General features: G+C 51.8%; 43 protein-coding genes, 1 pseudogene and 1 riboswitch. Of the genes and pseudogenes, 22 read left to right on the top strand and 22 right to left on the bottom strand.

Translation table 11 applies throughout. From position 1 onward, the window contains the following. Positions 1–69: 69 nt before the first annotated feature. The 8 genes from ACFQW4_RS03955 to ACFQW4_RS03990 all read right to left on the bottom strand — a co-directional run bounded on the left by ACFQW4_RS03955 (position 70) and on the right by ACFQW4_RS03990 (position 9,418). Positions 70–1,188 (bottom strand): NADH-dependent flavin oxidoreductase, encoded by a 1,119-nt coding sequence (locus tag ACFQW4_RS03955; protein ID WP_377723900.1) that lies wholly within the window; start codon positions 1,186–1,188, stop codon positions 70–72. 12 nt (positions 1,189–1,200) lie between these two features. After that, positions 1,201–2,259: an alpha/beta hydrolase gene (locus ACFQW4_RS03960; RefSeq protein WP_377723902.1), complete on the bottom strand. Its 1,059-nt coding sequence runs from the start codon at positions 2,257–2,259 to the stop codon at positions 1,201–1,203. Positions 2,260–2,451: 192 nt separating this feature from the next. Then, the gene (locus tag ACFQW4_RS03965) at positions 2,452–3,342 is read right to left on the bottom strand and encodes a LysR substrate-binding domain-containing protein (protein WP_377723904.1); all 891 of its coding nucleotides are present in this window, start codon (positions 3,340–3,342) and stop codon (positions 2,452–2,454) included. A 328-nt stretch (positions 3,343–3,670) separates the two neighbouring features. After that, a complete protein-coding gene (locus tag ACFQW4_RS03970; RefSeq protein WP_377723906.1) occupies positions 3,671–4,207 on the bottom strand; it encodes an AAA family ATPase in 537 nt (178 codons plus the stop codon). 852 nt (positions 4,208–5,059) lie between these two features. Then, positions 5,060–5,956: a myo-inosose-2 dehydratase gene (gene iolE, locus ACFQW4_RS03975; RefSeq protein WP_377723908.1), complete on the bottom strand. Its 897-nt coding sequence runs from the start codon at positions 5,954–5,956 to the stop codon at positions 5,060–5,062. Between the two features lie 91 nt (positions 5,957–6,047). Continuing rightward, positions 6,048–6,827, bottom strand: coding sequence for a TIM barrel protein (locus ACFQW4_RS03980; protein WP_222183814.1), 780 nt, complete (start codon positions 6,825–6,827; stop codon positions 6,048–6,050). Positions 6,828–6,836: 9 nt separating this feature from the next. Beyond that, entirely contained in the window at positions 6,837–7,844 is a 1,008-nt protein-coding gene (locus tag ACFQW4_RS03985; protein WP_377723909.1) for a Gfo/Idh/MocA family oxidoreductase, read from the bottom strand. Positions 7,845–7,870: 26 nt separating this feature from the next. After that, on the bottom strand, positions 7,871–9,418 hold the full coding sequence (locus ACFQW4_RS03990) for a sugar porter family MFS transporter (RefSeq protein WP_377723912.1): 1,548 nt from the start codon (positions 9,416–9,418) through the stop codon (positions 7,871–7,873). 113 nt (positions 9,419–9,531) lie between these two features. Between ACFQW4_RS03990 and ACFQW4_RS03995 the strand changes: the two genes are divergently transcribed. Continuing rightward, positions 9,532–11,520: a sigma-54-dependent Fis family transcriptional regulator gene (locus tag ACFQW4_RS03995; RefSeq protein WP_377723913.1), complete on the top strand. Its 1,989-nt coding sequence runs from the start codon at positions 9,532–9,534 to the stop codon at positions 11,518–11,520. A gap of 989 nt (positions 11,521–12,509) precedes the next feature. Here ACFQW4_RS03995 and ACFQW4_RS04000 read toward each other — a convergent pair. Further along, the gene (locus tag ACFQW4_RS04000) at positions 12,510–13,112 is read right to left on the bottom strand and encodes a glutathione S-transferase N-terminal domain-containing protein (RefSeq protein ID WP_222234250.1); all 603 of its coding nucleotides are present in this window, start codon (positions 13,110–13,112) and stop codon (positions 12,510–12,512) included. Between the two features lie 4 nt (positions 13,113–13,116). After that, positions 13,117–13,968: an alpha/beta fold hydrolase gene (locus tag ACFQW4_RS04005; protein WP_377723915.1), complete on the bottom strand. Its 852-nt coding sequence runs from the start codon at positions 13,966–13,968 to the stop codon at positions 13,117–13,119. A gap of 101 nt (positions 13,969–14,069) precedes the next feature. On the opposite strand from ACFQW4_RS04005, the gene ACFQW4_RS04010 reads away from it, so the two are divergent. Beyond that, positions 14,070–14,942, top strand: coding sequence for a LysR family transcriptional regulator (locus ACFQW4_RS04010; RefSeq protein WP_377723917.1), 873 nt, complete (start codon positions 14,070–14,072; stop codon positions 14,940–14,942). A gap of 44 nt (positions 14,943–14,986) precedes the next feature. On the opposite strand, the pseudogene ACFQW4_RS04015 reads toward ACFQW4_RS04010, so the two are convergent. Both ACFQW4_RS04015 and ACFQW4_RS04020 read right to left on the bottom strand, forming a co-directional pair. After that, positions 14,987–16,148, bottom strand: a pseudogene (locus ACFQW4_RS04015) (IS30 family transposase). A gap of 445 nt (positions 16,149–16,593) precedes the next feature. Then, positions 16,594–16,893 (bottom strand): DUF6678 family protein, encoded by a 300-nt coding sequence (locus tag ACFQW4_RS04020; protein WP_225614495.1) that lies wholly within the window; start codon positions 16,891–16,893, stop codon positions 16,594–16,596. A 553-nt stretch (positions 16,894–17,446) separates the two neighbouring features. Here ACFQW4_RS04020 and ACFQW4_RS04025 point away from each other — a divergent pair. Together ACFQW4_RS04025 and ACFQW4_RS04030 are read left to right on the top strand one after the other, a co-directional pair. Then, positions 17,447–18,700, top strand: coding sequence for a diguanylate cyclase domain-containing protein (locus ACFQW4_RS04025; protein ID WP_377723920.1), 1,254 nt, complete (start codon positions 17,447–17,449; stop codon positions 18,698–18,700). A gap of 549 nt (positions 18,701–19,249) precedes the next feature. After that, positions 19,250–20,794 carry a methyl-accepting chemotaxis protein gene (locus ACFQW4_RS04030; protein ID WP_377723922.1) on the top strand — a complete coding sequence of 515 codons (1,545 nt, stop codon included), beginning with the start codon at positions 19,250–19,252 and terminating at the stop codon, positions 20,792–20,794. A gap of 362 nt (positions 20,795–21,156) precedes the next feature. On the opposite strand, the gene ACFQW4_RS04035 is transcribed toward ACFQW4_RS04030, so the two are convergent. After that, on the bottom strand, positions 21,157–24,273 hold the full coding sequence (locus ACFQW4_RS04035; protein ID WP_377723924.1) for a multidrug efflux RND transporter permease subunit: 3,117 nt from the start codon (positions 24,271–24,273) through the stop codon (positions 21,157–21,159). 46 nt (positions 24,274–24,319) lie between these two features. Then, positions 24,320–25,210, bottom strand: a complete 891-nt coding sequence (locus ACFQW4_RS04040; protein ID WP_110866708.1) for an ABC transporter six-transmembrane domain-containing protein — start codon at positions 25,208–25,210, stop codon at positions 24,320–24,322. Between the two features lie 86 nt (positions 25,211–25,296). Between ACFQW4_RS04040 and ACFQW4_RS04045 the strand changes: the two genes are divergently transcribed. After that, positions 25,297–25,878 carry a TetR/AcrR family transcriptional regulator gene (locus ACFQW4_RS04045; protein ID WP_101761064.1) on the top strand — a complete coding sequence of 194 codons (582 nt, stop codon included), beginning with the start codon at positions 25,297–25,299 and terminating at the stop codon, positions 25,876–25,878. 463 nt (positions 25,879–26,341) lie between these two features. After that, positions 26,342–27,511: an ROK family transcriptional regulator gene (locus tag ACFQW4_RS04050; protein WP_377723927.1), complete on the top strand. Its 1,170-nt coding sequence runs from the start codon at positions 26,342–26,344 to the stop codon at positions 27,509–27,511. A gap of 8 nt (positions 27,512–27,519) precedes the next feature. Here ACFQW4_RS04050 and ACFQW4_RS04055 read toward each other — a convergent pair whose 3' ends face one another. Continuing rightward, the gene (locus tag ACFQW4_RS04055) at positions 27,520–28,947 is read right to left on the bottom strand and encodes an amino acid permease (protein ID WP_377723929.1); all 1,428 of its coding nucleotides are present in this window, start codon (positions 28,945–28,947) and stop codon (positions 27,520–27,522) included. Positions 28,948–29,439: 492 nt separating this feature from the next. On the opposite strand from ACFQW4_RS04055, the gene ACFQW4_RS04060 reads away from it, so the two are divergent. After that, positions 29,440–30,714, top strand: coding sequence for a Glu/Leu/Phe/Val dehydrogenase (locus ACFQW4_RS04060; RefSeq protein ID WP_110866711.1), 1,275 nt, complete (start codon positions 29,440–29,442; stop codon positions 30,712–30,714). Between the two features lie 75 nt (positions 30,715–30,789). Here the strand turns inward: ACFQW4_RS04060 and ACFQW4_RS04065 are convergent, their stop codons facing one another. Beyond that, positions 30,790–31,080, bottom strand: a complete 291-nt coding sequence (locus ACFQW4_RS04065) for a hypothetical protein (protein ID WP_377723931.1) — start codon at positions 31,078–31,080, stop codon at positions 30,790–30,792. A 362-nt stretch (positions 31,081–31,442) separates the two neighbouring features. Here ACFQW4_RS04065 and ACFQW4_RS04070 point away from each other — a divergent pair, with 362 nt between their 5' ends. Further along, positions 31,443–31,655 (top strand): hypothetical protein, encoded by a 213-nt coding sequence (locus ACFQW4_RS04070; RefSeq protein ID WP_101761059.1) that lies wholly within the window; start codon positions 31,443–31,445, stop codon positions 31,653–31,655. Positions 31,656–31,790: 135 nt separating this feature from the next. Next, positions 31,791–32,183, top strand: coding sequence for a tautomerase family protein (locus ACFQW4_RS04075; RefSeq protein WP_377723934.1), 393 nt, complete (start codon positions 31,791–31,793; stop codon positions 32,181–32,183). Positions 32,184–32,284: 101 nt separating this feature from the next. On the opposite strand, the gene ACFQW4_RS04080 is transcribed toward ACFQW4_RS04075, so the two are convergent. From ACFQW4_RS04080 to ACFQW4_RS04090, 3 genes are read right to left on the bottom strand one after another with little or no spacing between them, the layout of a single operon-like run. Beyond that, positions 32,285–34,087: a dipeptide ABC transporter ATP-binding protein gene (locus tag ACFQW4_RS04080; RefSeq protein ID WP_377723937.1), complete on the bottom strand. Its 1,803-nt coding sequence runs from the start codon at positions 34,085–34,087 to the stop codon at positions 32,285–32,287. After that, positions 34,084–35,526, bottom strand: coding sequence for a M81 family metallopeptidase (locus ACFQW4_RS04085; RefSeq protein ID WP_377723939.1), 1,443 nt, complete (start codon positions 35,524–35,526; stop codon positions 34,084–34,086). Before ACFQW4_RS04085 ends, ACFQW4_RS04080 begins: the two co-directional genes overlap by 4 nt. An 11-nt stretch (positions 35,527–35,537) precedes the next feature. Further along, a complete protein-coding gene (locus ACFQW4_RS04090; RefSeq protein ID WP_377723941.1) occupies positions 35,538–36,671 on the bottom strand; it encodes an ROK family protein in 1,134 nt (377 codons plus the stop codon). Positions 36,672–36,986: 315 nt separating this feature from the next. Here ACFQW4_RS04090 and ACFQW4_RS04095 point away from each other — a divergent pair, with 315 nt between their 5' ends. The 5 genes from ACFQW4_RS04095 to ACFQW4_RS04115 all read left to right on the top strand — a co-directional run bounded on the left by ACFQW4_RS04095 (position 36,987) and on the right by ACFQW4_RS04115 (position 42,649). Continuing rightward, a complete protein-coding gene (locus ACFQW4_RS04095; RefSeq protein ID WP_377723943.1) occupies positions 36,987–38,522 on the top strand; it encodes an ABC transporter substrate-binding protein in 1,536 nt (511 codons plus the stop codon). A gap of 18 nt (positions 38,523–38,540) precedes the next feature. Continuing rightward, positions 38,541–39,461 carry an ABC transporter permease gene (locus ACFQW4_RS04100; RefSeq protein WP_101761054.1) on the top strand — a complete coding sequence of 307 codons (921 nt, stop codon included), beginning with the start codon at positions 38,541–38,543 and terminating at the stop codon, positions 39,459–39,461. Beyond that, entirely contained in the window at positions 39,461–40,327 is an 867-nt protein-coding gene (locus ACFQW4_RS04105) for an ABC transporter permease (RefSeq protein ID WP_377723946.1), read from the top strand. The genes ACFQW4_RS04100 and ACFQW4_RS04105 overlap by 1 nt, the downstream gene beginning before the upstream one ends. Further along, positions 40,324–41,268 (top strand): ROK family protein, encoded by a 945-nt coding sequence (locus ACFQW4_RS04110; protein WP_377723948.1) that lies wholly within the window; start codon positions 40,324–40,326, stop codon positions 41,266–41,268. Before ACFQW4_RS04105 ends, ACFQW4_RS04110 begins: the two co-directional genes overlap by 4 nt. 148 nt (positions 41,269–41,416) lie before the next feature. Then, positions 41,417–42,649 (top strand): MFS transporter, encoded by a 1,233-nt coding sequence (locus tag ACFQW4_RS04115; protein ID WP_101761051.1) that lies wholly within the window; start codon positions 41,417–41,419, stop codon positions 42,647–42,649. A 103-nt stretch (positions 42,650–42,752) separates the two neighbouring features. Here the strand turns inward: ACFQW4_RS04115 and ACFQW4_RS04120 are convergent, their stop codons facing one another. Next, positions 42,753–43,628 carry a LysR family transcriptional regulator gene (locus ACFQW4_RS04120; protein WP_101761050.1) on the bottom strand — a complete coding sequence of 292 codons (876 nt, stop codon included), beginning with the start codon at positions 43,626–43,628 and terminating at the stop codon, positions 42,753–42,755. Between the two features lie 123 nt (positions 43,629–43,751). Between ACFQW4_RS04120 and ACFQW4_RS04125 the strand changes: the two genes are divergently transcribed. Further along, positions 43,752–44,477: a pirin family protein gene (locus ACFQW4_RS04125; RefSeq protein ID WP_101761049.1), complete on the top strand. Its 726-nt coding sequence runs from the start codon at positions 43,752–43,754 to the stop codon at positions 44,475–44,477. A gap of 129 nt (positions 44,478–44,606) precedes the next feature. Here ACFQW4_RS04125 and ACFQW4_RS04130 read toward each other — a convergent pair whose 3' ends face one another. Beyond that, entirely contained in the window at positions 44,607–45,044 is a 438-nt protein-coding gene (locus ACFQW4_RS04130) for a 6,7-dimethyl-8-ribityllumazine synthase (RefSeq protein WP_007891239.1), read from the bottom strand. A gap of 175 nt (positions 45,045–45,219) precedes the next feature. After that, a riboswitch (TPP riboswitch) is annotated at positions 45,220–45,339 on the top strand. Between the two features lie 129 nt (positions 45,340–45,468). Here ACFQW4_RS04130 and ACFQW4_RS04135 point away from each other — a divergent pair. Genes ACFQW4_RS04135 through ACFQW4_RS04165 form a run of 7 tightly spaced genes read left to right on the top strand, consistent with a single transcriptional unit; the run spans position 45,469 to position 50,703 of the window. Next, positions 45,469–46,413, top strand: coding sequence for an FAD-dependent oxidoreductase (locus ACFQW4_RS04135; RefSeq protein ID WP_377723952.1), 945 nt, complete (start codon positions 45,469–45,471; stop codon positions 46,411–46,413). Further along, positions 46,397–46,594, top strand: a complete 198-nt coding sequence (gene thiS, locus ACFQW4_RS04140; RefSeq protein ID WP_110866723.1) for a sulfur carrier protein ThiS — start codon at positions 46,397–46,399, stop codon at positions 46,592–46,594. The genes ACFQW4_RS04135 and thiS overlap by 17 nt, the downstream gene beginning before the upstream one ends. A gap of 3 nt (positions 46,595–46,597) precedes the next feature. After that, on the top strand, positions 46,598–47,356 hold the full coding sequence (locus tag ACFQW4_RS04145) for a thiazole synthase (protein WP_377723954.1): 759 nt from the start codon (positions 46,598–46,600) through the stop codon (positions 47,354–47,356). An 11-nt stretch (positions 47,357–47,367) separates the two neighbouring features. Beyond that, positions 47,368–48,333: a HesA/MoeB/ThiF family protein gene (locus tag ACFQW4_RS04150; protein WP_377723956.1), complete on the top strand. Its 966-nt coding sequence runs from the start codon at positions 47,368–47,370 to the stop codon at positions 48,331–48,333. Beyond that, positions 48,330–49,046: an ABC transporter ATP-binding protein gene (locus tag ACFQW4_RS04155; protein WP_377723958.1), complete on the top strand. Its 717-nt coding sequence runs from the start codon at positions 48,330–48,332 to the stop codon at positions 49,044–49,046. The genes ACFQW4_RS04150 and ACFQW4_RS04155 overlap by 4 nt, the downstream gene beginning before the upstream one ends. Next, positions 49,030–49,764 carry an ABC transporter permease gene (locus ACFQW4_RS04160; protein WP_377723960.1) on the top strand — a complete coding sequence of 245 codons (735 nt, stop codon included), beginning with the start codon at positions 49,030–49,032 and terminating at the stop codon, positions 49,762–49,764. Before ACFQW4_RS04155 ends, ACFQW4_RS04160 begins: the two co-directional genes overlap by 17 nt. 9 nt (positions 49,765–49,773) lie before the next feature. After that, a complete protein-coding gene (locus ACFQW4_RS04165; RefSeq protein ID WP_377723962.1) occupies positions 49,774–50,703 on the top strand; it encodes an ABC transporter substrate-binding protein in 930 nt (309 codons plus the stop codon). Positions 50,704–50,867: 164 nt separating this feature from the next. Here ACFQW4_RS04165 and ACFQW4_RS04170 read toward each other — a convergent pair. After that, on the bottom strand, positions 50,868–50,941 hold a 74-nt coding region (locus tag ACFQW4_RS04170; protein ID WP_225614602.1), incomplete at its 5' end, for a hypothetical protein.

Raw genomic sequence — 50,941 nt, forward strand, 5'->3', positions numbered from 1 at the left:
ACTTTCCAGGTTCTGAGATGAAATCAATGGCAAGTTGATTCTAAGTGTCATTTTACTTTTCGGGCGTCTTTAACGGATGTTAAACCAGCCAGTGGTTTCCTCAATTACACGCCACAGTTTCTGGGGTATAGCAAGTTGCTCTACGTCTGATGCAGCAATACTGAGAGCAATTTTTCCTTCAGCTTTACCATCTACGAATTTAACCCAGTCTGGGTTCATAACCATACCCTGGCCTACTGCCGTCAATGATACCCCTGCTTTAATAGCATCTTCGGCTAGCTCTGGTGTTCGCAACTGCCCGGCAACAATCAGAGGTATACGTTCTGCAAGGTGATCGCGCACGATTTCAATGACTTTGGGGCCGTTCGGTGCATCAACTGGTCTGGCTTCAAGTGCATTACCGAGTGATACATGAAGATAATCAATACCCTCATCTATCAGGTGGTCAACTAGCTGAAGCGACTCATCAATACGCAACCCATCATCGTAATGCTCATCCAGTGAAATGCGGTATCCCATCAGGAAGGGGTTAGTTGAATGCTCAGCAATCGTTTTACGCACACTCTCGATGACGCTGAGTGGGAAACGCATACGATTTTTGAGAGAGCCGCCCCATTGATCTTCTCTATGGTTGGAATGAGGTGAGAAAAAGTTCTGAAGTAGAAAGCCATGAGCTCCATGTAACTCAACACCATCAAATCCTGCTTCTATTGCACGGCGAGTTGCTTCCCCGAAATCCTGAATAACAGTTTCGACTTCAGTGCATGTCAGTTCACGAGGGGTAACGGACGGTGCGAAAGGACCGGCGTCACCGGGAATAGCGCTTGCAGCAACAATATCCGTAACCAGTTCAGGGCTGGTTTTCACACCTGCATGGAATATTTGTAAGATTGCCGGTGCTCCACCGCTTTTGGCAGCAATAGCCAGGCGCTTCAAACCGGGAATAAATTTGTCGTCATACGCAGCAAACTCTCCCGTAAACCCAATGCCGTTTTGCTGAACATGTGTACAGCCAGTAATGACCAAACCGATGTCCTGAACGCGTCGACGATAATATGCTTCTTCCTCACGAGATACTGTGCCGTCATCATTACCAGCCCAGGTCGTCATCGGGGCCATCACAATACGGTTGCGCAGCGTCACACTTTTACCAAGTGGAAATCTTTCAAGTAGTGGAGTTTGTTTCATGGATAGTCATACCTATGCGAGATTTTTCTTGAAGAAAGGAGCCAGTTTACTTGCTGCAACCGTTGCACCCTGACCATCATAGAGGTCCATATGTGTGGCACCCGGAATGATATGCAGCGTTTTTTGAACAGAGGCCGCAGTGTTATGTAATTCCTGGCTATGCCAAAGCGATCCTGCCTTACTACCGGCTACAATCAGAAGTGGTTGTGTTAAATAGACATCCGCCCCTTCAAAACCGGTGAAAGAAGCCAGCGTACTGATACTTGTCATCAGCATTTGATTGGTAGAAGTCGGATATTTTCCACGTTCGGTTAGATAGTAATCCGCCGCTTCCTGAAGATCTTTTGGGGCACTGGCATCACCCAATTTGGGCACATAGTTGACATAAACTGGTGCGCCGCCTGCTGCTTCGACTTTGCGCTGTTTAGCAACCGCATCCAGAGTTGGAATGAGTTCAGATTCTGATGTTGTTCCCTCCCAGCCTTTACGGGTCGCCGCTCCAACATCTACGGCACTGACCGTTGCCAGCGCTTTGATTCTGCGTTCCGTCATTGACGCTTTAACCGTAATACCACTGCCTGCACAAACGCCTAAAGCGCCGATTCGATTATTATCGACATAATGGAGAGTAGTCAGGTAATCGACTGCGCTATAGAAATCGACGACTCGCTTCATGGGATCATCAACAAAACGCGGTAATCCACCACTGGCCCCCTGATGGGAGGCATCAAACGCCAGGGTGACAAATCCTTCTTTAGCTAGTTTGAGTGCATAAAGTCCAGCTGTCTGTTCCTTAACACCACCACCAGGGTGGATAACGACGATACCAGCATATTGACGGTTTTCGCTGAAATCCGGGGGGACGTAGACATTTCCGGACATCATTATCTCATTGTTCCGGAACAGGACGCCGGTGACCGTGATGCCATCTACGCGTGTAGTGGTGCCAGATGTATTAGGTGTAGGTGGGAGCATGGCTGAAGCATGACCCGCCATCAGTAATCCTGCTGAGGCCACTGAACTCGTCAGTATAAAATTACGGCGACTTATCCCACCTGTTTTTTTATTCATTGCAAGACTCCTTCATATACACGATGGCGGCCCTAGCCGCTTAACGAACAGGGGTTGTTTCAGCAGTCATCTTAATCTCTTAAGTATTGAGAAATTAGATGCTTAATTTCGCATGGGCTTAGAAGGAGGTTTTATTAATAGGATTATAAGTAACTAAGTTCGATGTGGACCAGGACAAACAGCGCTCAAAGGTTATGGGGCACGGAGTGCTTCGAGCACGAGTGAAAATGCCGGAGAATGTTGTAGACGGCTGGGGTAGTAAAGATGATAGGGGGGGCGCGGCGGACACCAGTCTGTAAGCACCTGGACTAACATCCCGTTTTCAAGATAATTCTCCACGGTATCTAGCGGCAGATAAGCAAGTCCCAGTCCATCAAGAGCTGCCTGCTTCATCATATTTATTGTGCTGAAAGTTGCTCGTCCATCAATACGGACCTTAATTTCCCTCTTATCATTGCGAAACTCCCAGATATAGAATCCGCCATGAGTGGGCAGGCGTAATCTGATACAGCTATGATCGTTTAAATCACCAGGCGTTCCCGGATAGGTCTTCCCCATGAAATAAGAGGGCGCCCCGACCACTGCAAAACGGAAGTTCCTGGCAAGGGGCAGGGAAACCATATCCTTATCGACCTGTTCGCCCAACCGAACGCCAGCATCATAACGCTCAGCAACAATATCTTTGAGTCCGTACTCGCTGATAATTTCAATGTTGATATCGGGATACTCAAGTATAACCGGAGCGAGTTTAGGCCAAAGAATTGTATCGGCTGCATGTTCAACGGCAGTAATACGCACAGTCCCGGCTGGTTTTTCTCTCAACCCGCTGAGTGCCGAGATCTCACTTTCAATTTCGTCAAAATGTGGACCTATACGAGAAAGTAGCCGCTCACCAGCTTCTGTCACAGAAACGCTACGCGTGGTACGGGTAAGAAGACGAAGGCCAAGATCTGCTTCAAGAGTCCTTACCGTGTAGCTCAGTGCCGACTGCGAGACACCTAACTGAGCGGCCGCTTTTGTGAAACTTTTTTCACGGGCAACTGCGATAAAAGCTTGATAATCGTTCACATTTTTTCGACGCATCTATTGACCAAGTTCTTTTGGATTAATAATTCTTACTTATAAAATAATTCCTGGCGTGGAGGTTTGTCTATTGGTAACGGTCCAACGTTCCTCATCCACGACAAATATCCATTAGCACTCACTAATGCTCAATAGAACCAAAGCTTACCAACTTCCGCTTCTGGCACTGAGCGGACCTAAGACCGGGAACGGTCCGCTATGAGCGAAGAGCGGACAGGATTGATGTCATCCCCAGCACATTGAACGAGCCAGATAATTAATCTAAGCGAAGTACAACCTCTGATAAATAATTGACGCTTATCGGAGGTATATTAACCTTATGAAATTTCTATAAAATATTCCAGTTTTGATAGCAGATGTTAATTTCGCGGAGCGATGCAAGCATTAGCTTGGGAATGGTTGCCTGCTCGAAAATTTTCATATGGTCAAGGTGGTTTTTAGGGGCAGTATGCACAATGTATTTAAGCATTTCCCAAGTCACATTCTCCCTTCGGATATTGAGACCACCGATCCTAGGTTTGGACGAGTAACATCGGCGTATGTAGCGCTGTAACGCTATCGTTACCGGCACATTAAGCAATACCAGTCCTGTGGCACGTTCAAGTCGGGGGGATATGCACTTTGTGTAATTACCCTCTATCACCCATCTTTCTTTACGAATTGCCTCTTCATGCAAGCGATAAAAATCTTCTGGTTCACGTGGAACCCATTTTGTATCAGGCAGATGATGCAGTTGATCAAGATGAATTAAAGGTAATGACGTTTTAGATGAAATAGCTTTTCCCAATGTGGATTTACCACTATTTGATGGCCCCATGATGCAAATGCGTGGCCCCAGGTCACCTAATGATAAAGAAACATTCACTCATCGACCTCTCAAAATCCAGTAAGAATAACCGATGAAAATTATAATTATATTAACATTTTATGTAAATTTAATGCTGTCTGATAAATGCAGGTAGTACTACTATGCAATCATTTCTGTGCGAAATTGGTTACTTCCGTTCTGGCATAGAGCAGACTAACTTACTGGGCTAAAGGTCCGCTTTGAGCGAAATGCGGACGTTGCTAACCTGTCAATATATTAACCAACACAAATCAGTTTTTTTGGCAGTAAATCCTGGTCTTGCTTAAATTTATCTTATTAAATACATCAATCTTTTCTGTGGAACTTCAAAACAATAAGATGTTAGATGAGGTTTTATGTAAAAATCATTATTCTTAATTAACCCACCCCTATCAGACTACAAATCAAGAAATTCAGGCAAGAGATAATCAGTCATCTCACTTTCCACATTTTGAATTAATTTCAATTGTTATTGATCACCCTGCTAAAAGTATCACTCTGATTGTTGGTTTTAATTCCTATCGATAATGATTAATGTATAATTTCTATCTGGTCCATAAATCCATTTTACTATGTATTCAAATGAACGCTACGATGCAGAACTTGATTGCAGAATAGAAGTAATATTATTAGATATCAAGTTCTGGGAATGGCAGGCGGACAACGCGACTAATAACGCAGATAAGTACTTTGCAATGATTGTCATAGCTGATAAGGTTGCGAGACTTCAGATAGCTCTGGATATTAAAAAAAGAAGAGTGAAGACGTATTGGATTGTCAATTAGCTTTAAAGATTGAATTTAAAAAAGGCGCTCAATGAGCGCCAGGCGATCCTACATAGTAACTCAATGGTTACTTTTTATTGGAGACTCAAATTCCAATCTCATCTTTAACCCAAGAGCGCGCTTTCTTGACAGTTTCTAAAGGCGGTGCTTTTTCGGGGTCTTGTTCTGCTTCAATAATTATCCAACCATCATAGGTTGAATCTTTAAGGTAATTAATTACTGGAGCGTAATTAACAATGCCGTCTCCAGGAACTGCGAATAAACCGTTTCTGACTGCATCATTAAAACTGAGGTTATTGTTGATCACATTGTCTAAAACATCGCCTCTCACATCCTTCATATGAATGTGTGCAACACGATTGCCGTAGTTTTCAAGTACCCAGCCGATATCCACGCCTGCCGCGGTTGCGTGGCCACAATCAAGCACGATACCCACTAAATCATCAGTTGCTTCAAGGAATGCTTTCAGCTCATCGTTAGTTTCAACCACCATCATCAGGTGATGATGGTAAGCGAGGCGCAGGCCATAAATTTTCAACAGTGAGAAAGCCAGGTTATTCACTTTCTGTGCGTACTGCTCAAGGCTAATATTCGCTAAGGCTGGAGACAGGGATAATGGCTCATCCAGAGGTGCACTTCCGGGCATTGCCCCACATTCTCCATAAACCATAACTTTTGCACCAAGTGACTTCAGAAGCAATGCATGATCGTGAACAGCTTCAAGCTCTTCTTCGAAACTACGTTCGATAAGGAATCCGTTAAACCAGCCAGAGGCTAACTTGAGTTTTGCGTTGGAAAGTATTGGCTTAAGTTTATTAACTGTTCTGGGGAATTTACGACCTAACTCAATCCCTTCATAACCCGCTGCCGCGGCTTCTTCAAGACAGGTTTCCAGCGGGATATCACCGCCAAGATCTTCCAACACGTCATTTGTCCAGGACAGTGGGCTAACGCCAACACGAATACGCTTTGATACGCTCATAATTCTATCCTTCAAAATAAAAAGCATCGCTTCCGATGACCTGAGAAACGATGCTAAGTAGGTTCTCAGAGACTCTGAGGAAATTTCAGTATTATAAAGTGAACGCTTCGCGGAAGGATTCTAACGCCACCACCGAATCACCTGATGCCCAACCTTCCAGTGCTACTACGCCGTGATAATTGATACCCTTTAGGGCACGAGCAATGGCTTTATAGTTGATTTCACCTGTTCCTGGTTCTTTACGGCCCGGAACGTCAGCAACCTGAATTTCACCGATATGCTTCTCACTTCTCTTGATTAGTTCTACCAAATTACCTTCGCCAATCTGAGCGTGATAAATATCCAGGTTCATTTTCAGGTATGGGCTGTTTACGGCGGCAACTAACGCCAGAGTGTCTTCCGCTTTTGCAAAAGGCGTACCCGGATGATCAACAGCAGTATTAAGGTTCTCTAGTGTGAAAACCTTGCCTGCCTTCTCTCCCAACGTAGCGAGTGCATCCAGAGTGCTCTTCGCTTTCAGCCACATTTCACCAGTAACAATTTCAACAGGTTTCACTGGCAGGCCAACATTGTTCAGACCAGTACCGTGCAAGTTGAGAGAAGGACAGCCAAGGCGACGTGCAACTTCGATTGACTCATTAGCGCTGGAAAGCAGCTTAGCAATCTCACCACTGTCGGTAAGATTGCCAGAGATATATCCGGTCATTGAAGTGATACGAGCACCGATTTTAACCAGCGCATCAATGTCTTTCTTGGTCCAGTCCCAGATTTCAACACCGAAGCCCATAGCGTGAATACGTTCTACGCGCTCAAGAAATGGCAGGTCGAGAAACACCATTTCTGCGCAGACGGACAATGAGTAGTTAGACATCTAAAATCCTTAAAGAGTGATTGGCTGAGACTGTTGAACAGAAGCAATGCATGCCAGTGCGATTTCCAGTGCGTTGCGCGCATCTTCGCCAGTTGCTTTCGGGATTTCACCAGTAGCAACACAACGAACGAAGTCGGTCAACTCAGCCAAATAAGCGTCACGCAGCAGATCGGTATCACGACGAGCAGTATCAATAGAGATGCCCTCGGTGGTGTAACGCACACAGTTGTTCACATTGATGTTGCCAGCCTGCAACATGCCTTTGCTGCCGAACACTTCACCACGAACGTCATATCCATAAACGGCCTGGAAATTAGCTTCAGCAGTGGCGATCGCGCCATTATCAAAACGAATGTTCACTACGGCGGTGTCCAGTAAACCGCGATCTTTAAAATCAGGACGCACTAACGCATCGGCAACGGCATAAATCTGAGTCGGTTTCGCGCCTGGGTTCAGATGCAGAAGGATGTCAAAGTCGTGGATTAATGTTTCCAGGAAAATTGTCCAGTGTGGGATTGGCGTTGGATCACCCAAACCTGGGTCACGCGTGATTGAACGAAGCAGTTGAGGTACGCCAATCTTACCTGCTTTGATCTCTTCATAGGCTGCAGCGAAACCGCTCACGAAACGACGGTTAAAGCCAACTTGCAGAGCTACACCGGCTTCTTTAGCCGCGTTGATGGCTTTATCAGCCTCTTCCAGCGTGACAGCCATTGGCTTTTCACAGAATACACCTTTACCTGCTTTAGCTGCGGCTACAACCAGCTCAGCGTGAGTACGAGCTGGTGATGCAATGACCACTGCGTCGATTTCTGGATCATTCAGCATTGCCTGTGGGTCGGTATAAGATTTTTGCGCGCCCAGCTTAGCGGCCAGCTTGTCAGCGGCACCCGGAACAGGATCTGCAACTGCGACTAATGTTGCACCTGGAATACGTTGGGCAACCGTTTCACCGTGGAAACTGCCCATACGACCTGCGCCAATCAGACCAACGCGCACAATATTTTTAACAGACATGTAACTCTCCTCAGTATGTAGGGTATTTACGGCTTACTTTGTGATACAGATTCTGGTGTGATGAGCGGTTGCTCATGACCAAAACGACGGGATTTTGAAAGCATCAATGGTTCGATATGCTCCAGCGAGACGCCTTTAGTTTCCGGCAGGAAGCGGCCAACAAACCAAAACGCGATGACACTGAATCCTCCACATAACAGCAGCGGGAAAGCGCCATTGAAGTGTTCCATCAGCACTGGGCTTCGGTTCATCATTGGGAAGCTCTGCGTCACGATGAAGTTTGAAACCCATAGGGAACAGAACGCGTAGCCCATGGCGACAGCTCGCATACGGTTCGGGAAAATTTCGGAGATCAGCAGCCATGCACCAAGACTCCATGACAGGCCAAAAACAAAAATAAAACCGACTAATCCCACAACCGGTAAGTAGCCTTTTGCTTCATTCATGAATGCCCAGGAAGTGAAGAACAGGAAGGCAGCACACCCCAATGCTCCCCAGCGCAGCAGGGGAATACGGCCTACCCGGTCAAATGCAACCAGCGCAATGCTTACACCGGCAAGCAGCGCCAATCCAAGGAATATGCTCTGGAATAGCGAATCCTGGGTATTACCGGTGACGTTCTGTAATAACGATGGTGCGAAGTACATCAGGATGTTGATGCCCGAAACCTGCTGAAGGACGGCAACCGCACAACCGATCCAAAGAATGTAAGAGGCTTTTTTGTCTTTCAGGATGCCGCGCTGCGGTTGACCATCGTTTGAGGCAGAATCTGCAGCGATAGAACCACGAATCGCGCTATAAAGGCGTTCAGCATGTGCTGCGTTTGAAAGAGAGGTGAGCACCTTGAGTGCTTTTTCTTTCTTGTTGTGCATCGCATACCAACGTGGTGATTCCGGCATAAAGCAAGCCATTATCAGGAACAGCACGCAGGGAACCAATGCCGATGCCAGCATCCAGCGCCAGCCCATAGAAACGATCCATTCGTGAGCTGCTCCCTTAGCAATCAGATAGTTGACCACATAAACAACCAACTGACCGCTTACCATCAGCATTTGCTGCATACCCAGCATGCGGCCACGCAAATCTTTCGGCGATACTTCAGCGATATAGAGAGGCGTGACCGCTGAAGCCATGCCTACAGCCAATCCACCTATCAAACGGTAAACAACAAACCACGTCAGGTCATTGGCCAATGCCGCGCCAATAGCCGAGATCGCGAACAAAATTGCGGTAATGATCAGTGTTGATTTGCGCCCGATGCGGTCAGTCAAGCGACCGACCCCCCAGGCACCAATGACGCATCCCAAAATCACGTTAGAAACAGCCCAGCCACTTTCCGCTGGTGAGAGCGATAAATGTTCGGTTAAGGGATCAATAACGCCAGAAATGACGGAGGCGTCATAGCCGAGAATGATTCCACTGACTGAAGCGATGGCACAGATGAATATGAGGTAAGGCACATTGTGCTTTCGTGTAGACATTTCATTACTTCTCCACGTTGGTTTTTTTAAGTTATTTGTCTTTGTAGGTAAGACATAACTACTTAGCAACGGGTGTGCCAAGTCACACTCCACTGTTTTATAAGGAAATAAAAAAAGACATCGATCACAAAGTGTTTATTAAAAAGACATGTCTTCGTAACATGTCTATAGAATGGACACATTCAAAGCTGCAAAGAATGAAATCTATGGACCATTTTCACGAGATGACTTGGGACGAGGAATGGGAGCTTATCGCGAAGCTTAACCATGAGCAGGGATTTGCCGAGTACAATGAAAAACTGGGAATGGCCTGGAAAGCCTTCGAAAAGGGCGATACCCCTAAAGGCCTACGTTCGGCTATTCACGCATCATGGTTACGTAGCCATACGGAAGGCATTGATGCCTATCGTTTTGAATATCAGTTCTGCGATGAGAGCGAGTTACGAAGAATACTGGCGCGGAACGCGCTGTTAATCTCCATCGCGCGCGACATCATGCGTAATCTGCTTGCCTACAATCCTGATGGCCACATTAATCTGACCGATGCCAATGGCATAACACTGCATTTTTGTGGCCAGGATTTAACGCCAGTAGGCAGTATTCTCAGTGAGGCCATATCAGGCACCAACTGCACTGGCCGGTGCCTGAAAGAGAATAAGTTGGTTTATATGCTCAGCGCAGAGAACTATAAAGAAGCGCTGCGCATTCGTGGCAAACATTGTGCGGCTGCCCCTATCAGGGACGAGAACGGCGTTATGCTTGGTGTTCTGACTTTGACTGCAAACCCCGGTTGTTTCCACTATCACACGCTTGGAACCGTCCAGGCCGCTGCCGAGGCGATTTCACAGCAGCTTATTTTGCGGCATCTGGTGAATGAGCAGGAATCAGTGATGGAAGCGCTGAATGAAGGTGTTCTGGTCGTCAGTGAACAAGGCATTATTCGGCAGATAAACCGTTATGCCCGTGAGGTGCTCGGCATACAGGGGGATGTCCGCTTCCGGAATGCTGATCAAGTATTACTTCCTGAAGGTTGCTCGTTGAGGGAGTTGCCAGCCTGTAAGGATCGAAATATTGCTCTTTGCCCAAGCCCTGATTCACGTATTTTATGCGTGATTTCAGTTGTCGTTACTCCCGAAGATGGTCGCGTCATTTCAATGCGTGATAACCGACGTGTGCGAGATATGACGCGTCGTGTTATTGGCAGCAGCGCCAGCTACAACTTTGATATGATCCTCGGCCAGTCAAGAGTAATGCAGGATACCCGTAATAAAGCTCGAAATGCCGGACGCAGTGACAGCACCGTGCTTCTGACAGGAGAGAGCGGAACGGGCAAGGAGTTATTTGCTCAGTCTATCCATAATGGCAGCACCCGCAATACCGGTCCGTTTCTTGCGGTAAACTGTGGCGCGATTCCTCGTGATTTGGTGCAAAGCGAATTATTTGGCTACGAAGATGGCGCCTTCACCGGTTCGAGACGCGGTGGTGCAGCGGGCAAATTTGAACTGGCGGATGGAGGAACACTATTCCTCGACGAAATCGGTGATATGCCTCTCGAAGCTCAGGCAAGTCTGTTAAGAGTGTTGCAGGAGGGTGAAGTGATGCGTATCGGCGGTAAACGACCGCTGAAAGTGAATGTACGTATCGTAGCTGCAACCCACCGCGATTTGAAAAAAGATATTGAAAATGGCTCTTTCCGTCGAGATCTCTTCTTTCGCCTGAATGTGATCAGCTTGCCGATTCCGCCATTACGTTCGAGAAAAGAAGATGTTAAAGAGTTGGCTAACTGGTTCTGTGAAAAAATCTGTCGCGCACTCAATAGAGAACGCGCATTCTTTTCCAGCTCGGCGTTGCAGTTGATGGAAAGCTACGACTGGCCAGGAAATGTGCGTGAGCTGGAAAATATCGTTGAGCGAACCATAAATCTGACCGAAACGGACGATATCCGGGATAAGGACCTTCCAGAGGAGCTTCGTCTACCCGCTTATGCTGATTTAGGTCTACCACGTGAGAAAGTGAAAAGTTTCAATCTTAAGGATGGCGAAAAGACGTTGATCGAACTTTGCCTGATGGAAAAACTGGGCAACATGCGACAAGTCGCCATCGCGCTTAATCTTTCACGCGGTGCACTGTATAACAAGATGAAGAGATATGGGATTGAACCCAGTGATTACCGCAGGTTAAACCATGAAGCTTGACCCCTACAAAACACACAATTTTCATCAGGAGGTCTGCATATCGCTACTCCTGAACTTTAACAGGCCAGAGTAAGCAATCAATTTTTGCATTCCTTACATCCATCACTGACAGTGCGGAATGGTGGCGCACTACGTTTGCAAAAATTGCTGGCGTAATGATTACCACGCAAAATCAGGTATTCAGGTGGATAGTTTGCTTCGCTAGCTAATGAAAAAAAGTGCGGGTTTAGTAAAGTTTGATGCGGTACGAACCTGCAAAGGTTTGCATTAATAATGCCTTTATGAGCGAGGAGCGGACATATTAAATTCGGCTATTTTATTGGTTTCTGTGGTCAGTAAAAATTACCATGCATTACCCTCCCACTATTCAGAATTCATAGATTATATGAGGAAATTACAAAAACTAATTGCCGCTGAGCGTACCGCTTTTTCGCCTTACTCAAGCCTATCTTCAAAGTCGATATCACGTATCGCATCAAAATGCCGAAAGGATGAAGTTGCAGATGCGCATATCCTCATTATGCAGCTCAAATCCGAGTTGGCCACAGTTGCTGATTGGGATGGAGATACACAGGATGACATCTGGAGGGCCATCGAACTGTACAGATCGATCATACTAAAAGTTAGAGAATAAATGGTTGGAGTACGCTTTTGGCTTGAAACCACCAAAGTACATGGGCGAAAGGGCTGCTATGAGCCAAAATCGGCCGTTCAGGTTAAAAATAAGCTTAAGGTTATGTCCATGTAGCCGTGGTATATCAGACAGCCTGGTAGGCTGGTCTGATATTATCCCCATTCGATCCGATATCGTTTTCTTCGGTGCGCTCCCCACCTTCCTGTCCGGTATTCAGTAAACCACAGGGTTCTGTCATCATTTTTACCGCATTCTCATTGGACGTTCTATATGTAATGCATTTGGTACAACATAGATTTCGCCCGAACTGACGTGGACGTAGCCGTCTCAAAAATTAATACGCAACTCACTCTCACTAACTCGAAGGTGTTGCCAAAAATTCCGGTCGCTGTTCGGCCAGCAATGTAAATCTGGTTACTTCCGGATACAACGTACGGCTGATGGTATCCGGCAGCATCGATTCTGTAAAACGCCAGGCTACTGCGATACTGATACCGGCCACTGATAGCATGTCAGGATGACTTTCCCGCAGCCCGTTCTCCAGCGTCTGCCAGGCACCATGAAGTTGTTGAGTTACCCGATTCAGCCAGGGTTGATGCTGTTTTTCTACCGGTCTGAGACGCTGTTCGTACACAATCTGCACCGCTTTTTCACAGGCAGCCAGGGCGAATCCGGTAAGATGCAAATCTCTCAGATCTTCCGCTCTGGACGCTGATGTGGGTGCAGGTGAATGACCGAAATATTTCTCAAGATAATTAATGATTAATGTTGAGTCGATCAGCACCTGATTATCATCTGTGATAAGCGTTGGTACTTTAACGGTTGGATTAATTTTCGTTAAGGCATCAAAATCGCTGAATACCGAAAGCGGCTGTTGTTCGAATTGCATACCCAATATTTTCATGTAGATAGCAACCCGTCTGACATAGGGTGAATCCAGCATTCCGATTAGGATCATAGCGCTACCTCATATTATGTTGATTAACAAAATCAATTAACTGTGCGGCGACAGGCAAAGGGGCATCTTCCATTAAAAAGTGTCCGGCCTGTTCATAGATATGCAGCATGGATGAGGCAATGTCGCGCTGCAAACACCTTCCATATTCAACGGGCTGCCATTCATCTTCGGCGCCCCATAAAATCTGCACAGGCAGCTGGAGTTGCGGCAATTTTTCTGCAAAGTCACTGGTGTAACAGGCATTATAATGCGCAACCTGATGCTGATAAAACGAGGGCTGGCCCACCACGCCACAAAGAGGTGCGAGATAACTTTCCAGCCGCTGCCCTGTCATAAGATGCTTATTGAAAACAGCCATCTTTAACTGGCGAGACATAGCGCGGTAATGCCCAGTGGCAGGGATCAGTGCATAATCCACATAGTTATCCCGCATTGCTTTCCATGTTGGCGAAGGCCAAGAGTTGTAACTTGGAATATCGGCAATCGTAAGCGTCTTCAGCAGGGATGGGTTGTCGAATGCCAGTCTGAGTGAAATTGCCCCGCCGATATCGTGACCAAAAAGATGTATTTTTTCGAGCTGCCAGTGTTCCAGCAGTTTCAGCAGATAACCGACTTGTGCGGAAACCGAGGTATCAGCCGTCAACGGGCGCTCTGATGCGCCGAACCCAGGCAGGTCATACAGGTGAACATGAAAACCCGCATCGACAAATGCCGGCACCAGTGACTGCCAGATTACCGAGTGTGCGGGCGTGCCATGAACCAGCACCAGAGGTGTACCTGAACCATGGACCCCGGTTGCAATGCGACAACCTTTTATCAAAACGTCTTCATTCAGTAATGGGTTGTTAGCGGACATTAGCTTTCTCCATTGTGATTGTTCCTTCCAGGCTATCCGTTGACTGCATATGACACCAGTGACATTATTTCCATCTGTAAACCCACTTTTGTCATACAAAAATGAATAAACGACTCTCTGTCGATGCGCTCAGAGTATTCAGAACCGTGGTGCAAACGGGCAATATGAGTAGGACTGCTTTACTTCTTAACCTGAGCCAGTCCGCTGTAAGCTGGAAGCTCAGACGACTTGAAGATCAACTTCAATGTCAGCTACTTACGCGTATCGACGGAAAAGCCGTTCCGACAGAAAAGGGCAGCGTTCTGCTACGCCATGCGGAAAAAATCCTCACTGAACACGATCATGCCGTGGCGTATTTTTCGCCTTCGGAACTCCGTGGCAAGCTGCGAATTGGGGTCACTGAACATATCTCAATGACAGAAGTATGCGGGGTCATTTCAACCTTCAGTCACCATCATCCCGAGGTGGATGTACAACTGGTGGTGGAGCAAAGTCATCTCCTGCGTCAGCATTTTTCTGAAGGAAGTCTGGAGATCATCTTACATCAGGATTTCGCGGGCACGGCATCGCCGGAAGATAGGGTATTGTGGAGTGAAAAATTATACTGGTGCGCAACGCCTGCCTGGCTGCATGAATCGGATAAGAGCCTGAAGCTTATTACCTGGGGACCCGATTGCTATTACCGTAACCTGGCTGAGGAGAAACTTCGGCAGGCAAAAATTCCATTTTCTGTGATGCTGGAATGTCCTTCAGTAGCAGGTATGATTGCGGCGATAACCACCGGACTGGGGGTGGGAATACTCAATCAATACAGCGTAGAGAAAACGATTTGTAATGTGTCTGAACTTGAGAAATTGATGCCTTTGCCGTCGGTTGATTGCCTGCTTCGCCTGAATAGACACTGCTTCAATCCCGCGAGCGAGGCCTTCTGCGAGATGCTGACCAGGCTGATGCATAAGGCCGCTATTAATTGATGAATACAACGCGATATTAGTCATGTCCGCTTCTGGCTGTGAGTTCAACTGATGGATGCAACACATTGGTTAAAACGCTCTGCGGGTGATTCATAGTCTAGCGTTTTTCTCGGTCTTTCGTTGAGCTGTCTGGCAACGCTGTTTAGTCTTTCTTGGCTGTGAACCGATAGGTCAGTTCCTTTTAGAAAATACTGCCTAAGCAATCTGTTTGTATTTTCATTGGAGCCGCGTTGCCAGGGGGATTGGGGATCGCAGAAGTAAACCTGGATATCTGTGGCTACAGTAAACCGGGTGTGGTTAGTCATTTCAGCACCCCGGTCCCATGTTAATGTTTTATAAAGCTCAGCAGGTAATTCCCGGGCTTGTTTGATGAGTGCAGATATAACCGTTATGGTCTTGTTGTCCCTGATCCTGGCCAGCATAACAAAACGGGAATGACGTTCTACGAGGGTGACGATATAGGAGTTTTTAGAGCCCTGGATCAGGTCACCTTCCCAGTGACCTGGTATGGCTCTGTCGGCGGCTTCAGGTGGCCTTTCGCTGATAGAGATCGTATTCGGGATTGACCCTAATCCTTTCCCTTTAAGCGATGATGTTCTGGATCTACGCACGACTCTTCCGCTTCTGAGGCATTGCTGCAGTTCTTTTTTTAATGCACCTCGGGTTTGTATAAAAAGCGTTTTATATATCGTTTCGTGTGACACATGCATTTCCTGATTATCCGGATAACAGCGTTTCAGCCAACCGGTGATTTGTTCCGGCGACCAGTCCTGATGCATCTTCTCTGCGATGATTTTACACAGTGTTGGTCTTTCAATTAGCTTGCAAGGTTTTGGTCTCAGAGCATTTTCCCACGCAGCAGTATCCGCTTTTGATGCACGGTATTGTTTTGCACCACCGTGCCTCTTGATCTCCCGGCTAATCGTTAAGGGGGCTCTCGAGAGTTTGTTTGCGATCGCCCTGATGCTGATTTTTGCTACCAGCGCTCTGGATATTTACTCTCTTTCATAAAGTGAAAGCGCTAACGGATGACGCTTTCGGACAGGGGGGGCGGTATCCACCAGTCTGGTGGATAGTGGGCATAATAGAAGAATGATATCTGTCGAACATTCTGGCGATATCATGCAAGGAATCACCTTGCTTATATCTGTCCCAGATAATCGCTTTCTGTTCCGGCGTGTAGTTAATACGCGTTCTTCGTTTCATGGCAACGTCCCCCTTCGATTAAGGATAGCGTTGCATCGACCCATTGAACTCACAGCGAATAGCGGACATTGCCAGAAGCATTTTATGAGAATTATCAGGGAGCAGGTCGATCTTGGGATATTATGTTAAGCAACATATTAGTGAAAATCTAAACAGGATGTCATTCCAGTGAATGTAAACAGTTGCCAGACCTGCGGCCAACCGATGAGCAAAACACCAGAAACTATGAATTTTGACTGTGGTGGCGATTGTTTATATTGCATGGCTCGCTATGGTGATCCAGACGCAATTGAGGCCATTGAGAGACTTACTGGCAAAAAAGTTAATGTCTGGGGAAATTTATATAGTTCAAGTGAGGCTAAGGGACGGTCATGAGCGAAAAGCGGAAGCCAATTCGATACTACGATCAAAGTTATCCTGCTGGACGTTTAACGATTTTGTCCAGCTAAAGATAATTCACATTACTGAATGAATCTGCGTACCCAAAAATTCTATAACCGGTTGCAGTCTCCATTCCAGGTAGATGAATAGTCCGAAGAATAGCGCCAACTGAAGCATGCTGATCAGCTGAATTTGTTATCACATCAAGATAGTAGATGTCTAAATAGCCGCCCTCGCTGAAATGATAAAACCACTCGCCATCAACTGCAGTTTCATAGCCATTGATATAAGTGATTTTCCATATAGGAGGCGATTTCATACTGACCATTGCCAGCCTGATCTCATTCCATTTTGTGTTATTCATGCAGCTATAGCGCATTCAATTAACCTCTTAAGAGCAGCTTCGTACAAGTTAGCACACCTTGCTTTTAACAACGTCCGCTTTTGGCACAAAGCCGACATGCGCACTGTACGATCCACTTTAACCGCGAACCAGGTCATGTGTTAACAGCTCGGAGAGTGAGAAAAAGAAAGCAAAGTATGATGACTCAATACTCACCTATAATTGCCCGACTGAAGACGGAGTGGTAAATATTGCCTATGCATTTTCAGACGCGCCCACGCGTATGGCATGAGCATCATATGTCGCTGGATAATACCTGCTCGATAAAAAGCACGAAGCGAAACGCCGTGTCGAGATCGGCGATGTTTAATGCGGGTCACTAAAGATCCTGAACTCATCAGCCGATAAATAGAGATCAGCTCTTGCGGCCCTAAGATGCCTCATAACAGGCTCTGGCAGTGCTGCGATGGAAAGCATGACGTTATCATTATCAGGCACTTTTTTAGCACCTGATGGGTTTTAGCAGCAGAAATAAATGTGTTCAGCATCATCGGCAAACAACGGAATCACCAGCATGAATATCGCGATCAAACCCACACTTTCTGCCGTTTGGTCGACGGATGCACGGGGCATTTGCATTGCCAGCCAGGAAAGCCCTGAAGGCTTATTGCCACTACTTAAAGGCATAACGCTTTGTGAGTGGCTTAGCCTTGCGCTGGTAGAGGAAGATGCAAAAATCGCGATGCAGCTGACAGCGGCATTAGAGTTTAAGACGCCTTTTAATATAGAGGTGCCGATCAAGTGTCTGGATGGAACGATGCGCCATGTGATTGTTTCAGGTCTGCCGGCATGCCAACCAAGTGATTCTCATACACAGTTTAGCGGCTTCGTTTTAGATGTTACCGGACAGCGCAAAGCCCTTCAGGACGCGCTGCGCACGGCGACAGAATATCGTTTGTTGATTGAAAACAGTACTGATCTGATCGCCCACTGTGATGCGGATGGTCGGTACGTTTCGATCTCTCCTTCGTATAGCGAAATGATAGGCTGGTCAGCCGATGAAATGGTGGGCCAACTGGTGGTGGACTTCCTGCATATCGACGATCAGCAGCCTGCTGCGGCAGTTCTGGCAAATATCTTCAACGGTGCTGAGTTACCAGACGTCGTCGAGGTGCGTAAAAGGCATCGTAACGGTCACTACATTACACTTGGCACTAAGGCCTGCGGCGTAAGCGATCCCTCTACAGGTAAAAATATCGGAGCAGTGCTGGTTTCGCGTGACATCACCCGTGATAAAGAAAAGATGTTGATGCTTGAGCTGCTCGCGACCCGCGACACCTTAACCGGACTGCCAAACCGAGCCTGGATCAACGACAAAGTACAATCCATGCTTACGCACGTAGAAGATCCTGCGTATACGACTGTCCTGTTTATCGATCTGAATGGATTCAAAGCAGTTAACGATTCGATGGGGCACGCAATAGGGGATATGTTGCTGCAGCAGGTAAGCGAACGGCTACAAAGTTGCATGCGCCAGGGCGACTCGTTAGCACGCCAGGGAGGAGACGAGTTTGTCGTGGCAGCAACGTGCAGTAGTCATGATGCTGCAGCCGCTATTGCACTGCGCCTCATAGACGGCCTGAAAGATCCTTTTGCTATCAATGGCGTAGAAGTAAAGATCGGCGCATCGATTGGCATCAGCCTGGCACGATTTGGGACAAAAACGGTAAAAACCTTATTTGAAAATGCCGATAGAGCGATGTATCAGGCTAAAGCACGACGTGATGGGTCATATCAATTTTTCCAACCTGATACGCTGCCAATGTGAGATTAAGCCAGCCCGTTTCACATGCTCTCTTCGGCGCTCAACTTCTTTTCCATTTAGCATGATCTTCAAGTATGCGATGAAGCAGGCCAGAGGAGGGCATGCCGCTCGCCGTTACCACGGTTAGGGCAAAATAGACCAGACTTTCAGTATGATTATGGCGTTTGCTGGTATTACAGGAAGCTGTCGTTTCCTTTTCAATCCAATCTGAGTAATGGTAAGAGCGTAACATAAGTTAAATTTTCTCGAAGTAAGCGTGTTTTTAAAACACGCTTCGTTTTTAAAATAATGTAACTAAAAAAATATAAAATATTTTCCCTAAAATAAAGGTTAATTTAAATTGAGTTATTTACGGAGTTAAATTAATCCAAAGCATTTAAAAATGCCAAATTTAACTTAAGTAATCCGTGATAACTCAAGCAGTTCTTATATTTTCCGTGCGTGATGAATTTGAGTGAAGCCCTTATTAATTTGTCGCGCAGGCAGGGTTAATTTCACTGTCTATAATTCCTTTTCTTCGGCAAAGCATCTTGAACTTTAAGAGAATTATAAATGAAAATATCTACACGTCTGGCTGCGGGTTTCAGTCTGCTCATTATTCTTTTCGTATTGTGCACGGGGATTGCTCTGAACGCATTATGGCAGGCGCGGGATGGGATGGAAGATACGGTCAATAACAAGATGAAGCGCTTTACGCTGGTTCAGGATATGCGGGGAATTGCTCGAGATATGGCCATTGCCGTTCGCAACCTGGCTTTACTGAGCGATCCCGTAGAAATGCAGCCTGAATGGCAAAGATTAATCTCGCAGCAGAAAAATTATATTGAGAAGCGCCGTGAGCTGGTGGATAGCATGAGGATCAATGTTTCCTCTCACGGGAAGGAGGCTCTTGAAAAAGTCGTTGCCTCTGAGAGCGCCGCGATGGAGACGTTAATGATCGCAGGTCAAATGGGACTCGATAACCGTCAGCAAGAAGCAACGGTTTACCTCATGAAAACTGCGCGACCGGCGCAACAGGCATTAATGGGATCGCTGGATGCGCTAACGAACATCGAAATGACACTCAGCAAGGATACGATGGCTGAGAACAGTGCATCCACGACACGTACAGCGTTTATTTTATTAATAATGGCGGCGCTCTCGGTGATTATTTCTGGGGTGACCGGTTATTTAATCGTACGTGTACTGATGCGTCAGCTAGGCGGCGAGCCCGCCCAGGCACAGGCACTGGCGGCAGCCATCGCCGCGGGGAATCTGACAACCTCAATAACCTTGCGCCGTAACGATAAACACAGCCTACTGGCATCGTTAGATCGTATGCAGGAGAGTTTACGTGGACTGGTATCACAAATTAAAGACTCGGCTGGATCCGTTGCTTTAGCCGCTGATGAGATATCAAAAGGCAACACTGAACTTTCATCGCGTACTGAACAGCAGGCCGCTGCGCTTCAGGAAACGGCCGCGAGTATGGAGCAACTCACGGCAACGGTGAAAAGTAATACTGCAGGTGCACAGCAGACGGCACAAGTTGCACGTGGGACAGCAGAGCTGGCGCGAGCTGGCGAGGCGGATGTGCAGAAAATGTCGGATACGATGAACGAGATTTCTCTCAGCGCGACAAAAGTGAGGGATATTACTTCCGTCATTGAAAGCATTGCCTTCCAGACCAATATTCTTGCACTCAATGCCGCCGTTGAAGCTGCTCGCGCCGGTGAAGAAGGAAGGGGATTTGCCGTGGTTGCCGGTGAAGTCAGAACGTTAGCACAACGAAGTGCGACTGCTGCACGGGATATCAAACAACTCATTGAGCAGGCCGTAGGGCAGGTGGAAAGTGGTGTGAACGTGGCGACAGGAACCGGGCAGAGCATCATGAAAATCGTCAGCATGGTAGGTGAGCTTGCGGATGCGATGGACGAGATATCTCTGGCTTCTTCTGAACAAATGCAGGGAATTTCACAGGTCAGCATTGCCGTCAGCCAAATGGATGGCGTAACGCAGAACAATGCTGCGTTGGTTGAAGAGTCCTCCTCTGCGTCGCAAGAGCTTTCTGCTCAGGCACATGCTTTACGAGGCATGGTTGAAGCGTTCCAGGTTTAATATTTTCATTTACATTGGGGGCCCTGCTTTAATCTGGGCCCCGCATTGTTTGATTTCTTTTCGTTCGACTCCGTGTGAAAACAGCCTCAGGCAAGCTTACTCTGTGGCTCTTCCTGTTAAGGATGGGTCGCTGAGATGGCGCTAAATACCTTGTCAGTGACGATGGCCGGGTATTATCGCAATATGAACTGCTCAGTTAACAATAAACACGATACCAACAATGTCCGCTCCTGCCAAAGTGGACGCTGTGCATGACAGCGTCCACTATGAGCGAAAAGTGGGTCTTCGCGTTTAAAGCAGGGTTTATTAACATTGTCGATGGATGGCAATGCAATCAACTCAGGATTGCCTGGGCTTAGCATTCAGCCTTTATTTACCCTTTTCAGCAAGCCGCTAAGCTTTTGCACAGCCGATGTGATAATCACAAAAAATACGGGCACAAAGAAGATGGCCAGCAGCGTACCGCTAAGCATCCCGCCGAACACGCCTGTGCCAATCGCATTCTGGGTGCTCTTACTGGCACCGTTTGCCATCATCAGGGGAACCACACCAAGAGTAAAAGCCAGTGACGTCATGATAATTGGCCGCAAGCGTAGTCGGGCTGCTTGCTTGGTTGCCTCAAGCAGCGGTTCACCCTGCGCATAAAGTTGTCGCGCAAACTCTACAATGAGGATGGCGTTTTTGGTTGAAAGTCCGATTAGTGTGATCATACCGACTTTGAAAAAAACATCGTTAGACATACCTGCGAGAAATACCGCCAGTAGAGCGCCAGCCATACCCAGCGGAACGACAAGTATTACTGAAAGCGGTACTGTCCAGCTCTCATACAGCGCGGCAAGCACCAGGAAAACAATAAGAACGGATAAGGCGATCAGCAGCGGCATTTGAGCCGCTGAGCTACGTTCCTGCAGCGAGGTGCCAGTCCACTCGGCGTAATAGCCTGCTGGAAGAGAAGCGGCAAGTCGGTCCATTTCAGCCATCGCTGCCCCGCTGGAGTAACCAGCAGCGGCGCTGCCAGTGATTTTAATCGCCGGATAGCCCTGATAACGACTGAGCTGCTGCGGCGACTGGGTCCAGTCCGTCGAGATAAAGGCCGATAGCGGCACCATCTCACCCGAGGCATTCCTGACGTAAAGCTTGAGTAAATCTGCCAGCTGCATACGGTAACGGGAGTCCGCCTGCACAATAACCTGTTGTACTCGCCCGTTATCTACGTAGTCATTGACGTAGTTTGAGCCAATCGCGACTGACAGCATCTGATTAATGTCGTCAAAGCTGACGCCCATTGCCTGCGCTTTTTCTCTATCTACCTCAAGAGTGGCACTTACACCCGCAGGTAAACCCTCAATGTAGACATCACTGACCACGCCACTGTTATTGGCTTTCTCCGTTAGCTCTGAGGCTGTCTGCAACAATGCTGCAAAACCGCGGCCGGCACGATCTTCGAGGTAGAGGTCAAAACCCGATGAAGTCCCCATATCAGAAATCGCGGGCGGCATCAGGCTCATTACCGTTGCGGCGGGATCGTCATTCATCTTCGTCTGGACAAATTTTGCTGCACCATCAGCGGTTGCGCCTTGCCGTTCGCCCCATTCTTTCAGGGTGGTAAAGGCCATCGCGGTGTTCGGACCGGATCCGGAAAAACCAAAGCCAAAGATGGAGATATTACTGGCAATGCCGGGCCTTTCCATGATCGTTTTTTCAAGCCGATCAACCACATGACGGGTTCTCTCTTGTGTGGCATCTGACGGCAACTGGATCGACGTCATAAAGTAGCCCTGATCGTCTTCAGGGATAAAGGATGAAGGCAGCGCCAGATAGGCAGCAAAAATCACCGCACTCAGCATGGCATAAATCAGCATGACGCGGCCGCCACGGCGTAGCGTGGCGTGCAATGCCAGCTCATAGCTTGTTGTTAGGGTACTGAAGCGGCGGTTAAACATGCCTGCAAAGCCTTTCTTTTCTTCGCCGTGCTGCGCAATCGGCTTCAGCAGGGAAGCACACAGTGCAGGGGTCATCGTCAGCGCAAGAAAAGCCGAGACCAAAATGGAAACGGCCATCGAAAGTGTGAACTGCCGATAGATGACACCAACCGAGCCGGTGGCGAATCCCATGGGAATAAACACGGCGGTAAGCACCAGCGTAATACCGATAATCGCTGGCGTAAACTCGCGCATCGACTCACGTGTTGCTTCTTTTGGCGACAGGCCTTTTTCAACCATCAGGCGCTCAACGCTCTCCACTACCACAATCGCATCGTCAACAATGATGCCGATAGCCAGCACCATGCCAAACATGGTCAGCACATTAATGGAAAACCCGCTCATCAGCATTACGGTAAAAGTGCCGAGCAGCGCCACCGGCGCGACAATGGCCGGAATAAAGGTGTAGCGCAGATTCTGCAGAAATAGCAGCATCACCAGGAATACCAGCACCATGGCTTCAATAAAAGTGTGGATGACTTTCTCAATCGACAGCTTCACAAACGGCGCGGTATCAAACGGCACCGAGAACGCCATGCCCTGCGGCAGCACCGTTGAGAGTTCATTTAGCCGAGAACGCACGCCCTCTGCCGTGCTGACGGCATTGGCACCCGGCATCAGCTGGATCGCTGCGGCAGTAGCCGGATGGCCGTTTTCACGAATCGCGTATGCGTAGCTCTGCAGACCCTGTTCCACGCGCGCCACGTCAGCCAGCCGGACGCGCGAACCGTTACTTAGCGCCTTAAGCGTAATGTTGCGGAACTCTTCCTCAGAACTGAGCTGCCCGCGTACGTTAAGCGGGTAGGTCACAGCTTGTCCGGGCTGCGCCGGTTCATCGCCGATTCTGCCCGGCGAGACCTGGGCGTTCTGCTGGCTTAGCGCGGTGGTAACGTCGCTGACCGAGAGCTTATAGTTAAATAGTTTGACCGGGTCCAGCCATACGCGCATTGCTTTCTCAGCGCCGAACAGCTGTACTTTGCCAACGCCTGGCACGCGGCGTAGTTCCTCAGAAACGTTACGCGCAAAATAGTCGCTAAGGTCCTGTTCGCTGAATCGACCCGAGGGCGAGCGCAACCCGACGATCATCAGAAATCCCGCGTTGGCCGCCTCCACGTTCAGACCGTTCTGACGTACGGTCAGCGGCAGCCGGGATTCAACCACCTTGATTTTGTTCTGCACATCAACCTGAGCGAGCTTGATGTCCGTTCCGGGGTTAAAGGTCACTGTAATGCTGGCAGTGCCTGACGTATCACTTGAAGACTCGAAGTAGAGGATGTCGTCAACGCTGGAGATTTCTCTCTCGATCAACGAGATGACCGACTCATTCATCGTTTCTGGCGTGGCGCCGGGATAGGTCACCGTAATGCTGACGCTCGGAGGAGCCACAGCGGGGTACTGCGCCACGGGCAACTGCGGAATGGCAATTATGCCTGCCAGTACAATAAACAGGGCGATAACCCATGCAAAAACAGGCCTTTCAATAAAAAATTGCGGCATCGGAATATCCGGGAATAAGCAGTAAAATTTGCAGTGTGCGTTAGGATCAGATTTGTTCCGTATGGACGCGGCGGCCGATATCACTCAGCTGGGAGTATTTCTCCAGCAGTTGAGGGCCATTATCCAGGCTGGTAGCGAACATCCACATATAGGTCATGACCGAATAAATGTGCCCGGCACTGATCCCCGTTGTCTGCGTCATCCAGATAATGGTCAGACTAAATAGCATGGCGACAAGCACGCCGATTGACAGATATCCCATTGCTTCGCGATCGGAGAGGCGTATGCGTAATCTGGCGAGCGTGGAGTAATGTCGCTGTAAAGATAACGATGTCGCCCTGCTAACAAAATCAACCTCTTTTTCCAGCCGATTATTGAGTTTGTTATAGAGCACTTCATTTTTACGGGCAAAACCAGGCAGGAAACAGGCCAGTAAAGCCAGGATGACCAAACAGGCAATACCCGCCCAGAATTCGATAATCAGCAACATTACTGCGGCACCCATCATCGAAAACAGCGAAGTGATGAGCATAGGAAAGTGCAGTTCAAAAAAATCAACAAACTCTCTCGACAACACAACCCGTGCTGCAACGGTTGAATGATTAAAGTTATTTTTACGTTGAGTCTTAATCACGGATACCGCCAGGGCCGCATAAATCCTGGCAAAAGTGCGGGTATCAACGCTTCTGCGCGCTGCACCCAGACACCAGATAAATAAGATCAATACGCCATAGAGCATCGCATTTATCGTCTGCCCGGACATGATGGCGTTAATGGAGACGCCAGCCAGGATCGGATACAACAGATAAGTGACGTTTTCGGCAACGACCAATAAAAAAGTAAAGAACAGCTTTTTGCGGTAGCGGTTAGCCAGTGATTTCAGCGTGCCGGAGGCGCTTGTGGTCGGGGAGATAGCCTTTATATTTTCAGTGTTCATGAGTGGTACTTCTGTTAAAATAGAGCAAGTGCTCAATAATGTTATATGTTATTTGAGCAATTGCTCAAAGTCAACTGAGGTAAGAGATGAACGCTAAATCTGAGCTAATGAAAGAGAAAATTCTTAATGCGGTTATTGAGTTATTTACAGAGAAGGGTATTGATAAGGTTAAAACGCGAGATGTTACAGAGTATCTGGGCCTGTCACGAAGCCATATTTACCATTATTTTAAAGACTGGCAGTCGCTGAGTCTTGCGGCAGTAACAAGTTTTATCAATGCAGAAATCAAGGAATTTCGTTTCATTATTCAGCCTTTATCCGCCAGGCAAAAATTGCAGGAATTTATTAACGGGATGATTACCGATGCCCCCGACCCGACCCGTAAATTATATGGTTCCTTATGGTTACTCTCTACTCATGACGAAGCTTACGCGAGTCTGATGCAAACCTTTCTGGATGAGTGGCATGAGGTTCTGGCAAACATTATCCAGACAGGCATGGACGAGCAGTCGTTCCGAATTGTTGATGTGCACCGCGTAGCGCGCCAGTTGGATGCAATGCTGTTTGGTTATAGTGAGCAGATTTTAACCCTGCCATCTAAAGGCTTAGTAGAGCAGGCGAAGGAAGATATCGACGATTTTATCCATAGAAACATACTGACATGCTGATAAAACATTAATTTAGCGTGACGGCTCTGAACTGCAAGGGTGGAGCGGTCAAGACTTAGGGGCGGCAGAAGCGTTTTGCTTCAACTCTGTCTCCTGCAAGCCCCCGGATGGATATATTTAAATTATGAAGTGGGCTATTAAACGGAAAAATAGCTGTACCAGCAACATCCACTGCTGGGATTAACCAAATACAAATACAGCGCCATGCCCGTTCATCAATTATTTCAGACGACAACTCATTCATTCGTAACAGGCGCGGTATTCGCATCGTTGTTAACCGGCCTGGTAGCCGTGGCAGGTTGGCTTTTTATCAAATAACCGTTGGGATGGTCACCAAGGGTTAAAATTATCGACATCCCCACCTCAATCATTCACCTGCCTGAAAGGGTTGTAAAATGTGTGTACGATCAGGGATATTGATGCGGCTATTCGCAGCGCAGGTGACGAAAGGGAAGGGAGCAAGGTGAAAACGTCGGGAACCAATCTGGAACACGCACGGGCGCACAATCGCCGCGTGATCATTGAAGCTATTCGCCTGCACGGCGAATTGACCCGCGCCGAGCTGGCTCGTCTCACCGCGCTGACGCCGCAAACCGTGTCAAATATTGTGGCAGAGCTGGAGCAGGCCGAACTGCTCACCAGTCGCGCGCCGCGCAAACAAGGACGCGGGCAACCGGCAATTCCGGTGACGCTTAATCCCGCCAGCGCCTTTTCGATCGGCATCCATCTTGATCACCAAACGCTGCTGATTGTGCTGGTGGATCTCACCGGCGAAATTCATTTTCGCCGCCTGATTCTGGTACAAAAGCCCCAGCCGGATGCCACATTAGCGTGCATCGCCGACGTGCTCAGCGAAATTAAAACGCAGCTGGGCGATCGCTGGCAGAAAGTGCTGGGCATTGGCGTGGTGATGCCCGGTCCGTTTGGTGTTGAGGGCATCTCTTCAATGGGGCCGACCACGCTGCACGGCTGGGAACAGGTGGACATCGAAGCCAAACTCGCCGCGATGAGCGGCGTGCCGGTGACGTTGGAAAACGATGCCACGGTGGCAGCAATTGGTGAGCGCTTTCATGGCGTCGCGCGTCAGCTCAATTCGTTTGTCTATCTCTACATCGGCACCGGTTTGGGCGCTGGCATCATCATGGATGGCCACGTCTATAGCGGCCATGCGCATAACGCCGGCGAAGTCGGGCATGTGGTGGTGGAGCCGGGCGGACGTGAATGTTACTGCGGCAACCACGGCTGTTTAGAACGCTATGTTTCACTGCAGGCGGCGTACGAGTTTTGCGGGCTCGATCCGATGACCGCTTTGCCGGAAGATTTGCTGGAAGTCGATCCGGCGCTGTTCGATAAATGGATCGATAGCGTGTTAACGCCGCTGCGTCAGGCGATTAACCTGCTGGAATGCATCTTCGATGCCGAAAGCGTGATAATCGGCGGCATGATGCCTGCGGTGCTGCTGGATAAAATCATGCGTCGCCTGCCGCCGCTCTATCAGTCAGTGCGCGGTCGCTACCTCACCGGAACACGCGTAAAGATCGGTATGACCGGCAGCGATACCGCCGCGCTGGGTGCCGCCGCGCTGCCGATTTTCGACGAGTTCAATCCACAGTTTAACGTGTTGATGAAGTAGCGGCCTGATCATGCCGCGACCTTCACTGCCGTTTTCCGCTTCTCCTTCATCTTCCAGCACAGCCACAGCGCAATGAACCACACCGGCGAAGCGGCTAGCGCGGCGAGCGTGTCGGGATCAAATATCATGATCACCACTGAAAACAGGAAGAACATCAGCGTTGCCCACGCCATCATCCTGCCGCCGGGCATCTTAAATTTGGATTTTTGATGCAGATCCGGGCGCTGCCGGCGGTACACCAGATAAGAGACCAGAATCATTCCCCAGCAATAGATCACCAGAATGGCGGCCAGCGTCGAAACGATGGTGAACAGCGTTGTCACATTCGGCACCAGGAACAGCAGCAAGGTGCCGCTCAGCATGCAGAAGCAGGAGAACAGCAGGCTGCGCAGCGGGATACGCGTGGTACGTGAAAGAATACGAAACTGCCAGTGGGCATGCTTCTCGACGGACAAGCCGTATAGCATGCGGGTGCTGGAGTAGACGCCGCTATTGGCGGAAGACATCGCCGAGGTGAGTGCGACGAAATTAATGATCGCTGCCGCCGCAGGCAAGCCGGCTTTGGCAAACAGCGTCACGAACGGGCTGGTATCCGGCGATACCCCTTGCCAGGACGTCACCGCGATGATCACCATCATCGAGAGCAAGTAGAAAATCACAATCCGCAGCGGCAGAGAGTTGATCGCGCGCGGCAAAATTTTCTCGGGATCGCGCGTTTCTGCCGTCATGGTGCCGAGCAGCTCAATGCCGGTGTAAGAGAAAATCGCGATCTGGAAACCAGCCAGAAAACCGGTGATGCCATGCGGCATGAACACCGCAGGATCGGTGAGGTTGTGCACCGAGGCTTTAACGCCATCCGGCGAGGTCCAGCCGGTAAATACCATCCATCCGCCGGTGATGATCAGCGCGATGATGGTGATCACTTTGATCAGTGCAAACCAGAATTCAGCTTCACCAAAAGCCTTCACCGACAACATGTTAAACAGACACAAAATACCGAGGGTAAATAACGCGGGTATCCACGCCGACATTTCCGGGAACCAATACTGCATATACGCGCCGCATACCACCACATCGGCGATGCAGGTCACCACCCAACTTAGCCAGTACGACCAACCGAGAAAGAAGCTGGCTTTGGGGCCGAGATAATCACTGACAAAATCGGCAAACGAGCGATAGTCGAGCCGGCTAAGCAGCACTTCCCCCATTGCCCGCATCACCATATAGCTAAAAAAACCCACCAATAGGTAGATGATTAATATCGAGGTTCCGGCTACCGCAATATTGCGTCCCGCGCCCATAAACAGCCCGGTACCGATCGATCCGCCCAGCGCGATCATCTGAATATGGCGTTCGCTCAGCCCTCGCTGCAGTTTTTGCGGGGCGTCGTGAGCCCGAGCAGGCTGAATCTGCCCTTGTGTAGGTTTGTTAGACACAATGATTCCTTCAGTCTGGCGAAAAGACGCATGACGATGCCTGCCCGCAAGCATCAATGGCAAATATGGGTTGAACCTTAAAGAGGCACGTTTAAATAGATGAAAGAAAAACGAAATTAATAAAACGCTAATTCATGATGGAGGTTTCCAGCTGGGTTTTACTCATCGTGGTGGCGAGTGTTAACAAAGTCAATGCGGAAAAATAACAGTTTATTCACTTTTTGATGACCATCAAAGAACTGAAAAATAGGGATAAAATCAAAATTTATGCAATTAAGTGCATAATTAATGCATGGATATGCGCCATATGTGGCTCTTTTTTAATGCTTAGTTATTCATTTATTCAGGCATTTTTGTGTCGAAAAAGTTAAACCCCTCTTATTTGGCCTGACCCGCTTGTCTGAAAAGGTGTTAAATTACTTTCCGTCTAGTGCAATGCATTACCTTTCCACGTCTTTTCAATATAAATAACTCTGAACCTACAGGCTTCTCATGGAAAAGTTATCTTACGCTTCTGAAAGCAGTACATCTCCCTGGACTACCTACCTGAGCCAAATTGACCGTGTTGCGCCTCATCTTGGTGAATTGTCTCGCTGGATAGAAACCCTGCGTCACCCCAAAAGAGCACTGATTGTCGACATCCCGGTGCAGATGGATGACGGCTCGATTCGCCACTTCGAAGGCTATCGCGTACAGCACAATCTCTCACGCGGGCCGGGCAAAGGGGGCGTGCGTTACCATCCTGCTGTCGATTTGAATGAAGTGATGGCGCTATCCGCCTGGATGACCATCAAGTGTGCGGCGGTTAACCTGCCTTATGGCGGCGCCAAAGGCGGCATCCGTGTCGATCCGCACTCGCTGTCTGAAGGTGAACTGGAGCGATTAACCCGCCGCTACACCAGTGAAATCGGCCTGATTATTGGCCCGCAGAAAGATATTCCCGCACCCGATGTCGGCACCAATGGCAAAGTGATGGCGTGGATGATGGATACCTACTCCATGAATCACGGCACCACCATTACCGGTGTGGTCACCGGTAAACCGATCCATCTTGGCGGCTCGTTAGGGCGTGAGAAAGCGACGGGGCGTGGCGTATTTATTACCGGTCGGGAAGTGGCACAACGCTCCAATATCACCATTGAAGGCGCACGCGTGGCGCTGCAGGGCTTTGGTAATGTCGGTAGCGAAGCCGCGCGTCTGTTCGCCGAAGCCGGTGCGCGTGTGGTGGTGATTCAGGATCACACCGCAACCTTACTCAACGAAGGCGGTATTGACTTAGCCGCGTTGACTGCATGGCAGATCGAACATAAACAGATTGCTGGCTTCCCTGGCGCGCGAGAGATCGACAGAGAGCAGTTCTGGACCACCGCCATGGATATTCTGATCCCGGCGGCGCTGGAAGGACAAATTACCCGCGAGCGCGCAGAAGTTATTAGTGCCAAACTGGTACTGGAAGGGGCAAACGGCCCAACTTATCCGGATGCAGATGATATGCTCGCGAGTCGCGGCGTGCAGGTGGTGCCAGACGTAATCTGTAACGCTGGCGGGGTAACGGTGAGTTACTTCGAATGGGTGCAGGATATGGCGAGTTTCTTCTGGAGCGAAGATGAGATTAACCAGCGTATGGACCGCATCATGACCGAAGCCATGGTTCACGTTTGGGACAAGGCCGCCGAAAAGCGCTGCTCGCTGCGCACTGCCGCTTATATCGTTGCCTGCGAACGTATTTTACTGGCACGTAAAGATCGCGGTATTTATCCGGGCTAATTAATTATATTTTAAGTTTATTTAAATAAAAGGATAAACGCCTTCGTAGTGGGCAGAGGGCGTTTATCTTCGCTATTAAGCGACGTTTACGCCGCGTAAACCTGACCAGCACCTTGCGGCGGATTGAGTAATCATCACCGAAGGATCCTCACTGAACTCGCTCACCAAAGTCACCACCCGGTCGGTTAAACTCCTTATATTCTCGCTGCCTACATAAACGTATTCATTGGTGGGTAACACATAAGTGTAGCCTTTCTCGCACACCAAGCTACGCGCGAAACCATTCTCAAGCATCGCATAGAGCAATTCAATTTGCGCGCCAGCGGTGGGTTCTTTCAATTCGATACGGATAGTATAACTGAGCATGATATTATCTCCGGTGGCTTAATTTAAGTTTACTTAAGTTTAATTGACCAGAAATGAATTTCATTTTTTTAAGATAAATCTTAGCGCGAATTTATAAGTGATGACCGCCGTTAACAGTAAATACTGGCCCTATTAAGCGCAGCGACAAAAAGGGTTAAATAATAGTTATTGAATTACTCTTTTATTACGTTCGGCTTAAATAAGTTTATTTTTAATTAAAGACAGCCGACTCCACGAAGACTATAATTATTTTATGGCCCATTTTGGGCTGATTACTAAAAAGTGTACAAATAGTATCCGCAACGGGCGATTTTAAAGATTTTTATTAATTAGTATTTATCTCTGCCCATGAGGAGTAGCGGATGAACTTAAGCATCACGGATTTTTATGTCTTTAGTCAGGCAGATACAGAAGGGTGCTGCAATCTACACCGCGATAGTTGCCGCCTGGCTCCTGCCTATGATAATCGTGTGTTCATGGGATCATTTTATTCTCCTGACCATGCCTGGCAATATTTCCACACGCATTATCCCAACAGCCGAGCGGTATTTTGCTTGTTATGCATGAAAGAATAATGTGTGAAAAACCTTCTGCCTGAAAAATAGCGGCAGAAGGTTGTATTTAACTTTAACGAGCAGGACAGAAACTGGCCAGCAATGGATGTTTTACCCGCTAGCACAATGCATCTAAGCCGTTCAAACCTCACTGTGATGAATATAGCCTGCCACCGCACGCCGCGTAAGCTGCGCCAGCATCTGCTGCGCACCATCTGCTGCATTGTGCTGACACAGTGCGATGCCCATATTTCCCGCCGCGGGCAGCAACGCATTCAGGTGATTGAATCGCTGGCGGCGCCGCGCCTTATCTACGATCGCCATTATCTCAGCGGTGGTCGTAGCGATCGCTATGTTTTGCTGAACATCGTGGCAGGCAAACCGCGCAGCGCGGAACAGAAGCGGGCAACCTATCGGGTGTTGAGTGAACGGCTGCAACAGCGGCTCAATCTCGATCCCAATGATTTAATGATCATCATCCAGCAAACCCAGCCCGAAGACTGGAGTTTTAGCGGCGGGAAGATGTTGGATTTGGGGATGATAGTTTAGAGCCGCACAAATCGTAGCGGCGCGGTATATCGCGCATTGGTGCATAAACTTCATGCGTAATAAATCGCGCCGCTACAGCGTGTACGCTTTGTAAAAAGCAGTCATTCCATTACCCAATGCCCCTCACTCACCTCACGATAACGTCGCGCTTCGGGCACAAATCCCAATGCACGCACCGGGCTTTTCAGCTCGCTGATGTCAATCTGGCGCTTCACATGACGGCGCGCCGGATCGGGCACCGGCACCGACGACAGCAATTTACGCGTGTAATCATGCTGCGGATTTTCAAATATTGCCGCGCGCGGGCCGATCTCGACGATTTCACCCAGCAGCATCACCGCCACGCGATGACTGATGCGCTCAACCACCGCCATATCGTGGGAAATAAACAGATACGACAAGCCGAGGCTCTGTTGCAGGTCGAGCAGCAAATTGATGATTTGCGCTTTCACCGTGACATCCAGCGCCGACACCGATTCATCGGCGATGATCATTTTCGGATCGAGCATCAGCGCGCGAGCAATGCAGATACGCTGGCGCTGGCCGCCGGAAAATTCGTGCGGATAGCGTTTCATCATGTCAGCGGATAACCCGACGCGCTCCATCAGCGAGGCGGCTTTCGTGCGCGCCTCGGTTTTGCTGCCTAAACGATGTTGCAGAAAAGGCTCGGTAAGCGCTTCCAGCACCGACATGCGCGGATTGAGGCTGGCAAATGGATCCTGAAAAATCATCTGCATGGCGCGGCGCAAAGTGCGCAGCTCATGAACAGAAAGATTCAGCACGTCGTAACCATCAAAGGCCACTTCGCCCGCGTCAGGTGTGACAAGGCGCGTCAGCGAACGTCCGGTGGTGGATTTTCCACAGCCCGATTCACCGACCAGCGACAAGGTTTCGCCCGGCATCAGATCAAACGAGATGTTTTCCACCGCATGTACCGCGCCGGTTTTGCGGCTGAATACGCCTTCGTGGATGCTGAAGCGGGTGCTGAGATTTTTAACCGACAGCAGCGGCTGCTGCGATGTCGATACAGGGTTGGTCTCAGATGCGTCGCGCTGGTCAAAGGAAAACTTACGCGGTCCAGTAATGCCGCGCATCGCACCAAGCTGCGGCACGGTCGCAATCAGCGTGCGGGTGTAATCCGCAGCGGGCGCGGAAAAAATCGCGGCGGTGGTGCCGGTTTCCATCACATCGCCTTGATACATCACCAGCGTGCGATCCGACACCTCTGCCACCACGCCCATATCGTGGGTGATAAACAGCACCGCCGTGCCTTCCTCTTCCTGCAACGTCTTGATCAGGTCAAGAATCTGCCCCTGAATGGTGACGTCCAGCGCAGTGGTCGGTTCATCGGCAATCAGCAGTTTTGGCCGCAGCGCCAGCGCCATCGCAATCATCACGCGCTGGCGCATGCCGCCGGAAAAGTGGTGCGGATAATCATTGAAGCGTTTCGCCGCGTTGGGAATACGCACTTTCTCCAGCAGCCGAATGGTCTCTTCACGCGCGACGCGTTTACTGATTTTGCGGTGATTGATCAGCGCTTCAGCAATTTGATTGCCGATGGTGAACGACGGATTCAGGCTGGTCATCGGCTCCTGAAAAATCATCGCCACCGCATTGCCGCGAATGTCACGCATGGCGGATTCGCTCAGCGTCAGCAGATCGACGCCGTTCAGCAGCACTTTGCCGCTGACGCGCGCGTGGCGCATGTTGAGTAAGCGCATGATCGCCATCGAGGTGACGCTTTTCCCCGAACCGGATTCACCGACAATCGCCAGCGTTTCACCGGCATTAACGGTGAGCGACAGGTTCTTGACCACCTCGCGCCAGTGATCCTCAACGCGAAAGGCGACGGTCAGATTTTCGATACGCAGCACCGGTTCGACTGCTGAAGCGGGCGCGTTCATTTCGCTGCCATAAAGCGTGCCGATAAGTGGCTAACCGGCAGATAAGTGAAATCGGTATCGAACGGATAGGCGGGCTGCAATTTGCGCTTGCGAGTTAAGCGTTCCACATATTGATCAACCACGCCTTCCGACAGCGCCATAAGGTTGGGATTGGCCAGGGGTGCCAGCTCCGGCGACAGATAACCGGACTTCACTACCACGATTTTGGCCGCTGCGGGATCGAGGCCGAGCAGGGCGAAATCCGCCAGGTTGTGATAAGGACGGCGACGGTCGGCGACCACCAGCGTAATGCCGCCGGTTTGCAGCAGCGCCTGTTTCGCCAGCGAACGCGCATCATCGCTGAGATGTTTCACCACAAATTCGGCCTGCACTTTGCCGCCGGCCGGATCGAGTGAAGCGCCAACATTCAGCGTTAAGCTTGCGCCAACGCCAGCAGCAAAGGCCGCGTCAGTGGCCGGTTTATCGGTGATACCAGCCACGATCACCTGCTGCGCACCTTGGCGAATCAGTTCCGCCAACACATCCGCGCGATCGCCGACGCCGCCGCCGGTGGGATTATCCCCAGAATCAGCCAGAATCACCGGCGCGGTTTCGCTGGCGATGGCCATGCTGACGCACTCTTCAATGCTGCCGGTGACGCAGCCAAAACTAAATTCATCGCGCGCCTGCCAGTAAGCCAGCGCCAGTTTAGCCGCCTGTTCCGCCAGCACATCGGCATCGGTGCCGGTCATGATCGCGGCGGCGGTAGCGCGCGGTTCATCGGCCCAGACGTAACCGACCATCAGCGACGCATCCCAGATGTGCTCCAGCTGGTTTATCGCGGGCAAACGCGCATACAAACTTTTCGCCGGTTCATCTTCGGTGCTGGTGCGTTCACCGGGTAACACCACCGGAATCGGCGCCCACACCACGCCGGGTTTGACGCCGGTTTGCAGGCTTTTCACCAGCATCGATACCGAGCGGCGCATAGTCTCTTCCACATCAATGTGTGGCGCAGTGCGATAGGTCGAGAACATATCAATGGCATCGATGATGCGTTGCGTAACGTTGCCGTGCAGGTCGTAGCTAACAGTGATCGGGCACTCCGCGCCGACCAGTTCGCGCGTGGCGCTGATCCAGTCGCCTTCGGCATCTTCCATACCTTCAACATAAACCGCACCGTGCATCGCGAGATAAACGCCATCTACCGGCAAATGTGCCGCGAGGCGCGTCAGGAAATCCTGCTTAAAATCGTCGTAGGTGACGCGCGCCACCGGACCACCGGCGATGGCGCGCGCGTGAAAGGTCGGCAGAAACTCGGCATCATAATCCTGCAAAAAGGCGAAATAAGGATTGGTGGTCAGTTCATCCCCGCACACGATGCGGAAGTCGTCGGCATAATTCAGCACCGGATTATAAGTACTGCACTCAGTATGAATTCCACCAAAAGCAATGCGCATAGCAGCCTCCGCTAGTCGGGTAAATGAATGATAAAACGATACGCCGCCACACTGGCTGCGGCTCTGGCCCAGCTCTCTTCGTTGATCACCATGCTGGCGATCGGTGTTTTGCCGATAATCGACGGCAGCACATGGCTGTCGATGGCCTGCATCACCACGGTTTTTAGCAATCCATCGAACGCATTGGGCTGATGCGCAATCACAATCAACTCGGGATCGTTCATCTGGATAATATTGGCGATGGATAAGCCCAGCGCATGACCGGCCTGATGCAAAATGGCAATCGCCGCGCTGTTACCTTTCACCGCCAGCGCTTCCAGTTCGGTAATCGATTCACACTCCAGCGCTTTATCACGCACGCTTTCGCGGATGGCGGTTAACGAGGCCAGCGTATCGAGGCAGCCGCGTTTGCCGCAGCGGCAGGGACGTCTGCCGGGCTCGATGGTGCAGTGGGCGATTTCACCGGCAGCGCCGTGCGCCCCCCGATGCAATTGGCCCTGAAAGAAGTGCGCCGACCCAATGCCGTCACCGTGCGAGATCAGGGTGAAGTTGCGCGTCTTTTTTGCCACGCCGAAAATCTTCTCGCTCACCGCCAGCGCTTTGGCATCGTTCTCTAACGACACTTCCAGCCCGGTTTGCTGTTTCAGCAGTTCCGCCAGCGGCACGTTCTTCCAGCCCAGCAGCGCCGACTGCACGCAAATCGCCTGATGTTCATCGACAAAGCCGGAAAGCGTCACGCCCAGGCCAATCAGCTGATCCTGCGTAATTGATTTCTGCGCAATCAGGTCCGGGATCGCCGCTGCAATGGTTTTGGCCAGCTGCGGCGGATCGAGATTCAACGGCATCTGGGTGGCGGCCAGCGTGCGGCCGTGCATATCAATCAGCACCAATACCACGCGTTCGTCCAGCAGCGAGGCACCGAGAAAATAGGCGCTGTCGGCACGCATTTTTAATAACACCGATGGGCGACCCTGGCCGCTGGATTCCGGAATACTCTCTTCCAGCAATCCGGCCTGCAGCATCTCTTTCACCAGCGTGCTAATTGCGGCTTTGCTTAATTTCATTTTTTCCGCAAGCACGGTGCGGCTCATGCCATGCGACGCAATAAGTAAGCGCAGAATTTGTTGCTGGTGGGCATTGAGCATTGAAGTTCTCACAGCGTTAGCACTATGCGCTGACAATAATAAGGACAGAAAACAAATACAACGCTATTTAGTTAAATTTCTGAATGTAGATCTGATTATAAGTAAATTATATGAACCAACCTATTGGCTTTTGTTTAGTGAGTGTGGCTTATATAGCGGCAAGCTTGTCAAATACGATGGATGACATTATCGATTCGCGTACATTCCGTAGCGGCGCAATTCATTGCGCAATAAATTGCGCCGCTACCGAATGTGCGTGGTGAAAATGACGAGCGTTCATTCACCGATCATTTCAATGATTCATTGAGGGCCTTCATGGAAAGCAAAAATAAGCATTTCAAGGTACTGACGCTGGCTGGCTGTTTACTGGCGTCGATGGCGAGCGCCTCCGTTTTTGCCAGCCAGCTGGTGATCATGCAGAACGAACCACCGCGCAGCATGGATCCTGGCAACCAAACCGCGACCTTTACCGGCACGGTGCTGGACCCAATGTACGAAGGCCTGACCCGTCTCGGTGATGACGGCAAAATCATTCCGGCATTGGCATTATCCTGGACATCCGATGACAGCGGACTTAACTGGACCTTTACCCTGCGACCCAATGTGAAATTCCACGACGGCACGCCCTTTAATGCCGATGCGGTAGTGGAAAACTTCCAGCGTCATTTAAATACGCAGCGCGGTTTAGCGGGTAGTGGGAAAATTCGCACCTTTATTCAGGACGTGAAGAAAAAAGACGAACTTACCGTCACGTTTCAGCTGAAAAAAATTAATCCGGCTTTTTTAACTGTTTTAGCCTCCGGCCCAGGATTAATGGTGAGCCCAAAAGCGGACAAGGCGGGCAGTATTAACAATAAAGCCGACGGCACCGGGCCTTATAAACTGGTGCAGTACAAATCCGGTGAATATGTACTTGAACAAAAGAATCCCGACTATTGGGGAAAATCTTCCGGGCCCGATGAAATTAAATGGACGTGGAGCAGCGAGCCTTCGGTGATGAATATGGCGCTGCAATCGGGTCAGGTTGATATTATTAACCCGGTGCCGCCGCAGTTTGCCGGCATGTTGAAAAACAACGCCAACGTAAATCTTAAACAGTCGCCGGGCGCGGCGGTGTTCTGGGTCGATCTCAATACCCAAAGCAAAGCGCTGAGCGATGTGCGCGTGCGTCAGGCGCTGAATTTCGCCACCGACCAGCAGGCGCTGGTGAAAGCCATCATGTTTGGTTATGCGCAACCGGCAAACTCCGCGTTGGCACCGGTCGATCCCAACTACGACAAAAGCTTGCATGACTATCCGTACGATCTGCAAAAAGCCAAAGATTTGCTGAAAGCGGCGGGCTACGCCGACGGTTTCCCGATGTCGATTGCGGTGCAGGCGCCGGATGCGCGTACCGCACAAGTGCTGCAGGGCATGTGGGGCAAAATCGGCGTGAAACTTAACGTGCGCCAGATGGAGAGCGGCGTGTGGACCAAAGCGGCATTTGCTGATGGCAAAGAGAAAGCCGCGCAGGGCACCGATGCAGTGCTGGCGTCCTGGTCTTCCGGTTTATATGGCTCGGATCTGCAGCTGCGTCCGCTGTATCACACCAGCAGCTTTGCGCCGGGCGGGGCCAATCTGGGCTTCTTCAGCGACAAGCAAACCGATGATCTGATCGATACCGGCGCATCCACACTCGACGATGCCAAACGCAAAGATCTCTATTTCCAGGCGCAAAAACAGATCAGCGGATTAGCGCCGCAGGTGTTGCTGTTCTATCAGGACGATCTCTATGCCGCACGTAAAAATATCAGCGGCGTGGTTATGCAGCCGGGCGGACAAATCGTCGTGCGCGACGCAGTGAAGCAATAACCTCATGGCTGATGTGATATGAAAGCGTACGTCGCAAAAAAGGTGCTTTCGCTGCCGTTAATTATTTTCGGCGTGTCGATTATCGTGTTTATCGCCATCCGCGCGCTGCCGGGCGATCCGGCGCGGCTAATGGCGGGACCGGAAGCGCCGCAGGAAGCGGTGGACAGTATGCGCGTGCGGCTGGGGCTCGATCAGCCGCTGCCGCTGCAATATGTCAGGTTCGCGGCGGAAGCGCTGCACGGCAACCTTGGCTTGTCGTTGCAGTCGCAGCGTCCGGTGATGACGGAGATCAGCGAGCGTTTGCCGTACACCTTATCGCTGGCGGCGCTGGCGTATCTGCTGGCGATTGCGATAGGTGTTCCGGCGGGCATGACCGGCGCCATTTATCGCCAGCGTATTCCGGATCAAATCGTGATGGTGCTGACCATTGCCGGTGCGTCGATTGCCAACTTTTGGCTGGCGCTACTGGCGATGAATTACTTCGCGGTCGAGTTGGGCTGGTTACCGCTGCTGGGCGCCGATTCGTGGAAAAACTACATCATGCCCACGGTTACGCTGGCAATCCTGCCGATGGCGATGATCGCCCGCATGACGCGTTCCAGCATGCTGGATGTGCTGAGTCAGGATTACATCCGTACCGCCAAAGCCAAGGGATTATCCTCCGCCAGCATTAACTGGAAGCATGCGCTGCGAAATGCACTGATCCCGATTGTCACCATTGTGGCGCTCAACTTCGGCAGCTTGATTGGCGGCGCGGTGGTCACTGAATCGGTGTTCAATTGGCCGGGCATTGGCCGCTTGCTGGTGGACTCGGTGCGCTACCGCGATTATCCGGTGATTCAGGGCGTGACGCTGGTGGCCGTGACTGGCGTGGTGCTGATGAATCTGGTGGGCGAAATCCTGATTGGCTTGCTCAATCCAAAAATAAGGTTCGACTGATGAACAGCATTGATACTTCCGTGCTGCCGCCGCGTTCGCGCAGCCGACACCTGATCAGCACTTTACTGGCAAATCCGTCCATTGCCATCGGCGGTGCGTTAGTGCTGCTGGTGGTGCTCGCTGCTGCGCTGGCTCCGCTGATTACCCATTGGGATCCAGTGGATCAGGATCTGCTCAACACCTTGCAAGCGCCATCGGCCGCGCACTGGTTTGGCACCGACGATTATGGCCGCGATATTTTTTCGCGCGTGATTTACGGCGCGCGTATCACGCTGTTTGAAGTGAGCCTCAGCGTCGCGATCTCCATGGTGATCGGTATTCCGCTCGGCATCATTTCCGGCTTAGCGGGATGCAAGATGGATGCGCTGATCATGTGGGTAATGGATATCATCTTCGCCTTTCCCGGCATCGTGCTGGCGATTTTGATCGTTAGCGTGCTCGGCGAAGGACTGACCAATATGCTGATCGCCATTTCGCTGTTTTCGATTCCGGTGTATGCGCGTCTGAGCCGCAACCTGACGCTGGGCCTGAAGAACATGGAGTACATCGAAGCGGCGCATATGCTCGGGGTGCGCTATCCGCGCATCATTACGCACTACATTCTGCGCAACTCAATTGGACCGCTGATTGTGCAATCCACGCTGACGGCGGGCGCGGTGGTGCTGTCCGCCGCCAGTTTGTCCTTCCTCGGTTTAGGCGTGCAGCCGCCGATGCCGGAGTGGGGCACCATGATGAGCGATGGGCGCAACTTCCTTGGCCTGAATATTTATGTGTCACTCTTCCCCGGATTGGCGATTTTGATTACCGTGCTGGGCTTCAATGTGTTGGGCGACGGTTTGCGTGATGTGATGGATAAACGTTTATGAGAAGACAATCTGCGGTGATTTGCCTCGATCTGGGCGGCTCTTTTATCAAGCTAGGCGTGATGAATGCGCAGGATCAATTAATCCTGCTCGATCAGCATAAAATTCCGGCTACCAGCTGGGACGATTTCACCGCGCTGGTACGTCGCATGATAGCCCAGCATCACCTGCAGTTTACCGCCAGCAGTGCGGTAGCGATCTCCACCGCGGGCATTGTGGCACCCGAAACTGGCGAGATATTTGCCAGCAATATCCCCGCGTTTCACCAGCACAGTTTGGCGAACGAGCTGGGCGCGCTGCTGCAACGCCAGGTGATTGTGCATAACGATGCCGACTGCTTCACGCTGGCGGAAGCGCTGGCGGGCGCGGGAAAAGGTCACAAAGTGGTGTTTGGCGCGATTCTGGGGTCGGGCGTTGGCGGCGGATTGGTGGCAGATGGCCGCATCATTACCGGGCAAAACGGATTGACCGGCGAATGGGGACATGGGCCGATCACGTTAACCGAAGTGGAGATTGATGGCGTCACGCGGCGACTGCCGCGTAAGGCGTGTCCATGCGGGCAAAAGGGCTGTCTCGACAGCTACGGCGGTGCGCGCGGGCTGGAAAATATGCATCAGACGTTACATGACCGCACGGCGAGCAGCGTTGAGATTATCGAATGCTGGCAGCAGCAGGATGCGCTGGCGCAGCAAACCGTTCAGGCATGGCTGCAAATTGTCGGTCAGCCGCTAGCATACACCATCAATATCACCGGCGCGTCGCGCGTGGCGGTGGGCGGCGGATTGGCATCGGTGGCTCCGCTGATCGCGGCGTTAGATGAGGTGGTGCAGGGTTACGTATTACGCCGCACCGCACATCGTCTGGTGGTGCCAGGTGAGTTCGCGCATCACGGCGGCATGATGGGCGCAGCGCTGTTGGCGCTGCAGAATACGCATACTCCTTAGCGGCGCGATTTATCGCGCAATGAATTGCGCCGCTACGGAAGCGGGATTTTGCGCTATCATAAGCCGCTCACTCTGCTCAGTCCTGACGATGATTGTTTCAGGCAATCACGATCCTGACTGAGTTCTTCACTTGCGGTTCGGAAAACTCATGTCATCAGTACAACCCCAACTTACTCAGCTGCCGGATGAGGCATCGCTGCCGCGTCAGAGCGTGCTAAAAGCTTTGTTCGCGCTCGGCACCGGCGGCTTTGCCATTGGTACCGGCGAATTCGTCATTATGGGACTGCTGCCTGATGCAGCCAAAGGTCTCAACGTATCGATCCCCTCGGCCGGGCATCTCATCAGCATCTATGCGCTGGGCGTGGTGATTGGTGCGCCGCTGCTGGCGGTGCTGGGCGCGCGCGCTTCACGTCGTAATTTCCTGATGACGCTAATGGGCCTGTTTGCCGCCGGCAACCTGCTGAGCGCCATAGCGCCGGGATACTACTCGATGCTGCTGGCGCGTTTCCTCGCCGGTTTCCCACATGGCACCTTCTTCGGCGTGGCGGCGCTGGTCGCAGCCGGTTTGGTTGAACGGCGCAAACGCGCGCAAGCGGTCTCGATGGTGCTGTTCGGCCTGACCATCGCCAACTTACTCGGCGTGCCCGCCGTCACCGCTATCGGCCAATGGTTTGGCTGGCGCGATGCCTTTGCCATTGTCGGCGGTCTGGCGCTGGTGACCTTGCTGCTGATCTGGCTGTGGGTGCCAAACGTAGCGGGCGACAAAAATGCCAGCCCGCTGCGCGAATTGTCGGCGCTGACGCGCAAACAGGTACTGCTGACGCTGGCGATTGGCGCGGTGGGCAGCGGCGGTTTGTTTTCGGTGTTTAGCTACGTGAAGCCGACCATGACCGAACTGGCGCAGATGCCGGTGAGCTGGATCCCGGCGGTGCTGGCGTTATTTGGTTTAGGCATGATCATCGGTAACATCGCTGGCGGTCGTCTGGCCGATCGCGGCATTGAAAAGACCATCCGCATTTTGCTGATCTGGTCATTTTTGGTGCTCAGCGCCTTCGTATTTGCCGCGCATTATGCGCTGGCAGGTGCCATCAACGTCATGCTGGTGGGCACCATGGTGGCGCTGGCGGCGGTGTTGCAGATCCGTTTGATGGATGTTGCCGGTGATGCACAAACCATGGCGGCGGCAATGAACCATTCGGCGTTTAACCTCGCTAACGCGCTCGGTGCATGGCTGGGCGGCGTGACCATTTCCGCTGGTCTGGGATGGCAATCCACCGGTTGGGTGGGCGCGATTCTGGCGGTGTTGGGTCTGCTGATCCACGCGGTGGCGATGCGCGATGCGCGCCGTAAATCGATTACCTTCGCGCACGAAAGTCATTAACACCCTACCTACCGTAGCGGCGCGATATATTACGTATTGCCGGGCTGGGCACATTGCCGCCCTTAATATGCGCAATAGATCGCGCCGCAAGGGTAATTAATTATTACGCCAACTTCTGCTGCAAAAATGTCATAAACACCCGATTGATCTCACTGCGCTGACGGTGCTGCGGATAGAGCGCATTGAGATGGAGCGAGGTCGGCTGCCACTCTTCCAGCACCTTCACCAGCTCACCGCTCGCCAGCGCTGGTGCCACAATAAACTCTGGCAGCATAATCAGACCCAATCCGGCCACTGCTGCGTCGCGCAGCATTTCCCCGTTATTACTCACCATCGGCCCATGCACACTAATCACTTTGCGCTGGTCGCCGTTAAACAGTTCCCAGCCGGTCTGGCTTTCGCGCCCGTAGCGCAGACACAAATGTTCGCTCAGCTCCTCCGGCGTTCGCGGTGCGCCTGCGCCCTGCAGGTAGGAAGGGCTGCCGCAGATCACGCGGCGAAACTCGCCCAGTCGCCTGGCGATCAAACTCGAATCTGGCAGCGTACCGATGCGAATCGCCATATCAAATCCTTCACCCACCATATCGACATGCCGATCCGCCAGTTCAACCTGAAACTGCAAACCCGAATGCTGGCTGAGAAACTCGGCAATAAACGGCGACAAATGGCTGATACCAAACGACATCGGCACGCTCAGGCGGAAGCTGCCCTGCAGCACCTGACGACGCCCCGATACCGCCAGCTCGGCTTCCTGCACATCATCAAGAATGCGCTGCGCGTGCTGCGCAAACAGCTGGCCGTTATCGGTTACCGACAACTTCCGCGTGTTGCGATTCAGCAGCCGCGCGCCAAGCGATTCCTCCAGCGCGGCGATGCGGCGGCTGACATACTGCTTCGACAGCATCAGCTGTTCGGCGGCAGCGGTGAAGTTGCCGGCTTTGATGACGGCTACATAAATACGGAGATCTTCAATCTGCATATTGTCCACTTATCGGTGACAGTCATTGTCATTTTGACGCATTGTTAGGCAAATCAGTTTACGTATACTTGTTTGCAACGGGAAGGGCAATCGCCCCCCAACAGCAAATTTGAGGAGCAGACCATGATTGAACAACGCCTGTCAGAACAACGCGGAGTGGGTGACCACGGTTGGTTGAACTCGCATCATACGTTCTCTTTTGCCAGTTACTGGGATCCAAAACAAACCGGCTTCTCAGATTTGCTGGTGATCAATGATGACCGCGTTGCACCGGGTCGCGGTTTTGGTGCGCATCCGCACAACAACATGGAGATCATCTCCTACGTGCTGGAAGGCGCGCTGGAGCATAAAGATTCCATGGGCACTGGTTCGGTGATTGTGCCGGGTGATGTGCAGCTAATGAGCGCCGGCAGCGGCGTCACGCACAGCGAGTTTAACCACTCGAAAACGGACAACGTGCACTTCCTGCAGATCTGGATTGTGCCTGGCGAACGTAATTCGCCTCCCGGTTATCAGCAGATTTCAGTGGCGGAACGTGACAAACGCGGTCAGCTGCGCCTGATTATTTCGCCGGCAGGGGATAACGGTTCACTCAGCGTGCGTCAGGATATTCGCGTTTATGCCGGACTGTTCGACGGTGTCGAGCAGCAAACCTTCGCGTTGGATGCCGATCGTTACGCCTATATTCACGTGGCTCGCGGCAGCATCGAAGTGAACGGCGTGAAGTTCAAAGAGGGCGACGGTGCACGCGTTCGCAACGAAAGCGCGCTGCAGTTCGCTAACGGTGATGATGCGGAAGTGCTGGTGTTTGATCTGCGTCCGCTGGAAGTGAATCATCCACAGCGTTAATGACGAATAGCTGATACTTTATTCGTAAGACTATTTTACGAGATGATTAGCACTATTCTGAAAATGAGCCGTTGAAGGTCATCATAAATAAAAAGGGAGCGCCTGAAGAGGTGCTCCCTTTTTAATGCATCAATCAATCGACAAATTATGGATCGCTAACACCGCGCGTGCCGCTTCTTTGCCTTTCTTAATGAAATGCTCGGTATAGAAGTTTTCAATCACATCAACCGGCTGGAAATTATGTGGCGTTAATGAAACGGAGAACACCGGTACGTTGGTGGTCAGCTGCACATTCATCAAGCCATCAACCACCGCAGCGGCAACGAAATCATGGCGATAGATACCGCCGTCAACCACCAGCGCAGCGCAGACAATCGCATCGTATTTGCCGGTTTCGGCCAGACGCTTAGCCAGCAGCGGCATTTCAAATGCGCCAGGCACTTCCAGCACTTTTAATTGTGCTTCTACGGATTGATCGGCTAATTCTTTTTCAAAACCCACCAGGGCATTATGGACAATTTCTTTGTGCCAGCCGGCTTTAATAAATGCAATTTTAATATTGTTCATGGTTATTCCGACATCACCTGTAATGTTTTCTTGCGCATAAAATAATGTGTTTGTATACCATATGTTACGTTTGTGATCCACAAAACCTAAGTAGCGATAAATGCCGTGATGCTAAATGCCACGTAAAGCATCCGGTTATTCCGCGCTTGACGGCGACCATCGCCTGCAATACAAATAGACGCGTCGGGGGAGTCTCGCCAAAGAGACTGAGAGGCTAATAGCGCACTGCGCGGTTTAGCGACCCTTTGAACCTGACCCAGTTGATACTGGCGTAGGAAGACTGACAGTCTTGTTTTTTGGGCTGTCTGGCGCTCAAACAATCTCGATGGACGCGCCATTTCCCTTCTCCTGTATCTGCGGGTCTCAGCTAACACTGAGAGGCCGATGTGAATTCCCCCTGTTTGAACATCCTGGATCCGGCGCTGTGAGCCGCTGGAGCGTGCTTGGCTGCGGCGTGGCGGGCCTATGCGTAGCCACTTTACTGGCGGAACGCGGTGAAGACGTTGAGGTGATGGACGATGACGCGCGCCGCCCGGCATCGTGGTTTGCTGGCGGCATGCTGGCGCCCTGGTGTGAAGCCGAAAGCGCGCCGCGCGATGTTATCACTGTTGGGCAACACGCCGCCGCGTGGTGGCAACAGCGCGTCAGCAGCGTCAAGCATCAGGGCACATTGGTGGTTGCGCCGCCGCGCGATAGCCAGGAACTCAACCGTTTCGCCCGCATGACCGAGCAGCATCAATGGGTCGACCCCGCCGACATTGAACCGGCGCTGGAAGGGCGCTTTGCGCGCGGTCTGTTTTTCGCCGGGGAAGCGCATCTCGATCCGCGTCTGGCGTTGCAGGAGATGCGTGACGCGCTGATCGCGCGCGGCGTGTCATTCAGCAATCACGCGCCGAGCGGTCAGATTATCGATTGTCGCGGCATCCACGCCGCGCCGCAACTGCCGCGCCTGCGTGCGGTGCGCGGCGAAATGCTGATTTTGCACAGCGATGAAGTGCAGTTTTCCCGCCCGATTCGTCTGCTGCATCCGCGTTTTCCCTGCTATCTGGTGCCGCGTCGCGGCGGCCACTTTATGCTCGGCGCCACCATGATTGAGAGCGACGATGCCAGCGCCATCAGCGCGCGCGCCATGATGGAGTTACTCAGCGCCGCCTACGCCATCCATCCCGCCTTAGCCGAAGCGCGCGTGATTGAGAGCGGTAGCGGGCTGCGTCCGGCCTATCCGGCGAATCTGCCGGAAATCCACTATCACAATCACACCTTTTATCTCAACGGCATGTATCGCCACGGTTTTCTACTGGCGCCAATGCTGGCAGAGCAGCTGATGCAACGCATTTCTGGGGAACTCAACAATGAATATTCAGCTTAACGGCCGCGCCATCAGCACCCAGGCAACAAGCCTGAGCGAATTGCTGATCGAGCAGCAAATTGATGTGGCCTGCGTCGCCACCGCCTACAACGGTGCGTTTGTGCCAAAAAGTCAGTACGACACGCAGCGGCTAGATGAAGGTTGCCAGCTCGAAGTGCTGTCACCGATGCAGGGAGGTTAAGCGATGTTTTACGATTTTGAACCTCAATCACGCTTCCTGCTCGGCACCGCTGGCTATCCTTCGCCCGCTATTTTGCAGCAGGCGATTGCCGCCTCCGGCACCGACATCATCACCGTCAGTTTGCGGCGCGAAGGCGCGGCGGGCGCGGCATTCCGCGAACTGCTGACCGGGCTCAACATCCGCGTGTTACCGAATACCGCCGGTTGTCACACGGTAAAAGAGGCCGTCACCACCGCGCACATGGCGCGCGAACTGTTCAACACCGCATGGATCAAACTGGAAGTGATTGGTCACGCCGACACGCTGCAACCGGATCCTTTCGCGCTGGTGGAAGCCGCGCGCATCCTCTGCGCAGAGGGTTTTCAGGTATTTCCGTACACCACCGAAGATCTGATCGTTGGCGAAAAACTGTTGGCAGCAGGTTGCGAACTGTTGATGCCGTGGGGCGCGCCGATTGGTTCCGGCCAGGGTTTGCGCAACATCGATGGCCTGCGCGCCATGCGTGCGTGGTTCAGCGACATCCCGCTGATCATTGATGCGGGCATTGGCGCGCCGTCGCAGGCGGCGCAGGCGATGGAAATGGGCTTCGATGGCATTTTGCTCAACACCGCCGTCGCCAAAGCCGGCGATCCAATCGGCATGGCCAACGCCTTCCGGCTGGCGATTGAAGCCGGACAAGCCGCGCGCGCTGCCGGACTGATGGAGAAGCGCGATATGGCAGCCGCGTCCACGCCGATCTTCGGCCTGGCAAATCTGAGTTAAGGACGGCAAAAATGCAACGTTATCAACGCCAGATGATGCTGGCGGAAATCGGCGAAGCCGGGCAGCAAAAGCTACTTAACGCGCGCGTGCTGGTGGCGGGCGCGGGCGGATTAGGCGCCACGCTCCTGCCGCAGCTGGTGGGCGCGGGCGTCGGCCATATTCGGCTGTATGACGACGATGTGGTGGCGCTGCATAACCTGCATCGGCAAACGCTGTTTACGCAGCAGGATATCGACCAGCCGAAAGTGCTGCGCGCGCAGCACGCCTTGCAGCAGCGCAATCCGCAGGTGCAAATCGAGGCGCTGCAACAGTCGCTGAGCGCCAGTAATCTGCAGCAGGCGCTGGCGGGATGCGATCTGGTGATCGATGCCGCCGATAACTTTGCCGTCACCTACCAACTTTCCGATGCTTGCATGCAAGCGGGCATGCCGCTGATCAGCGCCTCGGTGCTGGGGCGGCATGGTTACGTCGGCGGATTCTGTGGCGGCGCGCCGAGCTATCGCGCGTTGTTCCCGCGCTTGCCGTCATCGGCCGCGAACTGCAACACCGCAGGCGTGATGGGCCCGGCGGTGGCAACGCTCGGCGCGATGCAGGCGCAGATGGCGCTCAGCGTGCTGCTGCAGTTGTCGCCATCGCCGCTCGGTTGTCTGGTGAATTGCGATTTTGTGAACTGGCACTTCCGCCAGTTCCGCTTTGATGATGCTGAAGAGCCGGAATATGCGGTGCCGTTTATCGACCTGCAAATGCTGGCCGCCGATGACTGCATTGTCGAACTGCGCAGCTGTGAAGAAGCGCCGGTCAGCGTGGCGGATGGCGTTGAGCGCATCTTGCCGCAGGCGATCGCCGCGTGGCAGCCGCCCGCCCAGCAGCGCATTGTGCTGGTGTGCGCTAGCGGCATCCGTGCCGCGCAAGCCGCCAGCGCACTGGCGCAGCGCGGATTTCACCAGCTGGCGATTCTGGCGGCCAATCGTCCATGAATCAGGACATTCTGTTCAACGATGTGAGTTTTAGCTGGGGCGATAAACCACTGTGTCAGCGGTTGAATCTGCAACTGCGCGGTGGCAAAACCACGGTAATGCTGGGACGCAGCGGCATCGGCAAAAGTACGCTGCTGCGGTTGGTGGCCGGTTTACTCCAGCCGCAGCAGGGCGCGGTGCATCGCTTAAGCGGCAACGTGGCGTGGATGGGCCAGCAGGATCTGCTGTATCCGTGGCTGACGGTGCTCGACAACGTGATGCTGTCGGCGCGGCTCAGCGGCGACAAGCCGGATCGCCCACGTGCGCTAGCGCTGCTCGAGCAGGTAAAACTCAGCGACGTGGCGCATGCATCCCCGCATCAGCTCTCCGGCGGCATGCGGCAACGCGTGGCGCTGGCACGCACGCTTTATGCGCAGCGCGACGTGGTGCTGATGGATGAACCCTTCGCCACGCTGGATGTGATGACCAAACTCAGTTTGCAAACGCTGACCGCCGGATTACTGCGGGGCAAAACTGTGCTGCTGGTGACGCACGATCCGCTGGAAGCGTGCCGCATGGCCGATGACGTTCTGCTGCTGCAAGGCCAGCCGCTGGCTATCGAAAGCTGGCCGGTTGCTAGCGGTGACGCGCCGCGTCCGTTTGATCATCCCGACGTCCTGCAGGCGCAGGCGCAACTCTTCTCCCGACTGAATACCCATGAAAACAGTGTTTAGCGCGATCTACCTGATCGTGGTGCTGCTGTGCGGCTGGTTACTGGCGCGTCACAGCGGCGTGCCGAGTTTCCTGCTGCCCGCGCCACAGGCGGTGCTGGAGGCGCTGTGGCTGCATCGTCAACTGCTGTGGCATCACGCGCTCTATACGCTGGCGGAAATTGTACTGGCGCTGCTGCTGGGCGTCGGTGCGGGCGTGGCGCTGGCGGTGCTGATGGCCGCCAGTTCGCTGCTGCGTCGCGTGCTGTTTCCGCTGGTCACCGCCAGCCAGGCAATCCCGGTGTTTGCCCTCGCGCCGCTGCTGGTGCTGTGGCTCGGCTTTGGCATCGCCTCAAAAGTGGTGGTAGCGGCTTTGATCCTGTTCTTCCCGCTGTGCTTGTCACTGTTTGATGGGCTGTGCCGTACGCCGGTCGGCTGGCTGGAGCTGGCGCAAACCTCCACGTCATCGCGTTTCCGCATCTTCTGGCGCGTGCGCTGGCCCGCCGCGTTACCGCAGTTTTTCTCCGGCCTGCAGATGGCGGTGGTGTTGGCCCCGATTGGCGTGGTGATTGGCGAATGGGTCGGCGCAAGCGAAGGGCTCGGCTATCTGATGATGCAATCCAACGCGCGACTCGAAACCGCCACCAGCTTCGCGGCGCTGCTGCTGTTATTGGTTCTGGCGCTGCTGCTTTCGGGCAGCGTGGCGCTGATGCGCAAGAAAATCCTCTGGCAATCTACTTAAGGAAATACCGTGAAAACCCTACGAATGGCATTGACCGCGTTGCTGCTGCTGGCGACCGCTAACGTGCAGGCGGCGGAGAAAGTTCGCCTGCTGCTTGACTGGTTTATCAACCCCAATCACGCGGCGATTTTTGCTGCCCAGCACAGCGGCGCGTTTAAGAAAGAGGGGCTGGATGTGGAGATGATCGCGCCCGCCGATTCCGCGTCCGTGCCGCTGCTGCTGGCGGCGGGCAAAGTCGATCTCGCCGTCAGCTACCAGCCGCAGCTCTACACGCTGGTGGATAAAGAGGTGCCGGTGATCCGCGTCGGCACGTTGATTAATCAGCCGCTGAATACGCTGACCACGGTGTCAGACGATATTCACTCGCTGAAGGATTTCGCTGGCAAAACCATCGGCTACGCGGTGCCGGGCACCGAAGACGTGGCGATCCGCAATATGCTAAAAGCGCAGGGCGTTGATGCTGACTCGGTGAAGCTTATCAACCTGAATATGGATGGCACCTCCGCGTTGCTAACGCACAAGATTGATGGCGCGATTACCATCTTCCGTAACTATGAGCTGCTGGATCTGAAAGACAAAGGCGCGCAACCAACGGTGTTCAAGCCGGAAGATTACGGCGTGCCTGCTTATGATGAGTTGATCATCCTGGCAAACCAGAAAACTGCCGCGCAGGACAAACGCATCCCGGCGTTTTTACGTGGCCTGGATGCCGGCGTGGCGTGGCTACGCGCGCATCCGCAGGAAGCGTGGCAGGCGTTTATCGAAAATTATCCCGAGCTGAATACGCCGCTCAATCACGAGGCGTGGCAGGCCACGCTGCCATATTTCGCCGCGCACAGTGCGGCGTTTGATCGGACGCGCTATCAGGCGTTTGGTGAGTATATGAAAGGTAATGGCGTGATTAAGGCTGTGGCGCCGATGGCGCGTTATTCGTTATAAGTTGGTGAGGTTTGCCCCTCACCCAGCCCTCTCCCGCGCGCGGGAGAGGGGGGCCGACCGCGCCCACCTAACCATTCTCTCCACCTAATTATTCCCTCTCCCGCTTGCGGGTGTACAGTCCGGGGACATGGTAGACAGGTGTTCGGGGACATGGTGAACACTTTTTAACATCCTTTACCCATGGTGATCGACTTTTTCTTCAGGTCGATCACCCCCACTTTTGTGCTGTACCACCATA

The sequence above is a fragment of the Pantoea sp. GCM10028869 genome (genome assembly GCF_042666835.1).
GTDB lineage: Bacteria > Pseudomonadota > Gammaproteobacteria > Enterobacterales > Enterobacteriaceae > Pantoea > Pantoea leporis.

What these genes read in the sequence shown, in the direction of transcription:
- ACFQW4_RS03955 (WP_377723900.1), bottom strand. Translation starts at nt 1,188, where the DNA reads ATGAAACAAACTCCACTACTTGAAAGATTTCCACTTGGTAAAAGTGTG.
- ACFQW4_RS03960 (WP_377723902.1), bottom strand. Translation starts at nt 2,259, where the DNA reads ATGAATAAAAAAACAGGTGGGATAAGTCGCCGTAATTTTATACTGACG.
- ACFQW4_RS03965 (WP_377723904.1), bottom strand. Translation starts at nt 3,342, where the DNA reads ATGCGTCGAAAAAATGTGAACGATTATCAAGCTTTTATCGCAGTTGCC.
- iolE (WP_377723908.1), bottom strand. Translation starts at nt 5,956, where the DNA reads ATGAGCGTATCAAAGCGTATTCGTGTTGGCGTTAGCCCACTGTCCTGG.
- ACFQW4_RS03980 (WP_222183814.1), bottom strand. Translation starts at nt 6,827, where the DNA reads ATGTCTAACTACTCATTGTCCGTCTGCGCAGAAATGGTGTTTCTCGAC.
- ACFQW4_RS03985 (WP_377723909.1), bottom strand. Translation starts at nt 7,844, where the DNA reads ATGTCTGTTAAAAATATTGTGCGCGTTGGTCTGATTGGCGCAGGTCGT.
- ACFQW4_RS03995 (WP_377723913.1), top strand. Translation starts at nt 9,532, where the DNA reads ATGGACCATTTTCACGAGATGACTTGGGACGAGGAATGGGAGCTTATC.
- ACFQW4_RS04000 (WP_222234250.1), bottom strand. Translation starts at nt 13,112, where the DNA reads ATGATCCTAATCGGAATGCTGGATTCACCCTATGTCAGACGGGTTGCT.
- ACFQW4_RS04005 (WP_377723915.1), bottom strand. Translation starts at nt 13,968, where the DNA reads ATGTCCGCTAACAACCCATTACTGAATGAAGACGTTTTGATAAAAGGT.
- ACFQW4_RS04010 (WP_377723917.1), top strand. Translation starts at nt 14,070, where the DNA reads ATGAATAAACGACTCTCTGTCGATGCGCTCAGAGTATTCAGAACCGTG.
- ACFQW4_RS04020 (WP_225614495.1), bottom strand. Translation starts at nt 16,893, where the DNA reads ATGAATAACACAAAATGGAATGAGATCAGGCTGGCAATGGTCAGTATG.
- ACFQW4_RS04025 (WP_377723920.1), top strand. Translation starts at nt 17,447, where the DNA reads ATGAATATCGCGATCAAACCCACACTTTCTGCCGTTTGGTCGACGGAT.
- ACFQW4_RS04030 (WP_377723922.1), top strand. Translation starts at nt 19,250, where the DNA reads ATGAAAATATCTACACGTCTGGCTGCGGGTTTCAGTCTGCTCATTATT.
- ACFQW4_RS04035 (WP_377723924.1), bottom strand. Translation starts at nt 24,273, where the DNA reads ATGCCGCAATTTTTTATTGAAAGGCCTGTTTTTGCATGGGTTATCGCC.
- ACFQW4_RS04040 (WP_110866708.1), bottom strand. Translation starts at nt 25,210, where the DNA reads ATGAACACTGAAAATATAAAGGCTATCTCCCCGACCACAAGCGCCTCC.
- ACFQW4_RS04045 (WP_101761064.1), top strand. Translation starts at nt 25,297, where the DNA reads ATGAACGCTAAATCTGAGCTAATGAAAGAGAAAATTCTTAATGCGGTT.
- ACFQW4_RS04060 (WP_110866711.1), top strand. Translation starts at nt 29,440, where the DNA reads ATGGAAAAGTTATCTTACGCTTCTGAAAGCAGTACATCTCCCTGGACT.
- ACFQW4_RS04065 (WP_377723931.1), bottom strand. Translation starts at nt 31,080, where the DNA reads ATGCTCAGTTATACTATCCGTATCGAATTGAAAGAACCCACCGCTGGC.
- ACFQW4_RS04070 (WP_101761059.1), top strand. Translation starts at nt 31,443, where the DNA reads ATGAACTTAAGCATCACGGATTTTTATGTCTTTAGTCAGGCAGATACA.
- ACFQW4_RS04075 (WP_377723934.1), top strand. Translation starts at nt 31,791, where the DNA reads ATGAATATAGCCTGCCACCGCACGCCGCGTAAGCTGCGCCAGCATCTG.
- ACFQW4_RS04080 (WP_377723937.1), bottom strand. Translation starts at nt 34,087, where the DNA reads ATGAACGCGCCCGCTTCAGCAGTCGAACCGGTGCTGCGTATCGAAAAT.
- ACFQW4_RS04085 (WP_377723939.1), bottom strand. Translation starts at nt 35,526, where the DNA reads ATGCGCATTGCTTTTGGTGGAATTCATACTGAGTGCAGTACTTATAAT.
- ACFQW4_RS04090 (WP_377723941.1), bottom strand. Translation starts at nt 36,671, where the DNA reads ATGCTCAATGCCCACCAGCAACAAATTCTGCGCTTACTTATTGCGTCG.
- ACFQW4_RS04095 (WP_377723943.1), top strand. Translation starts at nt 36,987, where the DNA reads ATGGAAAGCAAAAATAAGCATTTCAAGGTACTGACGCTGGCTGGCTGT.
- ACFQW4_RS04100 (WP_101761054.1), top strand. Translation starts at nt 38,541, where the DNA reads ATGAAAGCGTACGTCGCAAAAAAGGTGCTTTCGCTGCCGTTAATTATT.
- ACFQW4_RS04105 (WP_377723946.1), top strand. Translation starts at nt 39,461, where the DNA reads ATGAACAGCATTGATACTTCCGTGCTGCCGCCGCGTTCGCGCAGCCGA.
- ACFQW4_RS04110 (WP_377723948.1), top strand. Translation starts at nt 40,324, where the DNA reads ATGAGAAGACAATCTGCGGTGATTTGCCTCGATCTGGGCGGCTCTTTT.
- ACFQW4_RS04115 (WP_101761051.1), top strand. Translation starts at nt 41,417, where the DNA reads ATGTCATCAGTACAACCCCAACTTACTCAGCTGCCGGATGAGGCATCG.
- ACFQW4_RS04120 (WP_101761050.1), bottom strand. Translation starts at nt 43,628, where the DNA reads ATGCAGATTGAAGATCTCCGTATTTATGTAGCCGTCATCAAAGCCGGC.
- ACFQW4_RS04125 (WP_101761049.1), top strand. Translation starts at nt 43,752, where the DNA reads ATGATTGAACAACGCCTGTCAGAACAACGCGGAGTGGGTGACCACGGT.
- ACFQW4_RS04130 (WP_007891239.1), bottom strand. Translation starts at nt 45,044, where the DNA reads ATGAACAATATTAAAATTGCATTTATTAAAGCCGGCTGGCACAAAGAA.
- thiS (WP_110866723.1), top strand. Translation starts at nt 46,397, where the DNA reads ATGAATATTCAGCTTAACGGCCGCGCCATCAGCACCCAGGCAACAAGC.
- ACFQW4_RS04145 (WP_377723954.1), top strand. Translation starts at nt 46,598, where the DNA reads ATGTTTTACGATTTTGAACCTCAATCACGCTTCCTGCTCGGCACCGCT.
- ACFQW4_RS04150 (WP_377723956.1), top strand. Translation starts at nt 47,368, where the DNA reads ATGCAACGTTATCAACGCCAGATGATGCTGGCGGAAATCGGCGAAGCC.
- ACFQW4_RS04155 (WP_377723958.1), top strand. Translation starts at nt 48,330, where the DNA reads ATGAATCAGGACATTCTGTTCAACGATGTGAGTTTTAGCTGGGGCGAT.
- ACFQW4_RS04160 (WP_377723960.1), top strand. Translation starts at nt 49,030, where the DNA reads ATGAAAACAGTGTTTAGCGCGATCTACCTGATCGTGGTGCTGCTGTGC.